At 48.7% G+C, this 57,671-nt stretch carries 52 protein-coding genes (2 of these 52 cut by a window edge); 19 read left to right on the top strand and 33 right to left on the bottom strand.

Annotation, left to right across the window (positions count from 1 at the left end; translation table 11 throughout):
- From recQ to MHB80_RS08240, 5 genes are all read right to left on the bottom strand, one after another.
- Positions 1-1,405 carry the 5' portion of a DNA helicase RecQ gene (gene recQ, locus MHB80_RS08260; protein ID WP_341281699.1) on the bottom strand. It extends 803 nt beyond the left edge of the window, so only the first 1,405 of its 2,208 coding nucleotides appear in the window; the start codon lies at positions 1,403-1,405; the stop codon falls past the left edge of the window.
- A gap of 184 nt (positions 1,406-1,589) precedes the next feature.
- Positions 1,590-2,531, bottom strand: a complete 942-nt coding sequence (mdh, locus tag MHB80_RS08255) for a malate dehydrogenase (RefSeq protein WP_338555211.1) — start codon at positions 2,529-2,531, stop codon at positions 1,590-1,592.
- Between the two features lie 29 nt (positions 2,532-2,560).
- Complete coding sequence (icd, locus tag MHB80_RS08250) at positions 2,561-3,856, bottom strand: NADP-dependent isocitrate dehydrogenase (RefSeq protein WP_341281698.1); 1,296 nt, start codon at positions 3,854-3,856, stop codon at positions 2,561-2,563.
- A 48-nt stretch (positions 3,857-3,904) separates the two neighbouring features.
- On the bottom strand, positions 3,905-5,017 hold the full coding sequence (gene citZ, locus MHB80_RS08245) for a citrate synthase (protein WP_341281697.1): 1,113 nt from the start codon (positions 5,015-5,017) through the stop codon (positions 3,905-3,907).
- A gap of 380 nt (positions 5,018-5,397) precedes the next feature.
- Entirely contained in the window at positions 5,398-5,736 is a 339-nt protein-coding gene (locus MHB80_RS08240; protein ID WP_341281696.1) for a hypothetical protein, read from the bottom strand.
- A gap of 297 nt (positions 5,737-6,033) precedes the next feature.
- On the opposite strand from MHB80_RS08240, the gene ppx reads away from it, so the two are divergent.
- Entirely contained in the window at positions 6,034-7,563 is a 1,530-nt protein-coding gene (gene ppx / locus MHB80_RS08235; protein ID WP_341281695.1) for an exopolyphosphatase, read from the top strand.
- 89 nt (positions 7,564-7,652) lie between these two features.
- Here the strand turns inward: ppx and ppk1 are convergent, their stop codons facing one another.
- The 9 genes from ppk1 to MHB80_RS08190 form a co-directional block, all read right to left on the bottom strand.
- Positions 7,653-9,716, bottom strand: coding sequence for a polyphosphate kinase 1 (ppk1, locus tag MHB80_RS08230; protein ID WP_341282904.1), 2,064 nt, complete (start codon positions 9,714-9,716; stop codon positions 7,653-7,655).
- An 83-nt stretch (positions 9,717-9,799) separates the two neighbouring features.
- Positions 9,800-10,192: an FxsA family protein gene (locus MHB80_RS08225; protein ID WP_341281694.1), complete on the bottom strand. Its 393-nt coding sequence runs from the start codon at positions 10,190-10,192 to the stop codon at positions 9,800-9,802.
- 46 nt (positions 10,193-10,238) lie between these two features.
- The gene (locus MHB80_RS08220; protein WP_341282903.1) at positions 10,239-10,715 is read right to left on the bottom strand and encodes a thioesterase family protein; all 477 of its coding nucleotides are present in this window, start codon (positions 10,713-10,715) and stop codon (positions 10,239-10,241) included.
- Positions 10,716-10,911: 196 nt separating this feature from the next.
- Positions 10,912-12,666, bottom strand: coding sequence for a pyruvate kinase (gene pyk, locus MHB80_RS08215; protein ID WP_341281693.1), 1,755 nt, complete (start codon positions 12,664-12,666; stop codon positions 10,912-10,914).
- A gap of 223 nt (positions 12,667-12,889) precedes the next feature.
- Positions 12,890-13,966: an acetyl-CoA carboxylase carboxyltransferase subunit alpha gene (locus tag MHB80_RS08210; protein ID WP_341281692.1), complete on the bottom strand. Its 1,077-nt coding sequence runs from the start codon at positions 13,964-13,966 to the stop codon at positions 12,890-12,892.
- Positions 13,956-14,828, bottom strand: coding sequence for an acetyl-CoA carboxylase, carboxyltransferase subunit beta (accD, locus tag MHB80_RS08205; RefSeq protein ID WP_341281691.1), 873 nt, complete (start codon positions 14,826-14,828; stop codon positions 13,956-13,958). Before accD ends, MHB80_RS08210 begins: the two co-directional genes overlap by 11 nt.
- 40 nt (positions 14,829-14,868) lie before the next feature.
- Complete coding sequence (locus tag MHB80_RS08200) at positions 14,869-15,057, bottom strand: hypothetical protein (protein WP_046229439.1); 189 nt, start codon at positions 15,055-15,057, stop codon at positions 14,869-14,871.
- Between the two features lie 98 nt (positions 15,058-15,155).
- On the bottom strand, positions 15,156-15,656 hold the full coding sequence (locus MHB80_RS08195; protein ID WP_341281690.1) for a phosphatidylglycerophosphatase A: 501 nt from the start codon (positions 15,654-15,656) through the stop codon (positions 15,156-15,158).
- A 310-nt stretch (positions 15,657-15,966) separates the two neighbouring features.
- Positions 15,967-19,635 (bottom strand): DNA polymerase III subunit alpha, encoded by a 3,669-nt coding sequence (locus MHB80_RS08190; protein WP_341281689.1) that lies wholly within the window; start codon positions 19,633-19,635, stop codon positions 15,967-15,969.
- 126 nt (positions 19,636-19,761) lie between these two features.
- On the opposite strand from MHB80_RS08190, the gene MHB80_RS08185 reads away from it, so the two are divergent.
- The 3 genes from MHB80_RS08185 (at position 19,762) to MHB80_RS08175 (ending at position 21,044) form a co-directional block, all read left to right on the top strand.
- Positions 19,762-20,088: a YtrH family sporulation protein gene (locus tag MHB80_RS08185; RefSeq protein WP_338556630.1), complete on the top strand. Its 327-nt coding sequence runs from the start codon at positions 19,762-19,764 to the stop codon at positions 20,086-20,088.
- A gap of 3 nt (positions 20,089-20,091) precedes the next feature.
- Positions 20,092-20,607, top strand: a complete 516-nt coding sequence (locus tag MHB80_RS08180; RefSeq protein WP_341281688.1) for a hypothetical protein — start codon at positions 20,092-20,094, stop codon at positions 20,605-20,607.
- A 140-nt stretch (positions 20,608-20,747) separates the two neighbouring features.
- Positions 20,748-21,044, top strand: a complete 297-nt coding sequence (locus tag MHB80_RS08175; protein WP_341281687.1) for a YtpI family protein — start codon at positions 20,748-20,750, stop codon at positions 21,042-21,044.
- A 62-nt stretch (positions 21,045-21,106) separates the two neighbouring features.
- Here MHB80_RS08175 and MHB80_RS08170 read toward each other — a convergent pair whose 3' ends face one another.
- Positions 21,107-22,447 (bottom strand): DRTGG domain-containing protein, encoded by a 1,341-nt coding sequence (locus MHB80_RS08170; protein WP_341281686.1) that lies wholly within the window; start codon positions 22,445-22,447, stop codon positions 21,107-21,109.
- Between the two features lie 34 nt (positions 22,448-22,481).
- The gene (locus tag MHB80_RS08165) at positions 22,482-22,970 is read right to left on the bottom strand and encodes a hypothetical protein (RefSeq protein WP_341281685.1); all 489 of its coding nucleotides are present in this window, start codon (positions 22,968-22,970) and stop codon (positions 22,482-22,484) included.
- Positions 22,971-23,150: 180 nt separating this feature from the next.
- On the opposite strand from MHB80_RS08165, the gene MHB80_RS08160 reads away from it, so the two are divergent.
- On the top strand, positions 23,151-23,498 hold the full coding sequence (locus MHB80_RS08160) for a helix-turn-helix transcriptional regulator (RefSeq protein WP_341281684.1): 348 nt from the start codon (positions 23,151-23,153) through the stop codon (positions 23,496-23,498).
- A 70-nt stretch (positions 23,499-23,568) separates the two neighbouring features.
- Here MHB80_RS08160 and MHB80_RS08155 read toward each other — a convergent pair whose 3' ends face one another.
- Positions 23,569-23,850 carry a hypothetical protein gene (locus tag MHB80_RS08155; protein WP_341281683.1) on the bottom strand — a complete coding sequence of 94 codons (282 nt, stop codon included), beginning with the start codon at positions 23,848-23,850 and terminating at the stop codon, positions 23,569-23,571.
- 68 nt (positions 23,851-23,918) lie between these two features.
- The gene (locus MHB80_RS08150; RefSeq protein ID WP_341281682.1) at positions 23,919-24,254 is read right to left on the bottom strand and encodes a YlbF family regulator; all 336 of its coding nucleotides are present in this window, start codon (positions 24,252-24,254) and stop codon (positions 23,919-23,921) included.
- Between the two features lie 150 nt (positions 24,255-24,404).
- Here MHB80_RS08150 and MHB80_RS08145 point away from each other — a divergent pair, with 150 nt between their 5' ends.
- Genes MHB80_RS08145 through MHB80_RS08120 form a run of 6 tightly spaced genes read left to right on the top strand, consistent with a single transcriptional unit; the run spans position 24,405 to position 31,151 of the window.
- Positions 24,405-25,769, top strand: coding sequence for a YheC/YheD family protein (locus MHB80_RS08145; RefSeq protein ID WP_341281681.1), 1,365 nt, complete (start codon positions 24,405-24,407; stop codon positions 25,767-25,769).
- An 11-nt stretch (positions 25,770-25,780) separates the two neighbouring features.
- Positions 25,781-26,968, top strand: a complete 1,188-nt coding sequence (locus MHB80_RS08140; RefSeq protein WP_341281680.1) for a YheC/YheD family protein — start codon at positions 25,781-25,783, stop codon at positions 26,966-26,968.
- Positions 26,965-28,341, top strand: coding sequence for a YheC/YheD family protein (locus tag MHB80_RS08135; RefSeq protein WP_341281679.1), 1,377 nt, complete (start codon positions 26,965-26,967; stop codon positions 28,339-28,341). The genes MHB80_RS08140 and MHB80_RS08135 overlap by 4 nt, the downstream gene beginning before the upstream one ends.
- Positions 28,341-29,495 (top strand): YheC/YheD family protein, encoded by a 1,155-nt coding sequence (locus MHB80_RS08130; protein WP_341281678.1) that lies wholly within the window; start codon positions 28,341-28,343, stop codon positions 29,493-29,495. Before MHB80_RS08135 ends, MHB80_RS08130 begins: the two co-directional genes overlap by 1 nt.
- On the top strand, positions 29,495-30,004 hold the full coding sequence (locus MHB80_RS08125) for a GNAT family N-acetyltransferase (RefSeq protein ID WP_341281677.1): 510 nt from the start codon (positions 29,495-29,497) through the stop codon (positions 30,002-30,004). Before MHB80_RS08130 ends, MHB80_RS08125 begins: the two co-directional genes overlap by 1 nt.
- Entirely contained in the window at positions 29,961-31,151 is a 1,191-nt protein-coding gene (locus MHB80_RS08120) for a YheC/YheD family protein (RefSeq protein ID WP_341281676.1), read from the top strand. The genes MHB80_RS08125 and MHB80_RS08120 overlap by 44 nt, the downstream gene beginning before the upstream one ends.
- A 71-nt stretch (positions 31,152-31,222) precedes the next feature.
- Here MHB80_RS08120 and MHB80_RS08115 read toward each other — a convergent pair whose 3' ends face one another.
- Positions 31,223-31,903, bottom strand: coding sequence for an HAD hydrolase-like protein (locus tag MHB80_RS08115; RefSeq protein ID WP_341281675.1), 681 nt, complete (start codon positions 31,901-31,903; stop codon positions 31,223-31,225).
- 229 nt (positions 31,904-32,132) lie between these two features.
- Between MHB80_RS08115 and MHB80_RS08110 the strand changes: the two genes are divergently transcribed.
- The gene (locus MHB80_RS08110; protein ID WP_341281674.1) at positions 32,133-33,008 is read left to right on the top strand and encodes an IS1595 family transposase; all 876 of its coding nucleotides are present in this window, start codon (positions 32,133-32,135) and stop codon (positions 33,006-33,008) included.
- 1,115 nt (positions 33,009-34,123) lie between these two features.
- Here the strand turns inward: MHB80_RS08110 and yfkAB are convergent.
- The 3 genes from yfkAB to MHB80_RS08095 all read right to left on the bottom strand — a co-directional run bounded on the left by yfkAB (position 34,124) and on the right by MHB80_RS08095 (position 38,069).
- Complete coding sequence (gene yfkAB / locus MHB80_RS08105) at positions 34,124-35,248, bottom strand: radical SAM/CxCxxxxC motif protein YfkAB (protein ID WP_341282902.1); 1,125 nt, start codon at positions 35,246-35,248, stop codon at positions 34,124-34,126.
- A 173-nt stretch (positions 35,249-35,421) separates the two neighbouring features.
- Positions 35,422-36,546 carry an HD-GYP domain-containing protein gene (locus tag MHB80_RS08100; protein ID WP_341281673.1) on the bottom strand — a complete coding sequence of 375 codons (1,125 nt, stop codon included), beginning with the start codon at positions 36,544-36,546 and terminating at the stop codon, positions 35,422-35,424.
- Positions 36,547-36,614: 68 nt separating this feature from the next.
- Positions 36,615-38,069, bottom strand: a complete 1,455-nt coding sequence (locus MHB80_RS08095; protein ID WP_341281672.1) for a bifunctional UDP-sugar hydrolase/5'-nucleotidase — start codon at positions 38,067-38,069, stop codon at positions 36,615-36,617.
- Between the two features lie 140 nt (positions 38,070-38,209).
- On the opposite strand from MHB80_RS08095, the gene MHB80_RS08090 reads away from it, so the two are divergent.
- Positions 38,210-38,962, top strand: coding sequence for a molybdenum cofactor biosynthesis protein MoaE (locus tag MHB80_RS08090; protein ID WP_341282901.1), 753 nt, complete (start codon positions 38,210-38,212; stop codon positions 38,960-38,962).
- A gap of 206 nt (positions 38,963-39,168) precedes the next feature.
- Positions 39,169-40,224, top strand: a complete 1,056-nt coding sequence (locus tag MHB80_RS08085) for an HD-GYP domain-containing protein (RefSeq protein ID WP_341281671.1) — start codon at positions 39,169-39,171, stop codon at positions 40,222-40,224.
- 92 nt (positions 40,225-40,316) lie between these two features.
- On the opposite strand, the gene sufB is transcribed toward MHB80_RS08085, so the two are convergent.
- The 6 genes from sufB to MHB80_RS08055 all read right to left on the bottom strand — a co-directional run bounded on the left by sufB (position 40,317) and on the right by MHB80_RS08055 (position 46,261).
- Positions 40,317-41,714, bottom strand: a complete 1,398-nt coding sequence (gene sufB, locus MHB80_RS08080; protein WP_341281670.1) for a Fe-S cluster assembly protein SufB — start codon at positions 41,712-41,714, stop codon at positions 40,317-40,319.
- A 29-nt stretch (positions 41,715-41,743) separates the two neighbouring features.
- Complete coding sequence (gene sufU / locus MHB80_RS08075) at positions 41,744-42,169, bottom strand: Fe-S cluster assembly sulfur transfer protein SufU (protein WP_341281669.1); 426 nt, start codon at positions 42,167-42,169, stop codon at positions 41,744-41,746.
- The gene (locus MHB80_RS08070) at positions 42,156-43,382 is read right to left on the bottom strand and encodes a cysteine desulfurase (protein WP_341281668.1); all 1,227 of its coding nucleotides are present in this window, start codon (positions 43,380-43,382) and stop codon (positions 42,156-42,158) included. The genes sufU and MHB80_RS08070 overlap by 14 nt, the downstream gene beginning before the upstream one ends.
- Positions 43,379-44,686, bottom strand: a complete 1,308-nt coding sequence (gene sufD / locus MHB80_RS08065) for a Fe-S cluster assembly protein SufD (RefSeq protein ID WP_341281667.1) — start codon at positions 44,684-44,686, stop codon at positions 43,379-43,381. Before sufD ends, MHB80_RS08070 begins: the two co-directional genes overlap by 4 nt.
- A gap of 21 nt (positions 44,687-44,707) precedes the next feature.
- Positions 44,708-45,487: a Fe-S cluster assembly ATPase SufC gene (gene sufC / locus MHB80_RS08060; protein ID WP_046228741.1), complete on the bottom strand. Its 780-nt coding sequence runs from the start codon at positions 45,485-45,487 to the stop codon at positions 44,708-44,710.
- A gap of 186 nt (positions 45,488-45,673) precedes the next feature.
- Complete coding sequence (locus MHB80_RS08055; RefSeq protein WP_341281666.1) at positions 45,674-46,261, bottom strand: DUF1802 family protein; 588 nt, start codon at positions 46,259-46,261, stop codon at positions 45,674-45,676.
- A gap of 195 nt (positions 46,262-46,456) precedes the next feature.
- Here MHB80_RS08055 and mtnK point away from each other — a divergent pair, with 195 nt between their 5' ends.
- Both mtnK and mtnA read left to right on the top strand, forming a co-directional pair.
- Positions 46,457-47,674 carry an S-methyl-5-thioribose kinase gene (gene mtnK / locus MHB80_RS08050; RefSeq protein ID WP_341282900.1) on the top strand — a complete coding sequence of 406 codons (1,218 nt, stop codon included), beginning with the start codon at positions 46,457-46,459 and terminating at the stop codon, positions 47,672-47,674.
- A 40-nt stretch (positions 47,675-47,714) separates the two neighbouring features.
- The gene (gene mtnA, locus MHB80_RS08045; protein WP_341281665.1) at positions 47,715-48,770 is read left to right on the top strand and encodes an S-methyl-5-thioribose-1-phosphate isomerase; all 1,056 of its coding nucleotides are present in this window, start codon (positions 47,715-47,717) and stop codon (positions 48,768-48,770) included.
- A 60-nt stretch (positions 48,771-48,830) separates the two neighbouring features.
- On the opposite strand, the gene MHB80_RS08040 is transcribed toward mtnA, so the two are convergent.
- Positions 48,831-49,136 (bottom strand): DUF1805 domain-containing protein, encoded by a 306-nt coding sequence (locus MHB80_RS08040; protein WP_341281664.1) that lies wholly within the window; start codon positions 49,134-49,136, stop codon positions 48,831-48,833.
- 165 nt (positions 49,137-49,301) lie between these two features.
- Between MHB80_RS08040 and MHB80_RS08035 the strand changes: the two genes are divergently transcribed.
- Positions 49,302-49,859, top strand: coding sequence for a hypothetical protein (locus MHB80_RS08035; protein ID WP_341281663.1), 558 nt, complete (start codon positions 49,302-49,304; stop codon positions 49,857-49,859).
- A 77-nt stretch (positions 49,860-49,936) separates the two neighbouring features.
- Here MHB80_RS08035 and MHB80_RS08030 read toward each other — a convergent pair whose 3' ends face one another.
- Together MHB80_RS08030 and MHB80_RS08025 are read right to left on the bottom strand one after the other, a co-directional pair.
- Entirely contained in the window at positions 49,937-51,850 is a 1,914-nt protein-coding gene (locus MHB80_RS08030) for an EAL domain-containing protein (protein WP_341281662.1), read from the bottom strand.
- 88 nt (positions 51,851-51,938) lie between these two features.
- Positions 51,939-52,325, bottom strand: coding sequence for a DUF423 domain-containing protein (locus tag MHB80_RS08025; RefSeq protein WP_341281661.1), 387 nt, complete (start codon positions 52,323-52,325; stop codon positions 51,939-51,941).
- Between the two features lie 85 nt (positions 52,326-52,410).
- Between MHB80_RS08025 and MHB80_RS08020 the strand changes: the two genes are divergently transcribed.
- Entirely contained in the window at positions 52,411-52,950 is a 540-nt protein-coding gene (locus MHB80_RS08020; protein ID WP_341281660.1) for a hypothetical protein, read from the top strand.
- A 54-nt stretch (positions 52,951-53,004) separates the two neighbouring features.
- On the opposite strand, the gene MHB80_RS08015 is transcribed toward MHB80_RS08020, so the two are convergent.
- Together MHB80_RS08015 and MHB80_RS08010 are read right to left on the bottom strand one after the other, a co-directional pair.
- Complete coding sequence (locus tag MHB80_RS08015) at positions 53,005-56,097, bottom strand: SMC family ATPase (protein WP_341281659.1); 3,093 nt, start codon at positions 56,095-56,097, stop codon at positions 53,005-53,007.
- On the bottom strand, positions 56,094-57,269 hold the full coding sequence (locus MHB80_RS08010; RefSeq protein WP_341281658.1) for an exonuclease SbcCD subunit D: 1,176 nt from the start codon (positions 57,267-57,269) through the stop codon (positions 56,094-56,096). The genes MHB80_RS08015 and MHB80_RS08010 overlap by 4 nt, the downstream gene beginning before the upstream one ends.
- Positions 57,270-57,352: 83 nt before the next feature.
- On the opposite strand from MHB80_RS08010, the gene MHB80_RS08005 reads away from it, so the two are divergent.
- Positions 57,353-57,671, top strand: partial view of an amidohydrolase gene (locus tag MHB80_RS08005; protein ID WP_341281657.1) — the beginning only. 980 nt of this gene lie beyond the right edge of the window; the window shows 319 of its 1,299 coding nt (coding positions 1-319); its start codon is at positions 57,353-57,355; the stop codon falls past the right edge of the window.

The raw sequence follows: 57,671 nt of genomic DNA, 5'->3' as shown, positions 1-57,671 counted from the left end.
AATACAGCCAATCTGTAATTTCCTTCTCCGGCCAGCTGCTGAGCAGCCCATATGTCGTGAGCTCATCCAGCCTGAACTCGAGCAGCCGTTTGTCGCGTGAGCCTTTAAGCACTTTGGCTGCCATCGTCACGCCAAACCGCCCGCGCATTCTGCCAACGCAGGAAAGGGCCTTCTGCGCTTCCGACGTACGATCAACGAGCTCGCTTTTATCGAGGCAGTTGCCGCATTTTCCGCACGGCTCCACATTCTTCTCGCCAAAATAATCGACGATAAACTGCTGCAGGCAGCGATGTGTCCGGCTGTAGTTCATCATCGTATTCAGCTTGGACAGCTGAATCGACTTCCGTTCTGTATCGCCGACACCCTGCTCGACCAAAAACCGCTGCACCTGCACATCCTGAGGCTCGAACAGCAAAATGCATTCACTTTCCTCGCCGTCGCGTCCAGCCCGGCCCGCCTCCTGATAATACGACTCAACGTCGCCTGGCATTTGCCAGTGAAGCACATAACGCACGTTAGGCTTGTCGATGCCCATGCCAAACGCATTCGTTGCGACCATGACGCGCAGCTCATCAAAACGGAAGCGCTCCTGCGTCGTAGCCCGCTCCTCGTCGGGTAGCCCGCCGTGGTATTTGCCTGCGGCAATGCCTTTGCGTACGAGCTGGTCATGTACGGACTCGGCTTCTTTGCGCGTAGCCGTATAAATAATGCCCGACTGCTCCTCGCGCTCGGAAATAAACTTTTGCAAAAACTTCTTCTTGTCCGCACCGCTAATGACCGACAGCGATAAATTCGGCCTTGCAAAGCCGCTGACAAAAATATTTGGATCACGCATGCCCAGCATAACCGATACATCCCGTGCCACCTCATCCGTTGCCGTTGCGGTAAAGCCTGCAACTAAAGGACGATTAGCCAGTTGTCCAATCCAGCCTGCGAGCTGGCGATAGCTTGGGCGGAAATCATGACCCCACTGTGAAACACAGTGCGCCTCGTCAATGGCGATCATTGGAATTTCCATCTGCTCGCTAAGCGAGCTGAACATCGGCGCATCAAGCCGCTCTGGTGCCACATACAGCAGCTTGTAATCGCCTCTGAACGCGCTCCGCAGCACTTCGCGATATTCAACAGCCCCAAGCGAGCTGTTCAGAAAAGCCGCTGGAATGCCGAGTCTGTTCAGCGCATCGACCTGATCCTTCATAAGCGATATGAGCGGAGAAACAACAAGCGTCGTTCCATTCATCAGCAAGGAAGGTATTTGGTAACAGACGGACTTGCCTCCGCCAGTCGGGAGAATGGCAAGCGTATCCCGGCCTTCCAGTATTCCTTGAATAATGGCTTCCTGTCCAGGTCGAAACGAGTCATAGCCGTACACCCGTTTCAGCTCGGCTCTAGCTTGCTCCAGCATGCTTCTTTCCCTCCCTTTTTACGATAAGCATCCTATACAATAGACCATTTACCAATAAAAGCCGATTAATAGGTGTGAAGCTTATAAATGGTTATATTTCAAACGGAAAAACCCTGCCAGCAAAGTGTCAGGGTCCTCCCGTACCAAATCTTTTATAAAAGCCAGCTTGCTTTGGCTAAATCAATTAAGCAGACACGATTTGGATGACCGTTCTCACCGATTGCGCCGATTGATCAAGCGCAGCCTTTTCGTCAGCCGTCAAATCAAGCTCCAGCACCTTCTCAATGCCATCGCCGCCAATTACAGCGGGTACACCCATGAACAGATCGTCATAGCCATATTCGCCTTCAAGGTAAGCGATAACTGGAATAATGCGTTTTTTGTCCTTCAAAATCGCTTCTGTCATTTGCACAAGCGCTGCAGCAGGCGCATAATAAGCGCTGCCGTTGCCAAGCAAATTAACGATTTCGCCGCCACCAACGCGAGCGCGCTGTACGATAGCTTCAATTCGCTCAGCAGAGATCAGCTTTTCGATTGGAATGCCGCCAGCATTGGAATAACGAACAAGTGGAACCATATCGTCGCCATGACCGCCGAGCACGAACCCGCGAACATCCTCCACGGAAACGTTAAGCTCTTGCGCAATAAAGGTGCAGTAACGAGCAGTGTCAAGTACGCCGGATTGGCCGATAACGCGGTTTTTAGGGAAACCAAGCGCTTGGTAAGCAACGTAAGTCATAGCATCAACCGGGTTGCTAAGAATAATGACATAAGCGTTAGGGCTTGTTGCCTTTACGTTCTCACAAACGGATTTCACAATACCTGCGTTTGTGTTAACAAGATCGTCACGGCTCATGCCGGGTTTACGGGCAATGCCCGCTGTAATAATAACGACATCGGAATCTTTCGTATCTGCATAGTCAGAAGTTCCGATAATGTTAACATCAAGGCCTTGTACGGGTGTCGATTCAAGCATGTCAAGCGCTTTGCCCTTAGTCGGGTTTTCCAATTGCGGAATATCGACGAGCACAACGTCGCCAAGCTCTTTTTGTGCTGCCATCAGGGCAGTTGTAGCACCTGTGAAGCCTGCTCCGACAACTGTAATTTTTCTGCGTTTGATTGCCATTGTCTCATTACCTCCAAATATTGTTGGCTCTAAAAGTTGTTAATAACCTCGTCAGCGAACTCGGAGCATTTCACTTCTTTAGCGCCATCCATCAGGCGGGCAAAGTCATAAGTAACGGTTTTGTTGTTGATCGATGCTTCCAGACCTTTGTAGATCAGGTCAGCCGCTTCCTGCCAGCCAAGGTGCTCAAGCAGCATGACGCCGGAGAGAATAACCGAACCTGGGTTAACAACATCTTTATCCGCATATTTAGGAGCTGTACCATGCGTAGCTTCGAAGATAGCATGTCCAGTCAAGTAGTTGATGTTAGCTCCTGGAGCGATACCGATACCGCCAACTTGCGCTGCAAGTGCATCGGACAGGTAGTCACCGTTCAGGTTCAGCGTTGCGATTACATCAAAGTCAGTCGGACGAGTCAGAACTTGCTGCAAAGCGATGTCCGCAATAGCGTCCTTCACGATCAGCTTGCCAGCCGCTTCAGCAGCTGCTTGTGCTGCATTTGCAGCGTCAGTGCCTTCTGCTTCTTTAATGCGGTCGTATTGACCCCAAGTGAAGGTTTGCTCCGCAAACTCAGTTTCAGCTACTTCGTAGCCCCAGTTTTTGAAAGCTCCTTCTGTGAATTTCATGATGTTGCCTTTGTGTACAAGTGTAAGCGACTTGCGGCCATGCTTAAGCGAATATTCAATTGCTGCGCGAGCAAGACGCTGGGAACCTTCTTTGGAAACCGGCTTGATGCCGATACCCGAAGTTTCAGGGAAACGGATTTTGTTAACGCCCATTTCAGTTTGCAGGAAGTTAATCACTTTTTTCACTTCTGCGGAACCTTCTTGGTACTCGATACCCGCATAAATATCCTCTGTGTTTTCACGGAAAATAACCATGTCAACCAGCTCAGGGCGTTTTACAGGGGAAGGAACGCCGTCGAAGTAACGAACAGGACGCAGGCATACATACAGGTCAAGCTCTTGACGAAGCGCTACGTTCAGGGAACGGATACCGCCGCCGATTGGCGTAGTCAAAGGACCTTTAATGGCTACGATATATTCACGAATTGCTGTCAGCGTATCAGCTGGCAACCACTCGCCGTATGCATTGAATGCTTTCTCGCCGGCAAAAACTTCGTACCAAGCGATCTTTTTGTCGCCGCCGTAAGCTTTCGCAACAGCTGCGTCAAGCACGCGTTTCGAAGCGCGCCAGATATCGCGGCCTGTGCCGTCGCCTTCGATGAAAGGAATGATTGGATTGCTAGGTACGTTAAGTACACCGTTGTCGATTGTAATTTTGTCGCCTTCAGTAGGTAATGCGAATTTTTCGAATTGAGCCATTGTTTATAATTCCTCCTTTAATTTGTGTAACGGTAATAACAGCAGCGCTTAGCGCTCGTCGATTGGAATATATTTCGCGTTGACTGGACCGATATAGTCGGCGCGAGGACGAATCAAGCGATTGTTCTCGTATTGCTCAAGAATATGAGCGCTCCAGCCGGAAACGCGGCTAATCGCAAAAATTGGCGTGAATAGGTCACGGGCAATGCCTAGTGTTGTATAGACGGAAGCTGAGTAAAAATCAACGTTCGGCTTGAGGCCTTTTTGACCCGTAACGAGCTCTTCGATCTTAATTGACATTTCATAAAGCTCCAAATTTCCAGTCAGCTTGCCAAGCTCTTGCGACATTTTTTGCAGATGCTTGGCGCGCGGATCGCCGTTTTTGTAAACGCGGTGACCAAAGCCCATAATCTTCTGCTTGTTAGCAAGCGCGTTGTTGATATAAGACTCAACATTAGCAAATGTACCGATTTCCTCCAGCATAACCATTACCGCCTCATTAGCACCGCCATGCAGTGGGCCTTTAAGCGCTCCGATTGCAGAAGTCACACCAGAATAAATGTCGGACAACGTCGCAACCGTTACTCGAGCAGCAAAGGTAGAGGCATTAAGCTCATGATCAGCATGAAGCACAAGCGCCTGATCAAGCGCTTTCACAGCAATCTCTTCAGGATCTTTGCCTGTAAGCATGTAGAGGAAATTATGAGCGATGGATACGCCCTTCTTCGGAGCAACAGGATCCTTGCCTTCACGAATGCGAGCGAACGCTGCTACAACGGCTGGCAATTGCGCCTGCAACTTAATTGCTTTCAACTGATTAGCTTCAGCAGTCATTTCATTAGCCGACCCATCATATAGTGCAAGGCTTGAAATGGCTGTACGAAGTGCCGCCATCGAATTCGTATCCTTCGGATACAGCTTGATTTGCTCGATAACGCCTTCAGGAATTGCTGTGTATGCATCTAACTGCTCCTGCAGTTTTGCTAGCTCGGAACGATTAGGCAGTTTGCCATACCATAACAAATAGGCAACCTCTTCAAATGTCGCATTTTCTGCCAAATCATCAATATCTATCCCACGGTATGTCAACACTCCGTCAATAATCGAGCTGATTGACGAAGAAGCGGCGACAATTCCTTCCAGACCTTTAGTTGCTGTCATCGTTCTCTCTCCTTTAGCTTGGAAATTTCACATCGCAAAATATCATTCGAATCCATGTCGTCCGTATAATCATAAATGATTTTGACAACAAAGTGAACAAAAGCACATATAAAAATGCTTTATCAGTAAGAAAGAAATTTGTGATGGGTCAGCTGTCATGTGAAATAACCTCACCATTGGACATCCTGACAGATCTGGTTCCTGCTTATGTAGTTAGATGTAAACACCCGTCTTCTATCTTAACAGAAAAACAGGCAGAGTACTAACTGGTCACGTGTACAAGCTATAATAAACGTTTGTAAATAGACGAAACGACCGCTCCCCAGCAAAATACCGGGAAACAGCCGCAGCTTCATTTTTTAGATCAAATTGTTTGGTGGTTAATGATTTAACTCTCCGAAAGATGAGCCTTGGTACTGTGGCTGTTGATAAGCGAAGGACTGGTTCGCATTTGAACTGGAAATTTGATTGCAAATGCTAGAAATTTGCTGCATTTGCTGCATCGCCTTTTGGTGACCTTGCAATGAGGTTTGGATAATATGAGCCGCTTGATGCTCACGCTGAGCAATTTGCTCTAACTGTGCAGCATTCGTTTGTTCTTGCTTTAGGAGCTGCTGATACATGCCTGATGCTTGCTGAGTTTGCTGCATCAGCTGCTGTAGAAGCTGCTCGCATTGTGAAAGCTGTTGGCTAATATTCGTTTGTGAAAACTGATTCATTCGTAAAACCTCCAAATGGTTTAATAAACTGCCTCCTTTAATATGACTTGTAAATCCATTTTTATACTTGATTCGACAAATTTCGGTTATTGCGATTGTTATGCCTAGAAGCTGGCTTTAATGTCCCTCTACGCTTATTAAGACATTCAGCATCCGCTATGTTAAAATAAAGTATTGCAAGGTGAAACGGCTGTCGCCATCCTTTGGTAGCGCGGCGCGTTTCATTCCGAGAAATATAGAGAAAGGATATCGTCAGGTTATACTTTCTCTATATTTCAAAAAAAACGGAGGTTCGCTATGAATGAACATCGCATTGGTATTATAGACATAGGCTCCAACTCGGTGAGGCTCGTCGTTTATGAGCGAACAGCAAACGGAGCCCACCGCGTCATTGACGGGAGCAAGCGTCCGGCACGGCTTAGTGAGCGAATTGACGAGCAGGGCAATCTATCGGCTGAGGCAATAAGCGAGCTGCTCGGTACACTTAGTCATTTCCGCTTAATTTGCGCCCATAACCGCACCGGGGAAATTCGCGCAGTGGCAACGGCGGCGATCCGCAATGCTTCGAACCGCACGGTCGTGCTGGAAGCGATAAAAGCCGAAACCGGACTTGACATAGAACTGCTTAGCGGCGAACAGGAGGCGGCCTTTGGCTTCCTTGGGATGATTAATGCAATGGACCTGGAGGATGGGCTGTTAGTCGATATTGGCGGCGGCAGCACGGAGGTATCGCTGTTTCGTGGACGCAAGCTGCAGCACTCCGTCTCCTTTCCTTTTGGCTGCGTCAGCCTGAATCGGCGTTTCGCGGCGAAAGGCATGCTCAGCGACGAGGCTCTGCGCGCGCTAGACAGCGTAGCGCTTGAGGCCTTCAAGTCCGTTCCATGGCTCGCCAAAGCGCAGGGACTGCCTATGATTGGCGTCGGCGGCACCGCCAGGGCGCTGGGCAAAATTCATCAAGCGGCGACAAGCTACCCTTTTCATCAAACGCATAATTATGCCCTACCCGGCGGAGACGCCGAAATGGTTTTTGATCAGCTGCGTGCCCTGCCGCTGGACAAGCGCAGCAAGTTCCCCGGCCTGTCCAAAGATCGGGTGGACGTTATTGTGCCCGGCCTAGCCGTGCTTCGCCAGCTTTACAAGCTGACTAAAGCTTCCGGCTATATCATTTGCGGTGCTGGACTTCGCGACGGTATTTTCCATGATACTAGATTTCCACAAGGGTCTCAGCATCAGGATGTGCTTGGCTTCAGCCTGCATAACATCAGCATGCTCCATCCCGCTGCACCGATGCAGCATGTATCGCAGGTGAACCGGCTTGCACTGCAGCTGTACGATGAGCTGAGAGAGCTGCACCAAATGCCATCCCGAGCGCGGATCTTGCTTGATGCCGCTTCAAGCCTGTTTCGAATCGGCGCTTCCATCGACTACTACGACTATGCCAAGCATACGTTTTATTTGATCGTCAACTCGCATTTGAACGGATTGTCCCATAAAGAAATTTTGATTACGGCTTCGATTGCTTCCTACAAAAGCAAAAGTCGGGCAAGGCAGCAGCTCCGCCCCTACAAAGAGATGCTTGTCGAGTCCGACTATGAGTTAATCGGCAGGCTGGGTACGCTGCTGCAGCTCGCATCAGCGCTTGACCGCAGCGAGACACAGGCGCTGAGCAGATTGAGCGTCTCCCTTGCTCCTGAGCAGCTTAAGCTGCATGCGGTACGCCCTAGCAGCTCGCTGAGCGTTGAGCGCCTGGAGGTAGGCGAGCTCGCTTCCGAGTTCTCCAAGCTATGGAAATTGACTCCTGTGCTTGAGCTGCCTGATTATATTTAAGCGTAGACGGCGGTGCGTTCCTCTCACACATAAAAAGCGCGGTGAAAAAGGAAAGTAGCATTCCTTTTTCACCGCGCTTTTTAATTTTTCTATACTTGTACTTTCCAGCCTGGAATGTGTCTAGCCTCGAATTGGCTGCGAAACGGTTTAAGTTCATTTTCAACATGAACGTAAGTGCCGCTGGAAAGGAGCTTCCTCGCTTTGACATTGTCATTCAAATTCAAGTTCAGCATGTTGATGAGCGTCTGCCGCAAATGCGCGTCGTACACCGGACACATCAGCTCCACTCGCTTCATCAGATTGCGCGTCATCCAGTCGGCACTGGATAAATACACTTCCTCTTCCCCGCCATTGTGGAAATACATGACCCTTGCATGCTCCAAATAACGGTCTACAATGCTGATCACCTGAATGTTCTCGCTTCGGCCAGCCACACCAGGACGCAAGCAGCATACGCCGCGGACAATCAAATCGATTTTCACGCCTGCCTGCGATGCCTCATAAAGTTTATCGACCATCTCCTGATTGGAGAGCGAGTTCATCTTCGCAATGACACGGCCCTTCTTACCAGCCGCCACATGGGCGATTTCCCGGTCAATGAGACGGAACAACTTCTGCTTGAGGTCCGTAGGAGCTACACCAAAAGCTTTCCAGTCATACGGATCGGAATAGCCCGTCACCTCATTAAACAGCGCCGATGCATCGCCGCCGATTGTCGGATGCGAGGTAAACAGGCCAATATCGGTGTACAGCGTCGCTGTGCTGTCATTGTAATTACCCGTGCCAACATGCACATATCGGCGCAGCGTGTCCTGTTCCCGGCGCACGACAAGTAATATTTTCGCATGGGTTTTCAGCCCAATCAGACCGTAAACAACATGACAGCCTGCTTTTTCCAACTGGCGAGCCCAAGCAATATTGCGCTCCTCATCGAATCGCGCCTTCAGTTCTACAACAACCGTCACCTGCTTGCCGGATTCGGCCGCTTCAGCCAGTGCCTGAACGAGCGCAGACTTGCCGCTGACCCGATACATCGTCATTTTAATGGCAAGCACATCCGGATCAATCGCTGCCTGCATCACAAAATCATTAACCGCATCAAACGATTCATATGGATGGTACATCAGCACATCGCGCTGACGAATCACTTCAAACATATCGTCCGTGTCGTCAAATTCCATCGGATAGAGCGGCTCCATTTTTTCATAACGCAAATGGTCGTAGCCTGGAATGGCCTGGACGAATTTCATCAAGAAGCTTAAATCGAGTGGACCATCAATTTCAATTAGGTTATCCTCGATTTCCAGCTCATCCTTGAGAATATCAAGTGTCTCCGGATGCATGCCGCGAGCAACCTCTAGCCGTACAGAGATACCCCAACGGCGCTTGCGCAGCTCCTTCTCAATCTCCTCCAGCAAGTCTTCGGCATCCTCATTAAGCGTAAAATCAGCATTGCGCGTCAAACGAAATGCATGTACCTCATAAGCTCCATAACCATTAAAAAGGGTATCAATAAATTGCTCAATCAAATCCTCAAGCAGCACATATTCGCGCTTTTTGCTATTCGGACGCTCAGGTAGGGGCACAAATCTCGCTAAAATCGATGGCACCTGTACCATTGCGAACAGTGGGTCTTCCTCCGGTGCGGCTTCCGGATGGCGCAATAAAACAGCTAAATATAATTCCTTCGTATGTACAAGTGGAAAAGGCCTGCTTTGATCGACCGCCATCGGTGTCAGGACAGGAAATACGATTTCATGAAAATACTCCGATACGGCCTTGGACTGCGTCATATTCAGCTCGCTCATTGAACGAATAGTGATGCCTTCCCGTCCCAAGCCGCGCAGCACGTCCCGATAAGATTTATATTGATCATGCACCATTTGATTTGTACGTTTAATTAATCGTTTCCATAAGCCAGCGGGAGTATAACCTGTAAAATCAATTTTAGAATAGCCCGCCTTGATTTGCTCTTGAATGCCCGCTACACGAACACTCATAAATTCATCTAAATTACTGGATACAATGGCTAGAAACTTGGCCCGCTCCAGCAGCGGATTGTTTACATCCTGAGCCTCTTGAAGCACTCGGCAGTTAAATTCGGCCCAACTCAAATCTCTGTTAACATAGTGGGACAAATGTTTTGTCATTATGTGCGCCTCCCTCGTATATGCCCCTATTATGCGCTACAACTATTCGTGTCATATTATTAATTTGTAAAGCTAATGTAAATATCTTAAAACTTGCGTATGGAAAAAGACCCGCCGCGTATCCGTTTCTCCAGCCAATGCAGCATAACTTGCTGATAAAAGGAACGCGTAAACGGCAGCAGAAAGGTAATTCCGATCAGATCGGTGAAAAATCCGGGAATCAGCAGCAGCAAGCCGCCTGCCAGCACACATAAACCTTCAAGCAGCTTGCGCCCAGGTATTTGACCCTGCTGCAGCTGATGCTGCGCCTCTGTCCACACCTTGCGTCCTTCCGCCAGCGTTAAATAAGCACCCGCCATACTGAACAGAACAATGAGCCCAAATGTCTGCCAGCCGCCAAGCCAGCCGCTTACTTGTACGATGCCCCAAAACTCTATTAAAGGCAATATGATTAATGCTGCGATTATCCACTTTTTCATTACAAATTCCTCCCATCCACTTTATGCAGGCAGCAGCCGTCATCCTTTAGCTTATTATCTGCCTTATTAAATCATACAGCGCAGGAAGCCCTTTGTCCAAACGCATAGGGCGCCACTCCTTATTCACCCATACATGCTTCGTTCCTCCCGTAACGAGCCGCTCCCCCGGAAGACTTTCCTGCAGCTCGTAAAAAGCGGGCTTAAACGACGCCTCATCCACTTTGCGAATTTCAGATTCGAAGGCTAAGCGCACGGAGGTGAAGTCCGATATGCGTGTGCAAATAAGCAGCGTGTCATCGTATCGCGCCGGCAAAGCATAATGGCAATGCAAATCGATGACAGGCAGCAGCATGCCGCTTTGTTCAATGGATTTGTAATCAAAGCCTGCCGATCGTATGAGCTCGGTGCGCCCAATTTCAAACCAGTTCAAATAGTTTGTGTGAAACACAACACCCATCTGATCCGTTTCCTGATACCGGACACGCAGCGGATGCGCGAACCACCCGGACAATGGGCTGCTCATCATGTAAACCTCCCTTTAAGTTCAACAAAAGCGACGGTGAATTCACCATCGCTTGTTGTTGCTCTGTCTATACGAGCAGAGAATATGCAGTTAAGGTGAAACGGCCGAAAGCCGTCCTCTGGCGGCGCACGGCGTTTCAGTCCGAGAAATATAGAGAAAGTATGACGAAATCATATACTTTCCTATATTTTAAAAACTATACAGACTTGGATTGGCCGGAGTAAATAACGCCTGTTTCGCCGTAAAGCGTAACTTCCATGCCATCTTCCAAAATAGTTGTAGCATTAGAAATGCCCAGAATAACTGGAATTCCAAGGTTGATGCCGCAAACAGCCGCATGGCTAGTAATGCCGCCTTGCTCCGTAACAACAGCAGCCGCTTTCTCGAATGCAGGCATATATTCTTTATCCGTCGATACGGTTACAAGAATCGAACCCTGTGTTGTTTTTGCAATCGCTTCTTCAGGCGTGCGGGCAACGACTATTTTACCAGTAGCCGTTTGGCTGCCGATACCTTGTCCATTTGCCAAAAGCTCGCCAATGTGGTGAATTTTGATCAGGTTTGTTGTTCCAGAGCGACCTACTGGCACACCAGCAGTAATAACGATAGTATCGCCAAGAGCAAGCAAGCCAGTGCTGAGCGCACCCGTTACTGCATTTTCGAACAAACCGTCTGTGGAATCAACGAGGGCGCCTTTAACCGGAATAACGCCCCATACAAGTGCCAGGCGACGCATAACCGTCTCTTCTGTTGTTACCGCAATGATCGGCGCTTTCGGACGGTATTTGGATACCATACGGGAAGTGAAGCCGCTTTGCGTCGAAGTAACGATCGCTTTCGCTTTCAGATCAAATGCGGAATTAGCTACCGCTTGGGAGATCGCTTCTGTTACGCTTGTTTGCTGTGCATTCGCTTGTTTCGTGAAAATTTCACGGTATTCAAGAGCCGATTCTGCACGCTCAGCGATACGGGCCATCGTTTGTACCGATTCAACTGGATATTTACCAGCAGCTGTTTCGCCAGAAAGCATGATTGCATCTGTACCGTCGAAAATCGCATTCGCTACGTCACTCGCCTCAGCACGAGTCGGACGCGGGTTGCGCTGCATCGAATCCAGCATTTGTGTTGCTGTAATAACGGGCTTGCCAGCGCGGTTACATTTTTGAATCATCGATTTTTGTACGAGTGGTACTTCTTCTGCCGGAATTTCAACGCCAAGGTCGCCACGGGCAACCATCAGGCCGTCGGAAACTTCCAAAATTTCATCAAGGTTGTCTACACCCTGCTGGTTCTCAATTTTAGAAATAATTTGGATATGGCCCGCATTGTGGCGCTCCAGAAGCTCGCGAATTTCCAAAACATCGCTTGCTTTACGCACGAAGGAAGCCGCGATGAAATCTACGCCTTGCTCAATACCGAAGACGATGTCATTAGCGTCCTTCTCTGTAATACCAGGAAGCGAGATGTTTACGCCTGGTACGTTAACGCCCTTCTTGCTTTTAATTTGACCGCTATTGACGATGCGGCAAATGATTTCTGTTCCTTGCACATCTTCAACCGTCAAGCCAATGAGGCCGTCATCGATCAAAATGGTCGAACCAACCGAAACGTCGTTAGGCAGATCCGTATACGTAATCGGAATACGCGTTACATCGCCAAGGATTTCTTCTGTTGTCAAAGCGATTTTCTCGCCTTGAACCAGCTCAATTGGCTCTTCTTTCAATTTGCCCAGACGAATTTCTGGACCTTTCGTATCAAGGAGAATGGCTGTTGTTTTGCCGAGTTCGATATTTGCTTGACGAATATTCTTGATGCGGTTACCGTGCTCTTCAAAATCGCCATGGGAGAAGTTCAGACGAGCGACGTTCATGCCCGCTAGAATAAGCTTCTTCGTGTTTTCAAGTGATTCGCTGGATGGTCCGATTGTACATACAATCTTTGTTTTACGCATTTTTAGTTTTCCTCCGTTATATTGCCTGCTTAAATGGTAGGCCTTGCTAGTTGATCTTCTTTTAAAAATATAAGAATTTATAAGTTGTTCACATATAAATAGGCTTATATTTCTCGGGCTGAAACGCGCTGTTCCGCCATAGGACGGCGAAAGCCGTTTCACCTTGACCACAACTTAAATTACACGATTACGAGCAGCTTGTACAGTATAAAATATTTGTAAACTATACCTGCGCCGATTCCGGCTGCACTGCTTTCTCGGTGCTTGGTTCTCCGCTTGCTGCCGCAGCCTCGGTAGGCTCGTCCGCCAGCTCAGCGGTTTGCTGCTCTTCTGCCAGCGTCTGCTGGGCAATCTGGAACTTGCCGATTTTGCGGAATTTGCTGTAGCGGTCTTCTTTCAGCTCTTCCGGAGTCATGGCGCGAAGCTCCTGCAAATGGCTCCACAGCTTGGCTTTCAAGTGCTCTGCTGTAAAAGCCAGATCACGATGCGCACCACCCTGCGGCTCCTCTACAATGTCCTCGATGACTTCAAACGCGAGTAAATCCTTGGCTGTAATCTTCATCGCTTCTGCGGCCTGATCAGCTTTCGATGCATCCTTCCAGAGAATCGAGGCTGCTCCATTCGGCGAAATCGCAGAATAGATCGCATTTTCCAGCATCAGCACCCGGTTGCCTACGCCAAGCGCAAGTGCGCCACCGCTGCCACCTTCGCCAATAACGACGCAAATGATCGGTACGCCGAAACTAGCCATCTCCCGCAAATTACGGGCAATTGCTTCCGATTGGCCCCGTTCCTCAGCAGTATTGCCAGGATAAGCGCCTTTCGTATCAATAAAAGTAATAATCGGACGGTTAAATTTATTGGCTTGCTGCATGAAGCGCAGCGCCTTGCGAAAACCTTCCGGGTGGGGACTTCCGAAGAAACGGGCGATGTTATCGCGCGTATCCTTGCCGCGCTGGTGTCCGACAATCGTTACCGGTACGCCGTTCAGCTTGGCAAGTCCGCCTACGATAGCCAAATCATCGGCAAACAGGCGGTCGCCATGCAGCTCGATGAAATCGGTAAACACCGCCTGAATGAAATCCAGCGTCGTGGGACGCTGTTGATGGCGCGCTACATGCATTTTTTGCGCGGGGGTCAGCTCCTGGTACATTTCCTGTTCCAGCTGCTTGCAGCGCTCCTCAAGCCGGGCAATTTCCTCGGAAAAATCCATGCCATTGCCAGCCGCGAGCGTTTCCAGCGTTTTTATCTTTTCTCTTAAATCACTGAGCGGTTTCTCGAACGGAAGCTCACCCGCCATTAGACAATCCCTCCCCTGCGGTATGCATATCAAGCAGTTTGGTCAGCATATGCTTCATGTCGTTACGGTGTACAACCATATCAAGCTGTCCATGCTGCAAATTGAATTCCGCCGTCTGGAAGTTGTCCGGCAGCTTCTGACGAATCGTCTGCTCGATTACAATGCGGCCTGCGAAGCCTACTAACGCGCCAGGCTCGGCCAAATTGTAGTCGCCAAGACTTGCGAAGCTCGCCGAGACGCCACCCATCGTTGGATCGGTGAATACCGAGATAAACAAGCCGCCCGCTTCATGAAGCTTCGAGAGCGCTGCGCTTGTTTTGGCCATTTGCATGAGGCTGAGAATGCTTTCCTGCATGCGTGCGCCACCCGATGTCGAGAAAATAATAAGCGGCAGGCGCTTTTCAAGCGCCGCTTCTACAGCCCGCGTTATTTTTTCCCCTACCACCGAGCCCATGCTGCCGCTGAAAAAGTCAAAGCTCATGACAGCGACAACGACAGGAAGACCGCCGATAGTTCCTTCGCCGGTAACAACTGCTTCACGCAAGTTCGGGTTCTTAGCCAGTTGCTGCTCCAGCTTGCTCGCATAACCTGGGAAACCAAGCGGATCTTCCGATACAAGATCGGTATCGTATTCCGTTAGCTGTCCTTCATCAAGCGTCATGGCAATGCGCTCCCAAGCCGAAAGGCGGAAGTGATAGCCGCAGGAGGAGCAGACCTTCAGATTCTTCTCCAGCTCTTTGCTGTATTGAATCGTTCCGCACCGCGTACACTTATTCATCAGTCCTTCTGGAATGTCGCGTTTAGGGCGCTCCGAAGGTACTGTCGCGTATTTCTTCTTCGTAAACAAGTCCTTTATTTGCACGTATGACACCTCTCAAGGCGCAATCGAATAAGGGAATCCATTACGGCTGAAACAAGGAGTTAAATACTTCTTGAACTTCCTCCAGCTCACCCGACGGCACCAATATTTCGAATTGCTGTTTAGACAGATTGACTGGACGGATCTTCACAAGAAATCCTTCTTCCGTAAGCCGTTTCTTGATATTCTCTGCGATTTTTGCTGTTGGCGCGATATAAATGACCGTCCACATTGTGGTACCTCCTGAAAACTTTGCTACGGGCAAAGTTTACATCTTAAACATAGCTAAGTCCCGTTAACAGGTCATATGATCTTATAATAGTATCATAATCATGGGGAATCGGGCAAATGGTATTGCTGCGCTTTCGGGTCCTGATGTGCAATTCTTGCTGAGGCCGCTGCCGCAAGTCCTGCTACGAGATCATCGAGGAACACATGAATATGCCGCCCCTTAAGATTAAGCTGACTTATAATGCCAGGCTTCACTTTATCCAAATAACCAAAACTCGTCAAGCCGATCATCCCGTACACATTCGTAATGCCAAGCGCCAGCGTCTCGTCCACGCCATACAGCGACTCGTCATTTTCCATAATCGCCTGAAGCGGCTCGGGCAATAACTTGCGCTCCGCAAGCTCGTCTAGTGCGATGCCCGTATATAAAACATACTGCACCTCTCGCTTGCCCAGTACAGCCCGGACGCTATCCTCGCATTCCTTCATGCATAAGCTCGCATTGTAGGGCCGCTGCAGTGTATATACAATTTCAGCAATATCATCAACCTTCACTCCACGCTTGCCCAGCCACGCTTCAATTTTGGATGTCGAAGCCATGTCCATCCCTCCCATGCTTGTACGCTGCAATGCAGCGTAAGCAGCGGCAATGCGGATTTCGCGGCCCTATTAATGCTGCAGCCTTTCGCGGAAGCTGTATCCCTAAGCCCGCAAGCAGCAGCTGGCCTCCCGCATTTCTCCGCTTGTATCCCTAAATGTATGCGGATAACAGAAGATATGTGCATCATTTTGAATTCGCTTGCGGAGAGATCACATGGCTGGATGCGGTTAAAAATAGGGCTGGTCTTCGCTCTAGACAGCGAAGACCAGCCCTATGAGGGATCGCTATCCCATGTTTTGCTGCTTGCGCCTATTTGACGACGACCGCGCCTTCGCCGAACAGCTGCTCAATCTCGCCGAACAATTCCGGCGACGGCTTGACGCGGTAGCTGTCGCTAAGGGCGATCAGCTTCTGTTCGCGCTCGTAGAACAGAACGGTGTCCAGCTGGCCGGGGTGCTCGGCCAGCAGCTGCTTGAGCCGCTCCAGCGCGGCAAGCTGCTCGCGCGCGGCTGCGAGCTTGATGTAAACCCGCTGGCGCTTTCGCCCAGCGGGTTCCTGCCGCGGTGCCCGCGGCGGCAGCTGCTGCGCTTCGCCCGCAGCAGCAGTGCCGGGCCCGCGGCCCGCCGGGGCGGCTGGCGTTGCCGCCCGCGCCCCGCTCTGGCCCTGCCCGGACGGCTTCGCCTGCCCGGGACCGGGCCAAGCGCCTCTCGCGGCGCGGGCTTGCGCTTGCCGCAAGAGGCGCTGCGCCTGCTCTGCGAGCGGCGCCCCGGCCGCAGCAGCTCCGCCTGCAAGCGGCACAACATCCTCCAGGATGAGTTTAAACTCCTCATCCTGATGCTGCACGGTCGCCTGCACAATGGCGAGGCCTCCCTTTTCCAGCTTATCCCCGCAGCGTTTCCACACTGCCGGGAACACAACGGCTTCGACGCGGAGGATGCGATCCTCCAGCTCCAGAAAACCCATCGCATTGCCCTTCTTGTTCGTGAACGGCTTCAGCGACACAATGTGCACCGCCGCTACCGCCGGCGCTCCTTCCGCCGCATCCGCAAGCTCGAACAGCCGGTCGAGCCCAAGCGGCGCAAGCTGCTCCTCCACGGCGTCGAGCGGATGCCCGGACAAGTACATGCCTAGCAGCTCGCGCTCAAACTCCAGCTGCTCAGCTGTGGAGAACGGCCTGATATCCGGCAGCTCCACATCCCAGTTCTGCACCTCATCGAAGCCAAACAGCTCGATCTGCAGCTCAGCGCGCTCCTTGCGCCATTTCACCGCCGCCTCGACCGTCTCCTCCAGAGCACCGAGCAATTGCGCCCGGTGTCCCGGCAGCGAGTCGAAGGCTCCTGCTTGAATCAGCGACTCCAGCACGCGCTTGTTCACGACGCGCAAATCGACGCGGCGGCATAGGTCGAGCAAGCTCACAAACGGCTTGTCCTCCCGTTCCTTCCGCAGCGCTTCGATCGCCTGCGTACCAACATTTTTAACCGTCGCGAGCCCAAAGCGCACCGCTCCTTCAACTGGCGTGAACGTTACGCCGCTCTCGTTGACATCGGGCGGCAGCACCTGAATGCCCATTCGGCGGCATTCATCGACGTATTCCGCCGTTTTCCGCTGGTTGCCATTCACGGACGCCAGCATCGAAGCCATAAATGGTACCGGATAATGCGCCTTCAGCCATGCCGTTTGAAAAGCCAGTACACCGTAAGCAGCAGCATGCGCCCGCGGGAACCCATAGTCTGCGAAACGCACGATCATATCGTAAACGAGATTCGCCTCGTCCTCGCTGTAGCCCTGCGTCACGCTGCCCTTCACAAAATGCTCCCGCTGCTCATCCAGCACTTCGCGCTTTTTCTTGGAAACGGCACGGCGCAGCAAATCTGCTTCACCCAGCGAGAAACCCGCCATGCTGGAGGCAATCTGCATAATTTGCTCCTGATACACGATAATGCCATACGTATCAGCAAGAATCGGCTCTAGGGATGGATGAGGATATTCCACCTGTACCTCGCCATGCTTGCCTTGAATATATTTTGGAATAAATTCCATCGGACCAGGCCGATACAAAGCCAGGACCGATACGATATCTTCAAACTCCGACGCCTTCAAGTCCCGCAACACGCGGCGCACACCGGAAGACTCCAATTGGAAAATACCCGTCGTCTCGCCGCGGCCGAGCATCGCATACGTATCCGGGTCGTTGTCGGGAATCGTGCGAAAATCAATCGTCTCTCCGTACTGCTCCTTCACCCAATTCAGCGTCCGCTCCAAAATCGAAAGGGTGCGCAGTCCTAGAAAGTCCATCTTGAGCAGCCCAATCGCTTCCAGATGCTCCATTGAATATTGGGTCAAAACAGCCCCTTCGCCGCCCGCTTGCAGCGGCACATACTCCGTCAGCGGCTCGCTGGCAATAACAACTCCAGCCGCATGCGTAGAGGCATGGCGCGGCATGCCCTCTACCTTAAGCGCCATATCCAGCATCGCTGCCGTCTTAGGCAGGCGCTCCGCCGCCTCGCGCAGTCCCTCAGTCGTCCGCAGCGCCTCGGCAAGCGTAATGCCGAGCTGGCGCGGAATGAGCTTCGCCGCACGATCCACCTCGGCGAACGGCACATTCATCGCGCGTCCGACGTCGCGGACCGCTGCTTTCGCCGCCATTGTGCCGAACGTAATAATTTGGGCAACATGCCCTTCGCCATATTTTTTGGCGACATAGGCAATGACTTCATCCCGACGCTCATCATTAAAGTCGATATCAATATCGGGCATCGATATGCGCTCCGGATTTAGAAAACGCTCAAAGAGCAGCTTGTATTTTAGCGGATCTACGTCGGTGATTCGCAGTGTATAAGCAACCAGAGAGCCGGCTGACGACCCCCGTCCCGGGCCTGTACGAATGCCCTGCTCATGGGCAAAACGAATAAAATCCCAGACGATTAGAAAATAATCGCTAAAACCCATTTTTTCAATGACAGACAGCTCATAGGCTAGCCGCTGCTCAGCCTCCCGGCGGAAGTCCGGCTCCTGCGTCCACTCTGGCAGCAAGCTGTATCTCGCAAGCAGTCCTTCGCTGCATAGCTGCTGCAAATACCCTGCTGAGCTTGCCCCCTCTGGCACGGGATGAAATACCGGAAGCGGCGCCCGTCCAAAAGCCAGCTCCAGCGTACATTTGCCTGCGATGGCTGCCGTATTTGCAATAGCCTGCGGGACATGGCGGAATAGGGCAGCCATCTCTTCCCCGCTTTTTAAATACATTTGGTCCGTCTGCATTTTCATACGGTCCTCGTCATCGACGGATTTGCCCGTTCCAATGCAAATAAGCACATCCTGCATTTCCGCGTCAGCCGCAGTAATATAATGGACATCGTTCGTAACCGCCAGCTGAATGCCGGTTTCCCGTGCCAGCTCAATCATTGCTGCATTCACTTTTTTCTGCTCCAGCAAATGATGGTCCTGTAGCTCCAAATAAAAATCATCGCCGAAAATGTCCCGATACCGCTGTGCCGCCTTGCGCGCTTCCTCCGGACGGTCATGCAGCAAATGCTGCGAAACCTCGCCTCCAAGACAGGCACTCAGGCAGACGATGCCCTCCGCATGCTTAGCCAGCATTTCTGGATCGACGCGCGGCCGATAATGAAAGCCCTCCAAATGGGCAATCGAGCTCAGCTTCATGAGATTGCGATATCCGGTTTCATTTTTGGCAAGCAAAATTAAGTGATAGATCGGGTTTTCCTTGCGCGAGCCCTTCTCAAACCGCGAGCCTGCGGTCATATACATCTCACAGCCTACAATCGGCTTAATACCATGCTGCTGGCAGGCACGGATGAACGGAATAGCTCCATACATGACGCCATGGTCCGTAAGCGCCAGCGCCTTCATCCCCAGCTCCGCAGCGCGGGCTGTCAAATCGCGTATTCGCGCCGCGCCATCAAGCAGGCTATATTCACTATGAACGTGCAAATGCACGAATGGCGACTCATTAGCGGTCATTGCGCCTCGCCCCCTCAGGTGTTCCATCTCTATTTGTCTATTTTATCATAATCGCCAAGGCACCGCCCATACAATGATAATAGGAGCCGGACGGGCTCCACTTGGCGAAGAGAGCTGGTGAGCGAAGTGAATTATTTTTTGATGAAGGCAGGGCTCGATTTCTTTATTGCCTTTGGCGTCGTATTAGGCGGCTCAATGCTTGCTGGCATTGGATCAGTGTTTCTGCTGATGCCCCCCACCTCCATGATGGTCAATACAGCGGCAAATTTAAAAATATGGGCTATAGTAGCCGCAGTAGGCGGCTCCATTGATCCAATGCGTGTCATAGAAAGCAACATTATGGAGGGGCATCTGTCCCCCGCGGCACAGCAGGTCGGCTATATTATCGCTGCTTTTCTAGGGGCTCATATGGGCACAGAGCTAGTCAAGCTCATTTGCAAAGGGACGGGCTAAGCGATGCGGCTGCCCCCGTTTGAGCGATATGTGAAAGGGCTGCAAATGTTTGGCATGCTTCTGCTTGGCATGGTTGTCGGCGCGGTCGTTTACAACTCCCTCTATCAAGCACAATTCGAGGCGCTAGTCAGTCTTAAAAGCGAGCTCGAAATTCAATTGGAGCAGTACGAGCAGGACATTAACAACCTCAAGGATTTCAAGCATCAGCATACGGTCATTAAGAGCATTTTGCCGCGAATCGAGCTGGAAGCCGGGCAAAACGCAGGTCGCCCGCAGCTGGATAAAATGACGGAGGCCGATCTGATTCGGCGAATTAAAGCCGATCTTTCCGTGTTTATCGGGCAAAGCATTTACGAAATTGATTCCAATGCCCAGTTTGCAAGGAAGCTGCTAAGCAAGAGAGTTTACAACGATGTGCTGGAGAAGGATTACGAGGTCGAGGTAAAAACGATGCTTGTTGTCGAGAACGTGCTGCATCTGTGGATTAAAGTCCGCCTGCATGATCGCGGACCGAGCTAGAAGCGTGGTGAAAAAAGCAGTGCAGCATAAAGACATGCGCTGCACTGCTTCTGTTTTGGAAGGTATTCATGCTACAATAGCAGCAGAAATACGGAATAGAGCATCATCATTCCGCTTGCAAAGGAGCTGCTTTAAAACCAATGGACTCACTGATGCAATATTTATTTGCACCCGTCATCTTCCTCACCTTGCTGCTGACGGTTATTTTCAGCTACAGATCCCGCAGGGCCACTGATGGCGCAATGCGTATGCTGTACGGGGCTAGAATGAATATAAGCATGGGCATCATGCTCATATTTATTGCCGGCGTTCAGCTGTTTTTGTCCAATGAATCCACCGTGCGCATCGTTATCGGGACGCTATTCATGGTCATTGGCCTATTCAATCTTTTCGCTGGCCTGCGCAATCTCAGCATGCTGCGCACGACGCGCCGCTAATGAAAGGCAGCGGCGAACGCTGCGCTATTATAACTTAGCTTCATTGTCCGGCTGCTTTATGTTTAAGGATCAATCATCTGGGCTGACATCATCGCTTTCGCTGCCAGCCCGCCCCGATCCCACACTTCAATTTCCAGCTTCGTTGACTTGCGGCTCATCTCCATCGCCCGTGGTATAATCGTTATTTCACTGTCCATTTCAACCGGCTTAACAAAATAAGTCGTCATGCTCTCAAGCAAATAGTCGCGTTTCCCCGTCTCGCGAATCATTCTTCTGCCCGCCTGTGTCATAAGCGTAACGAGCACGCCTTCCGATATCATGCCAAGCGAACCTGACATTTGCGGCGTTACGACCCCTTTATAAACAAACTCGCCCGCTGCATCTTCGCTAGCCATAAATCTTGACCACATTAAATCATCGAACGTTTCGCCCGATTCCGGCTGTTTGCCCGCAAACCGGAGCGCATCAATTACCTGCTGGCGGCTAATGACACCAAGCAGTTTGCGATGCCGATCAACGATAGGCAGCAAATCGATTCCTTCCGCCGCCATCGTATGAGCAGCGGATGTAACGGTAATATTCGGTGCAGCCGTAATCGGATGGCGGGTCATCAGCTTATCCACGGTCTGCTCATCTAGTGCGCCGGATGCATCCTTTGCTGTCATCATGCCTATGACTTTACCACGGTCATCCACTACGGGAAACCGCGAATAACCTGTTCTGCGCCGCAACTCCTTGAAGCTGCCTGCCGTTTCACTCGGATGCAGCACATCGGCGGGCCTGCTGAACGTAACCAAATCTTCAATCAGCATCACTTTACGCTTAATAAGGCGGTCATACATAGCGCGGTTAATCATGGATGCAACGGTAAACGTATCATATCGCGAAGAGAGAATCGGCAGCCCCTTCTCATCAGCAAGCGCTTTAACCTCCTCGCTCGTCTCGAAGCCGCCTGTAATGAGCACGCCTGCTCCCTGCTCCAGCGCCCGCTTGTGCGCACCGATCCGATTGCCGACAATAAGCAGGCTGTCCTCATCAATATAACGTAGCATAGCATCAAGCTCCATAGCTCCAATGACGAACTTATGCAGCGTTTTCTCAAGGCCTGATGCGCCACCAAAAAGCTGGCCTTCTACAATTTCCGCCACTTCGCCGAACGTAAGCTGGTCAAGTGCTTCTTTTCTTTTACGGTCGATGCGTACCGTCCCAATTCGTTCCTTTGTGCTGACGAGTCCGGTTGCTTCCGCTTCTTTAATGGCTTTATAAGCTGTTCCTTCACTGACTCCCAGCGTTTTTGCAATCACTCTGACCGAGATTTTTGTTCCGATCTTCAGCTCTTGTATATGTGCAAGAATCAGTTCATGCTTGGTGCTGGTCTCTGAACCGGAACCGACTTTAGACACACCTGTACCTCCCTCTGGCTTTCAACACTGCTGGCTAACTATTAATGTTTTTATTATACCAATCCACCATAACGGCGGCGACCTTAAGTTTGGCGTCTATTTCCTGGCCCTGCTTATTCACAAATCTATATTTATCGAAAACAGGCTGCAATACACTCTTGCTTAAAGCCGTACTCATTCCTTCAATAATAAAAGCTTGCCAATCATAAACAATCGGTACGGAGTATCGCAGCTGATAGACAGGCACATCTGTCAGCTTAATCGATTGCTGCGGAATTTCCTCGTATACAGTGGAAAATAAAATTGAGGCCTTCTCGCTAAAAGGACGCGATGCCACTTCCGATTCCAAGCTGATTCGATACTCAACCAATTGCGAATGGGGCTCAACCCGGCAGCGCAAAATACCATGCGCAAGCAGCAGCTTCTCCTTTTTATGAAAAATCGTATAGCTCAATCGCACGTGGAAGCTTACTTGACGGTAATGCTGCTGCACTTTTCGGAAAAACTCAAATTCGTCTACCATCTTCCAATCCCCTTGTAAAAAGAACCTTTTAAGTAAAAAGAAGTTTAATAAGGACCATTTTACATAATTATAGTGAAGTCGAGTATTTTCGTCAATGACTTTAGTCATTATATTTAATAGGTTCTATAGAACGTTGTTGGTTGGCATCTAAAGCACTATCTTTAGGCTGAGGTGAACAATTTGAGTAAATTTGCCCGATACATTGGAGATAACATCCGCACACTACGCAAAATAAGAGGGCTTAGCCAGGAGCAGCTGGCGCTCAGAGCGGACATTAATGCTTCGTATATGGGGCAAGTCGAGCGAGGAGAGAAAAGTCCAACCGTCGATGTACTCGGCAAAATTGCCGCAGCGCTCGACTCTCCACTGGAACAGCTTGTTCATTTGGATGCTTCGCAGCAGACAAGCCCAGAAGACAATAGTTACGCTGACAAAATCGCCCATCAACTACATGGACTAACCGTCAAAGAACAAGAAGCGGTTTACAAATTCGTAAAGCAGCTCGTCCAGTTCAAAGAATTGGATTAATGATTAAAAAAACAAATAGGGCTCAGCGACCATCGCTGGGCCTTATTTGTTTTTGTTTCGTTATTGCTAGCTAGCCACTGGCGCCCCGCCTAGCAACGACCTGCTGCAGCTTGCTCTCCAGCGCCTGGCGTTTGGCACGTTTAATGCGCCGCATCTGCTGCCTCCTCGCTTCGCCTTGCATCAGCGCATCAATTTGCGCCGCCACAATGACTAGCGAAAAGACCAGCCAGACGATGCCGAACAGGCTTGTCCCGCTCCATGGAGCGCCCAAATCCAGTCTTGGTACCCCGTAGACTAGCATCGCAACCGCAGCTAGCAAATATAATACATGACGGCTCCTGCCTTTTCTCATATTCCTCAGCTCCTCTGTAGCACTCCTCACATTATATGAGGCAAGGACGAGGGATATGACCGCAGGCGTTAATCAACGATGGATTTTAGCACATCGGACATAATGCGGTTTATGTCCTCAAAAACGATGGAGAAGCGGCGCTCAGCCTCCATCAAGCCGCTGACGAGCGGATTCAGCGAAATGACCTCGTACAGCTTGTTCAGCGTATCCATATCGGCAGCGGAAGGCTCCTCGCCCGCCATCATTTTCTGCTGCAGCTCGTTTTGGCGCTCGCGAAAGTTATCAAGCAGCCCTTTTGCATCGGGATCAGCGTCTGCAGCATGCTTTGCTTCCTTCAGCAAACGTGCTTCCTCGCTATCCTTTAACGCTTTGGCCAGTTCATACGTTTTGTCGTATACATTCATGGCTTTTCCCCTCCATTGATTTGCTTAAACAGCTGTTAGTATCTAATCACCAAGGGATAGATGTCCTCATATGATGAATTAATTCGTGCAAAACACCCAGCGGCTCTTAACCCGCTTGCCGGAATCCTCCTGCTTGGAAGGAGATTTACGATGCTCAAATCGAAAGTAGCCGTCCAGGTTATCAGCTCAGGCATGCTCGCCGAGGATACGCTCATGCTGGGCGAGGCCTATATGAAACAGTGGAAAATCCCTCAGGGCCAGCCTGTAGCGATGACTTTCGGCTCACTTAAGCAACATGTCAAAGTATTACCCGTCGCACGTTATGATGGCATTCGAATTAGCCAGAGCCTAGCACGCAAAATGGGCATTGCGAATGGCGCTGCATTAAGAATCAACTATAAATCCGGATCAGCAACACTTTCACTCGGCCCGCTTATCGGTATTCTGATCAGTAGGGATTATCCAGGGACACCCGATAAGCCGTTCGGTTCTATCACCATGTTCTGCAAAGAGCTGGTTGATGGCTGTGCCGCGCAAGGCGGGCATGTGTGTTTCTTCACTCCCGGCCAAATTACTGGCGAGCAGCAAACCGTGGAAGGCTGGATCTATGCGGGTGGCTGGCAAAGGGCGTCGCTTCCCATTCCAAATGTGATTAACAATCGACTTACTTCCCGAAAACTAGAGAACAAACCCAGCGTACAACATTTTTTCAAAGAAGTAAAATCCAGGTTTCAGACGACTGTTTTCAATGAAAAGTTTCTTGATAAAACGGAAGTATTCGAAGCACTCAAGAAGGATGAAGCTGCCCTCCGCTATTTGCCAGAGTCCTATTCACTGCGCAGCTTCGCCACCCTTAAAGGCATGTGCAGCAAACACGCCAACATCTTTTTGAAGCCTGTCAGAGGAAGCCTTGGCAAAGGGATCATCCGAGTATCAAAGACTGAAAACGGCGGTTACCAAGCCCAATTTACTACAACGACAGGCTCGCGGAAGCAGCTTTATCCTAACCAGCTCAAACTGTATTCCGCCATCTCTGCGAAAATGAAAACCGTCCGCTATCAGGTACAACAAGGCCTCCAGCTGATTGAAATCCAGAAACGGCCCGTCGACTTCCGGGCACTTGTACAGAAAAATGTCAGCGGCAAATGGAAAATCACTTCGATTGTTGCCCGGACAGCTGGCGGTCAGCATTTTGTTTCCAACCTCGCAAGAGGCGGCACATTAAGTACCGTTAGCGAGGCGATTTCCAAATCCAACCTGACGAGCGGCCGAGCGGATGCCTCGAGCAGGCTGCAGCAAGCAGCGCTCCTCATTGCCAAAGGGATTGAGACGCATATCCCCGCCCATTTCGGTGAGCTCGGCATCGATCTGGCTATTGATGCAAGCGGCAGAGTATGGCTGCTGGAGGTCAACTCCAAGCCTTCCAAAAATGACAATACGCCACTGAATGATAACAAAATTCGTCCATCCGTTCGCATGGTTATTCAATATTCCCGATTTTTATCGGGCTTCTAGCGGAGGCGCCTATGACAGCAGAAGGCATGACGATTGGGTTATATGTTGCTTCCATTGAGATGCATGCCCCCCAGGAGGAGCCGAAGCTTCCCGAACCTGCCTTTTACAAGCAGCTTGCGGAAACCGCTAGAAGGAAAAAGATTGATCTTTACGTCTTTTCTCCCTGCGAATTTAACGTAGATAACGGCCAGCTTCAGGGCTATCGTTTTCTAAATGAGCGCTGGGAGAAGGGCATCTGCAAGCTGCCCGATATTATTTACGATCGGCGCTTCTGCAAAAATACAGAAGAGCAGCTTGCCTGTCGCAGCGCTCTGCAGGCTATTGCAGCCCGCAAGCCGCACATCATTTTGAACGGCAGCCTCCCCTCCAAGTTGGACGTTTACGAGGCGCTTGCGAATGATGAGCGTATCCAGCCGCTGCTGCCGGCTACCCAGCGTTATAGCCATGGCGCTATGCTGCGCAGCCGCCTCTCAGCTCCAGGCTCTGGGCTGTTTCTCAAGCCCGCCTCAGGCATGCAGGGCAAAGGCGCATTGCTGCTCCAGCGTCATGCTGCCGACTACTGGTCCGTCTCAGGGCGCAGCAAAAGTAATCTCTCCTTTCAGAAGCGGCTATGCAGTCAGGATGCTCTGGAGCAATGGCTAGCCAAGTTTATCGGGACTGCCAGCTATATTATTCAGCCGTATTTGCAGCTCCAGCTAAAAACGGGCGAACCTTTCGATATAAGGGCTTTGGTACAGAAAGATGCGTTAGGCCTCTGGCAAGTAACGGGCCTTGCAGCCCGCTGCGGACAGACCGGCTCGATCACCTCCAACCTGCACGGTGGGGGCGGAGTCAGGTCTGCGAAGGAACTGCTTATAGCTGAATACAGCGAAGCGGTAAATGATCATCTATTGAAGCAAATTCACGAAATAAGCCTGTATGCAGCAGTACAGCTTGAACAGAGATTCGGCAGACTTGCTGAGCTTGGACTTGATTTTGGCATTGAGCAGGGCAGACGATTATGGCTTCTGGAAGCGAACTCCAGACCAGGAAGATCGGCGTTTAGGCGACTTGGCCTTGAGGGATGTGCTGCACAATCTCTTGAGCGGCCACTAGGCTATGCCCAAATGCTGGCCCACCGTCTCCATACGCCGTTAATTACTCCATCACCCGTATTAGACCGTTCTCGGTATGACAACGTTCAGGAGGTTCTTCCATGAGTTTGACAACTTGCAACGTACACTTTTCCCAACAAACCGATCGAGTCGTCTATCTGTCCAGTCCGCTTCTTAAAGAACTGAAGCTGTCAGGCAAAAAAACGATGCACCTCAAGCTAGGTAGAGAAGTCATTACCGCTGCCATCCGCCCAGTCAAGCGCCAAGGCAACCATCTGTATTTATCGGCGGGCGTCCGCCAGTCTATCAAAGTACCGAAGACTGGCAATATTTATTTGCTTCAATCTGGAAATAATGAAATTCAGCTTGGACCCTTGGTCGGCATCTTAAGCGATATTGGATCCCCTTCCTCTGATAGTGCGCCATTTGGCGCAAGAACCGGCTTCATTAAGCAAGTCATCCGGTCGGGAGAGCGCAAAGCGTATCTGTTCGGCTTTACTCCAAACGACATCAACTGGCAGCAGGAAACCGTCAATGGCTACTTTTTGAACGCCCAAGGCAATTGGTATCGCAAAACGGTGCCGCTTCCTGACGTTGTGTACAATCGGCTTCCCAGCCGAAAAGCGGAAACCTCGACCATGATCAGCTCGCTGCGCGAGCGGTTTGTTAGGAAGAAAATCCCATTTTTTAACTGGAGCTTTTTCAATAAATCAGATGTCTATAAATTGCTCGATAAAGACCCAGAAGCCTTGCAGCATTTGCCTGAATCGGTGTCGGGTCCTACACCGGATAAAATCAAGGAGATGCTTGAAGAGCATCAATTCTTATATTTCAAGCCTACAGCCGGCAGCCTTGGCATCGGCATTTATCGCTTGACCTACCATCCTAAGCGGGGCTATTTCGCAAGGTACCGCAAAGGAAATCAAAATGTGCTGCTGCGCTTTACGAACTTCCAGAGCATGATCCGCATGCTGCATGCCCGCCATGGCAGCTCTCTAAATAACTATGTCGTCCAACAGGGAATACGGCTCGCCGAAATTGACGGCTGTCCGCTTGATTTCCGTTTTCATATGCATAAAAATGGCCAGAACGAATGGGTGCCCGCAGGAATTGGCGCAAAAAAAGCCGGACGGGGCAGCGTCACTACCCACGTCAAAAACGGCGGCTCCCTCATGACACCGCAGCAGGCGCTAAGCCGGACCTTCGGCAGCGAAGCCGCCGATGTGCTGGACAAAGCGAAACAAGTAGCCATCAACCTTTCCGAAGCCATTGAACGCAACTATCCTCACCGTCTTGGCGAACTGGGGCTTGATATCGGCATCGATAAAAATAGCGAGATATGGATGTTTGAGGCCAATGCCAAGCCTGGACGTTCTATTTTCAAGCATCCTTCCTTAAAATCGGAAGGTCGCGCCTCACTAGATTATATTATTGAACATTGCCTGTACCTCAGCAAGTTCCAAGGGGGTGACAGCTGATGGAGCAGCTGATTAAAGAGCAGGAATCAACAGCGGAGATCCGGGCCGGAAGGCCCGTACTCGCTATTTTGACCATAGAGGATGATATCCAGCTATTTCGTGGCAACCGCAGTAATTTTGCTGATTTAATTCGTGTAGGCCGTGAGCAGGGTTTTATCGTTTATGTGCTTACTGCAAAAAACTTATATTTAAGCCGTACCAGTCTGAAGGGCTTTATTTTTGACGAGCAGCAGGAAATATGGCAGCAGCGTCTGCTCCCCTTTCCAGACATCATTTACAATCGCATCCCTCAACGGGAGGATGAGCTGCTGCCAGCCGTCAAAAACAAAATCAATGCTTGTATTAAAGATCCAAGGGTGACATTATTCAATCCCTTTTTTTTCAACAAGTGGCATTTATTCGAATGGCTTCGCCAATCCAAAACAACTAAGCCCTACATCCCATTGACCCGCAAGTTAATGTCCCTCTCCGGACTGGGCAAAATGATGCAAAAACATTCCTTTTTATATTTGAAGCCAGAAAGCGGCAAAGCAGGCAAAGGCATCATGACCATTACCGTTAAAGCCGAGAAACAGCTGCCCTTTCGTTTGAAAATCCAGGAGGAGCGCAAAAGTGCTACCTATAATTGCGCCACGATAACGAAGCTGTGGAGCCGTATCCAAAAGCAAAGCGCAGGCGAGGCCTACATCGCACAGCAGGGTATACAGCTTGCTTCCTTCAATGACCGCCGCTTCGATCTCCGTGCGCTTGTACAGAAGAACAGTAATGGCAGATGGGAAATGACGGGAATCGGCGCAAGGGTCGCCGGCTCCTCAAGCATTACAACTCATGTGCCTCGGGGCGGAATGATCGAAGATCCTGAAAAGCTGCTCATTAGTTCTTTTAATGTAGAACAGGCGCGTAGAATACTTTTGAAAGCCAAACGCACCGCCTTGCTGATTGCGAGGCAAATCGAGCGTGCCTCTGGGCAAACGCTTGGCGAAATGTCGATGGATCTTGGAATAGACAGCTCGGGCAGCGTTTGGTTTTTCGAGGCCAACTCCAAACCAATGAAGTTCGACGAGCCTCATATTCGCCAAAAATCGCTGGAGCGTATTTTTCAATACGGATTATATTTAACAAATAAAAAAGCAAGCAAGGTAGGAGGCGCATAATGATGGAAGTGCAGCTGCTCACTCCACAACAATGGAACAGCTATCGCAAGCGACTGGCTGACTTTGCTGTTCAGTATAGCGATAAAAGGCTGACAGCTGCCTCCATTCAGGCCTTTCGCGCCCTGGATTCTGCCCAGCTCATCACATCAGTTGAAACTGGCTATTCCGAGGCAGCCGTTTCAATCGCCAGGCAAGGCTCGCGGTTACTTGGCGTGGGCTTCGCAGCAAATGGCGATAAGCATAAGCAGGAATGCTTTTACGTCGTCCAACCAGAAGCCCGCGAACTTGGGGTCGGAACGGCTGTCGCTCGGAGTCTGATTAGCAGATTGGGCCATTTAACTTGTCATGTAGCGGTCGACAATGTCCCAAGCATGGCGCTCTGCTTCCGCCTTGGAATGGAAGCAGTATCTATGTTCACCGGACCGACCGGCAAGCCGACGCTCCGTTTTGAAAGGAGAACTCCTAATGACGCAGCCTGTACTCGGAATATTGACTTTATATCTCAATGAGAACGGTTTGCTTGAAGAACGAGATATTTACCGTAAAATGACGACTGCTGGCCGAAAGCTGGGTCTCGACATTATTATTTTCACCCCTCAAGACGTCAACTACAAACAAAATCGCATCCATGCTTTAATTTATAATGAGGCGTCCAAAAAATGGTCGCGAAAATGGACTGCATTTCCACACATGATTTTTGACCGCTGTCGCATTCAACGTACTTATCGGTTCGATCAACTGCTGCATTTCCGATCCCGTTATAGTCACCTCAACTTCCTTAACCGTCCGCTTCGCAACAAGTGGACGATACACCGAACGTTGATAAAGGACTCCCGATTTAAAAGCTATCTTCCTGCAGCACGCATTGCAGAAAGTGCCCAGGTCGTATCCGAGATGCTGCGCAAATATCCGCTTATTTACCTTAAACCGATTAACGGCACAGGCGGCAGAGGCATTTTGCGTATTGAGCGAAAAAAAAGCGGAAACCTTCTGATTCAAGGCCGCGACCAAGCAAGACGAATTATTAGTCCGCAAAAAATAAACGCTGCCTCCTTAAACGGTTATTTATCCGCATGGGATTTAAAAGGTACACGTTACATTGCCCAGCAGGGCATCCACCTCAAGCTTCCAAGCGGACGCGTGCATGATTACCGGATGCTCGTCCAAAAAAACGGAGAAGGCGTTTGGAGTGTAACAGGCTGTGCAGGCAGAGTAGGGCCTTCTGGCAGTGTAACTTCCAATCTTCACGGAGGTGGCCATGCCGTTCCCATGACTGAACTGCTGCAGCAGTGGGTAAGCGATGCCTCACTCGTTAAAGATATTGAGGCTGACGCCGAACAATTCAGCATTAATGTCGCCAAACATCTCGAGCAGGTTTATGGGCGGCTTTGTGAGCTTGCTCTCGATCTGGCTATTGACCGCAAGGGCCAAATCTGGCTGCTTGAGGTCAATCCTAAACCTGCAAGGGAGGTTTTCGCCCAAGCGGGCGAGAAAGAAGCTTATAACCAAGCGATTATTAAACCTCTAGAATATGCCCTATGGCTTTATCGGCAGAAAAAATCCGGAAAAGCCAAAAATACCATTACGAATACCAACAACAGCAATTTGACCCATATGGACGGCTTAAGCAAATCCACGACCGATTCCGCCAAATGATTCACATAAAAAAGAACCTGGCTTTGACGTCCATATAGACGCCATTTCCAGGTTCTTATTATTTCATTTCATTACCCCTCATCTAACAGCTCAACGATGTCCGGCAACTTGGCGATCAGCACATCTGCTCCCACAAGTTCGGCATCCCGTCCATAGCTTGCATAAGCACAGCCAATTACTTTAAGTCCATTTGCTTTTCCCGCTTCCACATCAGAAGAACGGTCTCCAACCATCCATGCCGTTTCAAATTGATGATCATTCAACAATTGAGCAACCAAATCCACTTTGGTCGCCGTCTGGTATTCCCCTGCACTATACAACCCGTCGAACAAATCGTATATGCCCTTGTAGCGAGCTACCCCGCGCACATATTCTTCCAGTCCGTTACTGGCTACGAACAATTTGATACCATGCCCCTTAAGCTTTTTCAACATTTCCTCCGCTTGAGGATACAATCTACCCTCTCCTGCTTCCAGCTGTTCCAGCTCATAGCGCAGCATGAGCTCATCAGCACGCCTATGGGCCTCCTCTGAGCCATCAGGCATTACTTTTCGCCATATATCTTCCAGCAACATGCCGAGGCAGCTGAGCAGCCGCTCAATTGGCGGTGTTGGCTGATTGTAAAGTCCTTCTTCACGCAGAGTTTGAAACAATCGCTCGTGAACAGATATTAGTAGTGTATCCGTCTCAAACAACGTGCCATCCATATCAAAAATAACCGCTTCCGGCTTCGTCCATTTCGCTCCAGCCATATGTAAGTGCCTCCTCGAATTGTGTGTCCTTATCATACTAATTATGCAAAGCCCCCGCAACTCCCCGCTCATTCTATCATTGGTTCAATAGCTTGCTGTTTTTGTTGCTTACAGACATTATCCCCTTAGCTCAGAAAACTTTTTCTATCAACCGACCTAACTAATTGACTTCACGTCATAACTTCGATAAAATAAGAACATAAGTTCCCATTAATGAGAGGTGATCGCGATGCAAGCCATTTCTGATTCTATTGCAAAGTTTGATAGTTGCTTTTCCACTGATGAAGCATGCTATTCCTTTTTGTATAAAATTAAATGGCCAGAAGGTTTTCGCTGCCCTCGTTGCAATCACCATTCAGCCTATAGAATTGCTTCGCGCTGCTCTATTTTATATCAGTGCTATTCCTGCAGACATCAGACGACATTAACGGCTGGCACTCTCATGGACAAGAGCCGAACACCGATACGAAAATGGTTGCTTGTGTTGTTTCTAATTTCCCTGCACCAAATTCAGATTAACGCGGCTCAAGTAGCATTAACTCTGCAAATAACTTATAAAACCGCCTGGAGCATGCTCCATAAAATTCGTCAATTGATAAGCCACGCCGATGAACATGAAAAGTTATCTGGTGTTATTAAAGCTGCAGTAGAGTTATATGCTAAAGAGCAACATTCACCAAAGTATGACTCATCTAAAGAATCTTCAATTGTTATAGCCTGCTCTTCCAGCTTTTGCTCCGCATCGCACTTTAAGTTCAAGGTTATCCCATCTGCTCATTTAAATGAAAGGCGCTTATTACGCTCTGGTGTAATGGACTTTACTCGCAACTACGTTACCCATTCATGTACTAATGATATAATCATTCATCCTTTGTACCGTATGGCAGATTCGAGATTTCTTAGAAGGCAATATAAACATTCCATCATTAAATTAAAAGCCTGTTTTAAGGGAGTTGGCGTTCTTCATTTGCAGTCTTATCTCGATTACATTTGCTTTTTCCTGAATAATCCCAACCTAGACCAGCATTCCCTCTTACATAAACTTACATCTTTATGTTTTAACAGACCAATATCAAAGAACACCCTACTGCCGCTAGCAATTTGACATCTCCAACTTTTATATTATTATACGGTATCCATAAATCAATACAATTTATCCCTACATAACTAATTATCCCTCCTTATTGGGCTGGTCCTGGTCCTATTTCTGTTTTTTAGACTCCATGGAACTAAAATAACGCCAATATTAGATTGAGTTTTTCTTTTCACAAAATTCAATATTTCATAAATGTTGAGAGGTTCGTTATTCTCACTATCCAAATAATATATTAGATTTGGGTACGAGTTTTCTATTTAATTTTTATAACCACTGATGATCATATTCGTTAACATTTTCCTATATAAATTCAAGCTCTGTATTGAAAACAAGTTTAATTAATTCATCCATCCTCCACCGAAAATACAAATCTGTTCCTCTCCTTTATAGTTCCTCCAATCCACAAGTACAGCACTCCCAAAGTAAGAACTTTTGAGCTTTTGAGCTTTTGAGCTTTTGAGCTTTTGAGCTTTTGAGCTTTTTCTATTTTCATAGATTTTTCTTATAATCTAATGATTCATATAATCATTGCTTGGATGGGCTAATGTTTTACATTCTACGTTCTACGTTCTACGCTCTACGTTCTACGTTCTACGTTCTACGCTCTACGTTCTACGTTCTACGTTCTACGTTCTACGCTCTACGCTCTACGCTCTACGTTCTACGTTCTACGTTCTACGTTCTACGTTCTACGTTCTACGTTCTACGTTCTACGTTCTACGTTCTACGTTCTACGTTCTACGTTCTACGTTCTACGTTCTACGTTCTACGTTCTACGTTCTACGTTCTACGTTCTACGCTCTAAGTTCCATGGTCTTTGGTCTTTGGTCTTTGGTCTTTGGTCTTTGGTCTTTGGTCTTTGGTCTTTGGTCTTTGGTCTTTGGTCTAGAAGATTATAGGTATTGCGGTCGTTTTTCTGAGCTAAGGGGATAATGGACTAAAGGAAAATTTACAGTGAGGGCATCATCCAGAATGTCAGATCTGTAATAAACGTACATTCACTGTATTTGGGAATGATACACTGGAATCTATATTTCCTTTATTAGCATGCAAGCATGCAAAAATGACTGGCACGCGCGAAGGGGCGTCAGTCATTTTTATTGGCTTTTTTATAAATAGCTGCTTTAGTCGAAACGGGCGGTGCGTTGGTGGAAATCTACTTCTTTATAGTACATGTCCTTCACCAGTAAGTTGGGGCCGCAGCAAGAGGCAGCAGGGCAATAGCAGTTTACGTCTTGAGCTAGCGAATGATTCAGCCATTTTGTGAACAAGTCATCCAGCTTAGAGCTTGCTATGTTTCCAAATGATGGGACATCCGAAAAATCGGTAACGAATACTTCCCCCGTAAATAAATTGACATTAAGGCGGTTGCGCCCATCTGGGTCATTGCGCACTGTGACATTTGGCTCCGCAGCCAGGCGGCTAAGCAGTGCACGCTCCTCTGCATGATTGCTGCATTGATAAAAAGGCAGCGTTCCAAACAACATCCACACTGACGGGTCCCGGTTATCCAATAATCGTTCAATGGCTTGACGCATTTGCACGGGGGTGATGACTGGCAAATCTTTAGCAAATGAACTTGGATACATAGGATGCACTTCATGTCGCTCGCAACCCATTTCTACAATCAGTCGGTGAATTTCATCGATTTTATCATGTGTACGGAAGTTAATCATAGACTCGGCAGATACTAATACACCTGCTTTGCTTAGAGAACGCGCATTTTCAATCATTCGCTCATACAGCTTAACCGAGGCTTCGTATGAAACTTGATGCCCCGCTTTAGCAAAGCCTACTTGGTGAAAATCATCCGCATTCGTGTAGTTAAAGGAAATGTGCATGACATCCAAATAAGGAATAATCGCCTCGTAGCGACTGAAAGGCAAAGTTACATTGGAGTTGATTTGGGAACGAACGCCGCGATCTCTGGCATATTGAAGCAGCGGCAGCATATATTCCTTAACCGTTTTAGCCGAATAGGAGGGCTCTCCGCCAGTAATACTGATCGTCTGTAGATGTTCAACCTCATCCAAACGTTTGAGCATATCCTTTAAAGGCAATTTGGCCGGCTCCGACATAACTAGCGTATCGCCAACCGCGCAATGCTCGCAACGCATATTGCATAAGTTTGAAATCGTCATTTCCACGCTCGTCAATTGATGCTTGCCGAACTTCTGGATTGAACGAATAGGATCCCATGGGTCATTAACTGGGGTTAGCTGCGGCAAAACCTTGGGGCTGCCATTCATAGCCAACGGATTTGTTGCTATAGCATTTAATGTATTCATTTTATCAACACCTGATTTCTGCATCTTTCGATTGTATAATTTCTAGTACCATTGTAATGTTCGAGCCCGAAAGAAGCAATAAAATGGACATGAAAAAAGAATAAAGAGCCCACAATAGCAGGCTCCTCATGCAATTACCCATTTTTAGCAGATAGTGCAGGCAAATCATTTTGCTCATCATTTACGCTTATAATCATAATGCTAAGCTGCTTGGACATGTCGATTTCGTAAGGCACAGTGAGTTCTTCCCCAACCTCGTTGTTTAATATACGAATAATGGGCCGATGCGGATAGGCATGATTAAAGTCCACTACTACACCAGATTCACCTGTATTGATTTTCACCATAATACCAATAGGATAAATGGCTACCTTATCCCGAAATAACTGTACCATATGCTGTTCGTATAAAGTTCCTGTTCCTGCATACAGAAGCTCAATAGCATGATGCGGAAGCATCGGTGCGCGGTATATTCGATTAGTTGTCATAGCGTCATACGAATCCACTAATCCAATCCACTTTGCATACTCATGAATTTCATTGCCTTTAATTCCTCTTGGATATCCGCTGCCATCCAGCCGTTCATGATGTTGATAAGCACAATGAGCCACAATAAGCGGCAGATTAGGCTCATCCTTTAAAAGCTCAAAGCCGAAACGAGCGTGATTCTTCATCATAATGAATTCTTCTGGGGTTAAAGATCCAGGTTTTTGGAGGACATCGATTGGAATTTGTGTTTTTCCAATATCATGAAGCAAGGCCCCCATCCCGAGCGTCATTAGTTCTTCATGTGAATAATTGTAAGCTATGCCAAGAATGGTCGTGTAGACGCACACATTTAAAGAATGCTGATATAAATAATGATCTACTGTTCCCATATTCATCAGCATAATCATCGCATCCTTATGAGCAGACAAATCATCAATAATCAAATTCATCATTTGTTTGAAGGTTTGGCCAATATACGGATACGTAACCCCTTTTTTACGCTTTGGTCGATCCATCATATCACGAAAATTCGTACGTATTTCCTTCAAGGCAACTAACAGCGTTTCCTCGCGAATAATCTCTGGCATCGTAATATCATCGGTTTTCGGATCAAGAATATATATATACTGTATTCCACATTGTTTGAGCCGGGTAATAAGCCGACTGGTCAGCTCAACATTTTCCCCTAACAGCACTAAACCATCATGTGAGAAAATCTTTTTGGCCAATCGCATGCCGGGCTGAGTCTTTGTTATAGGCATCAAACGCATTTTCTCGATCCTTCCTTGACTGAGTGGTTTCTTCTTAATTAATACATCGGATAAAATTAATAAAAATGTTATATCGATGATGCTAGATTATTCCACCTTGGCAGCTTGCAGTCAGCAATGTTAGCCTTTTCTTTCAATGCTTCAGCCAATACATCCCGAATAAACTCTGGCAGAAAGTAAACAATATTGATTCCTTGTCCTAATGACAAATAGCCGATATGGAAAGTGAACATATCTATGGAAGCTACATTATACCATTTTTCTTCCATTAGAGGTTGCCCATTGACCACTATCTTCACGATTCGGTCCAGTGGCGGCCGCTCAGAATCAAAAATAACCTGAAGACCATCTATAGCAAGTGTTCCTAATACTTCGCCGCGAAATCCATAACCTTTAATTCGCTTATCCGTATAATCCGGCAAGAGAGATTGCTCAAGAGCCTCTTTGATATGCCTGCCTGTAAGCTGCATTTTGCAAGGGTTTATTGGAGACGGGCATAACGCATGCAATTGTCCAGCAGTTACTTCTCCCTGCTGCAAGCCGCCTAGCAGTTGCCCGGTATTGACAAGCGCGATTTCTGCTTCTGTATGTCTCTTTAGACCCGCTGCAAGCAAATTGGCAAGCGGCGACTCTGCCGCAATAGCCGTTGAAAGAGGCTCATCTATATACGCGACTGTACGATTGAGTCGCGCGAGCCCTTCTTCTTTATATTTTGCGATAATAGTTGCAGCGTCAGGGTGTTCTTCAAAAGCAGCAGTCGGGACACAAGCCGCCTTAAATTGCGGTTTTGCATCAGCAGTCCCCTGCGAAATTTCGATACGCCCGATATGCTCGCCAAATTTTCCGGCCGCGCAAATTGAAGTGTGTTTGACTTGCAGTGCTTCCTCAAGCAAATGATGGGTATGGGCACCCAATACCAAGTCAACACCAGTCAATTCTTGCGCCATCCGTTCATCATTCGCCAGCCCTAGATGTGACAATACGATTATCAAATCCACATCTTTACGCATTTGCTCCGCTTGTTGTTGAATAGCTTCGAAAGGGTCCGTTGCATTCCAACCGAGCAAAACATAAAAATCTGTAAAATTTGCCGTAACACCAATTAAACCAATTTTTAAATGGCCTTTATTTACAATAATATGAGGCAGCAGCCACGAAGGCTGCTTGTTCGTTGCCGCATCCAACAAATTTGCCCCTAAAACAGCAAATTTGGCATGTTCGCCATATAACTCGGCCAATCTTTCCTTAGAATAAGTTAGTCCTTCATTATTACCAATAGTTACCGCATCATAACCTGCTTCATTAAGCAGTGCGACATTCACCAAACCGTCACTGCCCTCTGTTTCACTTCTCATTCTGTCCATATGGTCGCCGATATCGAGGACTAACAAGTTGTCCTTACCATGAACGCGACGTTGATCAGCTATATAGGAAGCAATTCGTGCGGCATTTTCCAAGCGACTATGAATATCATTGGTGTGTAAAATAACAATATTTTGCTCTAATCGTAGTTTGGAACCCATGCCTGCCTCCCCTAATTTTAAAAGTTATAAGCGGTCGCCTAACTGTCTTAGACTGTCTCTTTAGCATAACATTTTTCTATAGATTATGGTATGCTGTTATAGTACGCCTATATCATTACGTGAGGTTAAATAACATGATTATGGAATGGAAAATTGATTTATTTGCAGGTTTGTCAGAGCGATTCGGTGTGCGTTCTCTTATTATAGAGACTGCTGAGCAAAATATGACGGTGGCAGAACTGAAGAAGCATTTGATCGCTTCCTATCCCGAACAATCGGATATTTTAAGCATTTCTTTTCTTGCCTGCAACTATGCTTACGCTCATGAAGACAGCATTGTAAGCGCCTCTGATGAGCTTGCGCTTCTTCCCCCGGTTTCGGGAGGACAAGCAGAAAAATCTAATGAAGATGAACAAAAATCCCCCTTAGAACAATTGTACATGCTTACTAATGAGAAAATTACGACGGAGGAGGTTTTATCAAAAGTTATTGTTCCCGAGCACGGTGCTTCCCTTGCCTTTGTCGGAACGACGCGAGAATGGACGAAAGGACAGCGTACCGTTCGCTTGGAATATGAAGCTTATGAACCGATGGCTGTTAAAATGATGAAGCAAATCGGTGATGAGCTTGCACAGAAGTGGCCAGGGACTTTATGTGCTATTACACATCGGCTTGGCGCTGTCGATATCGCAGAGATTAGTGTAGTCATTGCGATCTCCTCACCACATCGAGCCAGTTGTTATGATGCCAGCCGGTACGCTATTGAACGATTAAAGCAAATTGTTCCGATCTGGAAAAAAGAAATTTGGGAGGATGGTTCAGAGTGGAAAGGCCATCAGCTTGGCCCTTGGAATCCTGATATGCCGCTAGCAAATTTTCCAGATGAAGCCTAATATCAGACGATTGTAAAAATTTTCTATTCAAAAGCGTTAAAAATAGGTCTATAGACTATTTAAAACTTTATCAAGATAAATAATGAGCGTTTTTTGTCGAAATTTGTAGGTCTTTAGACTCAAATTAAAGTCCCTCATATTGCCATACCCTCAAATCATTGCTACTATACTACTTAAGTGATCAACTATTCAATAGAGGTGCAGCGATGAAGGTTCACGTAACTGATTTAAAAACGGGAGACCGTTTATTAAAAGATACCTTTAATGGATACGGTCTGCATGTGCTTTCTAAAGGCACCTTGCTGGAAAATAAAGAAATATCAAAGCTGCTTCAACATCAAATTGATTATGTTGAAGTCGAATCTGTCTCTATTGTTAATTTGCCGGAGCGCACATTGGAGCAAACCGTTAACCCCAAGTGGCTTCCTTCTGTACAACCGGATTATGATAATGCAATTCAAGGCTTTCATAATCTTTTTGCTAAGGCAAGCGAGGATCAGACCATTAATGAGCAAGAAGTCGAAGATGCCTTCCAGCCGCTAATTAAGCATCTTAATATGGAGCGAGACGTCGTATCTATGCTTCTGCTGCTTAACACGAAAGACGACTACACGTACCAACACTCCGTACAAGTGGGCATGCTGGCCTATTATTTGGCTACTTGGCTCGGCTACTCCGTAAAAAAATCGGTGCAAATTGGTAAAGCCGGATTCCTTCATGATATCGGAAAAAGTCAAATCCCTGAAACCATTCTTAACAAACCCGGTAAGCTTACAAAGGAAGAGTTCGATGAAATCAAAAACCATACGACATATGGCTATGACATTATAAAAAAATCCTTTGATGAACGCTACATTGCCTTAAGTGCACTTGAGCATCATGAGCGTAATGACGGCAGCGGTTATCCGAAAGGTCTTAATGGCGACCAAATTGAGCCTGTTTCCAAGCTAATCTCGGTTGTCGATATTTATAGCGCTATGATTTCCGAACGGGTTTATCAGAAAAAACGCGATTTGTTTTATGTATTGAAGGAACTTTACAAGCTGAGCTTCAGAGAGCTAGATCCACATATTACACATACATTCATAAAGCATATGATCCCCAACTTCATTGGAAAAAAAGCTTATTTGGAAACCGGCGAGACCGGAATTATCGTCATGACTCACCCAACCGAGTTTTTCAGACCACTGCTGCAAATCAATCATGAATTTATTGATTTGACCGTTGAACGTCATCTCAAAATCAAAGAAATTTTCGTATAACAAAATGCCTGTTCCCTCAGCTGATTGAAACCAACCAGTGAGGAAACAGGCATTTTTGTCGTTTATTCGTTTAAGTTGTTAAGCAAGTTTGCTTAACCGATAGAACCTTCCATCTCAAACTTGATGAGACGGTTCATTTCTACCGCATATTCCATCGGCAGCTCTTTCGTGAACGGTTCGATAAAGCCCATAACGATCATTTGTGTCGCTTCCGCTTCCGACAAGCCACGGCTCATTAGATAGAACAATTGATCCTCAGAAACTTTGGATACTGTTGCTTCATGCTCCAAAGTAATGTTATCGTTCATGATCTCATTGTAAGGAATCGTATCCGAAGTGGATTCATTATCCAAAATCAATGTATCACATTTAATATTAGATTTCGCACCATCTGAATTACGACCGAATGAAGCAAGACCACGGTAAGTTACTTTACCGCCATGCTTACTGATCGACTTGGAAACAATTGTCGAGGTCGTATCTGGAGCAAGGTGAATCATTTTCGCGCCTGCATCCTGGTGCTGGTTTTTACCGGCAACTGCGATTGATAATACCATACCTTTCGCACCGCGGCCACGAAGCACAACAGCCGGATATTTCATCGTCAATTTGGAGCCAATGTTGCCATCTACCCATTCCATTGTCGCGTTTTCATCAGCGACTGCACGTTTAGTCACGAGGTTAAAAATGTTTGGTGCCCAGTTTTGAATCGTTGTATAACGAACGCGGGCATTTTTCTTAACCAAGATTTCAACGACGGCGCTATGCAATGAGTTAGTGCTGTAGACTGGAGCTGTACAGCCTTCAACGTAGTGAACGAAGCTATCTTCATCAGCAACGATCAGTGTACGCTCAAATTGTCCCATGTTTTCGGAGTTAATCCGGAAATAGGCTTGCAGCGGAACTTCGCATTTCACGCCTTTTGGTACATAAATAAAGCTGCCTCCGGACCAAACCGCACTGTTCAAAGCAGCGAATTTATTATCATTCGGTGGGATGATTGTGCTGAAATATTCACGCAAAATTTCAGGATGTTCACGAAGCGCTGTATCCATATCAGTGAACAATACGCCTTGCTTTTCCAGATCCTCTTGCATGCTGTGATAAACAACCTCTGATTCATACTGTGCGGATACACCCGCAAGAAACTTTTGCTCCGCTTCAGGGATACCAAGCTTGTCAAACGTTTCTTTAATTTCAGTAGGAACCTCTTCCCACGTCTTGCCTTGCTTCTCAGAAGGCTTTACATAATATTGAATATCATTGAAATCCAGATCATCCATGTTGCCGCCCCAATCAGGCATTGGCATTTTGTTGAACTGCTCCAGTGATTTCAGACGAAAATCGAGCATCCATTCCGGCTCGCCCTTCATTTCCGAAATAGTGCGAACGATTTCAGGCGTCAAGCCTTTTCCTGATTGGAAAATCGACTTATGCTCATCGCGGAAACCATACTTATACTCTTCCATTTCCGGCATTGTTTTAGCCATCGTATTCACTCTCCTCTTTCATAATGATGTTAATCTTGCTGTTGTTCGATTCCTTTACGCAACGCGTTCCACGAAAGGGTGGCACATTTAATTCGTGCAGGGAACTTATTGACACCAGACAACGCCTCGATGTCCTCATAACCTTCAAATTCGACTGGTTCACCTTTCATTAGGGAAGAAAATTTATCCGCTAGCTCCAGCGCCTGATCGAATGTTTTTCCTTTAACGACTTCCGTCATCATGGAGGCAGAGCTCAGGCTGATGGAACAGCCTTCTCCGCTAAACTTCGCGTCTGTGACTAAACCGTTCTCCACCTGAAGCTGAAGTGCAATGCTGTCGCCGCAGGTCGGGTTGTTCAGTTTAATCGTAACGGCATCGGCTTCCAATGTTCCATGGTTGCGTGGATTTTTATAGTGATCCATGATGACTCTACGGTATAAATCATCCAATTGCATGACCGAAGAACTCCTTTGTTTTGAGCAGTCCAGCAATGAGCTGATCAACTTCCTGCTCGGTATTATATAAATAAAAGCTTGCTCTGGCTGTCGAAGAAACGTTCAGAAAACGCATAAGCGGCTGGCAGCAATGATGCCCAGCTCGAACGGCAATGCCTTCCGTATCAAGAACTGTCGCCACATCATGTGGATGCACGTCGCCCAAATTAAATGTAACGAGACCAGCACGATCTGCCTTAGGGCCATATATCGTAACCCCTTCAAGCTCCGATAATCGGTCATAAGCATATGCCGCCAGAAGACGCTGATGCTTGTCAATCTCATCCATGCCAACCTCTTGCAGAAAATCGATTGCTGCGCCCAGCCCTACGGCGTTCGCAATAATTGGTGTCCCGCCTTCGAAACGGTACGGAATGTCCTTCCATGTTGACTCATACAAGTCAACATAGTCGATCATTTCTCCGCCAAATTCGATCGGCTCCATCTTGGAGAGCAGCGCCTTCTTGCCATATAAGGCGCCAATCCCTGTCGGACCGCACATTTTATGGCCCGAAAAAGCATAAAAATCACAATCTAAATCACGTACGTCCACACGCATATGCGGCGTGCTTTGTGCGCCATCCACTACCATTACGGCGCCATTGCGATGCGCAATAGCCGCAACCTCCTTAACGGGGTTGACGATGCCAAGCACATTCGATACATAAGTCATCGCAACGACCTTCGTATTCGATGTAATTGATAGCTCGGCATCGGCCAGCGTGAATGAACCATCTGGCTGAAGCGGAATATATTTCAGCGTCGCGCCGGTTGCTTTCGCAACCTGCTGCCACGGGATGAGATTGCTGTGATGCTCCATTTGTGTAATAACGATTTCGTCGCCAGGTTTACATACGTTTCTGGCATAGCTTGAAGCAACTAAATTCAGCGCGGTTGTCGTACCCCGCGTAAAAATAATTTCTTCCGGCAGTGCCGCGTTCAGAAAAGAAGCCACTTTCTCCCTTGCGCCCTCATAAGCGTCAGTCGCCCGCGAACCAAGCGTATGAACGCCTCTATGCACATTGGAGTGGTCCATCTCATAATAGCGATTAATCGCATCAATGACGGAGCGCGGCTTCTGGGAAGATGCCGCGCTGTCCAGATAAACGAGCGGATGCCCATTTATCTCTTGATGCAAAATCGGGAACTGCTCCCGAATTGCTGCTATATTCATCCTTCGAGCTTCCGCACAAGCAATTTCTCAAGCTGTTCGCGTACCGCATCGATCGGAATTTCAGATACTACAGGTGCAAGGAAGCCATAGATAACAAGGCGTTCCGCATTCTGCTTGCTAATACCGCGGGACATCAGATAATAAACTTGCTCAGGATTGACCTGCCCAACGCTCGCTGCATGGCCTGCTGTAACATCATCTTCATCAATTAGCAAAATCGGATTCGCATCACCGCGTGCTTTCGGGCTAAGCATCAACACTTTTTCGGTTTGAACGCCATTAGCTTTCGTAGCGCCCTTCTCGATTTTAGTGATGCCGTTAATAATCGCCGAAGCCGAATCCTTCATCACTGCACGTGTAACCATGTTGCTGTCCGAACGAAGGCCAAAATGTACAGCCTGCGTCGTCAAGCTCATTTGCTGAGCGTTTTTGCCGATGCTGATTACTTTAGCATCAGACCGTGAACCGTTGCCTTTCAGCACGGACTTCGTATCTGAAAGCGTAGAGCCATCGCTCAAATCGCCGAGTACCCATTCCATCACGCCATCATTTTCAATAATAGCGCGGCGAACGGTCAGATCCACTCCGCTGCCACCAAGATGATGGATGGAACCGAAACGAACGTGAGCGCCTGCTTTTACATAAACTTCGACTACGGAGTGGTAGACGAAAGGCTCAGTAACAGCACCTGGCTCAGTAACGACATAATCGACATAAGTAACGCGGCTGTTGCTCTCTGCTACGATTACGATATGCGGTGCAAAGGAAGCCTCTGCTTTTGTATTAAATAGAATAGCCTGCAGTGGAATTTCCACCTCTACATTGCGAGGAACGTATACGAATACCCCGCCATTCCACAATGCTGCATGCAAAGCTGTTAATTTGTCCTCATTCTTGGCAACCGCTTGGAACAAGTAAGGCTTCACAAGATCGCCATGCTCCTTGCAAGCTGTCTCCAAATCGGTAAAAATAACGCCCTTAGCTGCCAGTTCAGCAGATAGCTGCGTCCATACCGGACTCGAGTTTTGCTGAATAACAAGGTTTTCAGTGCCTTCAGAAACCAATTCACGTACAACTTCTGGCAAATCGGTTAGTGCATTTGCTGGAGCTGCCTGATCGTAGCTGCCTACAGCTGTCAGGTTCCAGCGTTCAATTTTGACTTTCTCCGGCTTTGGCCATTCTAATGTACCAGCAAGCTCAGCTGCTTCGCCGCGCAAATCAACCAGCCAATTAGGCTCGTTTTTGCTACGGGACAAAGCTTCTGCAGATTGGCGGTCCGTCGGAGTCGATAGTTGTGTACTCATCCGTTATACCCCTTTCTCCGCTTAGGCCTGGCCAACCGTTTCGTCCACGATGCCCAGTTCTTCTTTAACCCAGTCATAACCTTCATTTTCCAAACGCTCAGCAAGCTCAGGACCACCGGACTTCACAATGCGGCCTTGCATCATAACGTGTACAAAATCAGGTGTAATATAGTTCAGCAAACGCTGATAGTGAGTAATAATTAGAAAACCGCGATCTTCGGAGCGCATTTCGTTAACGCCTTTGGATACGATTTTCAAGGCATCGATGTCAAGACCCGAGTCAATCTCGTCAAGAACGACGATTTTCGGATCAAGCAGCGTCATTTGCAAAATCTCATTACGTTTTTTCTCACCGCCCGAGAAGCCTTCGTTCAGGTAACGATGTGCAAACTCAGGGTTCATTTCCAAAGCTTTCATTTTGCCTTCCATTTGGCGAATGAATTTAATGAGGGAAATCTCGCTGCCTTCCTCACGACGAGCGTTAATCGCACTGCGCAAGAAATCGGAATTCGTTACGCCAGGAATTTCGCTTGGATATTGCATAGCAAGGAACAGCCCTGCGCGTGCTCTCTCATCTACGCCCATTTCAAGCAGGTCTTCTCCATCCAAAAATGCGCTGCCTTCAGTTACTTCATATTTCGGGTGGCCCATCAAAGCGGAAGCCAGCGTACTTTTACCAGTACCGTTTGGTCCCATAATCGCGTGGATTTCTCCGCCTTTGATTTCAAGGTTAATGCCTTTCAAAATCTCTTTTCCTTCGATAGCCGCTTTCAGGCCATCAATGACAAAATGCGTTGCCATAATATGCTGATCCCTCCATGGTTGGTCTATTTACCTAATCACCTATAATCAAAAAAGCTTCTATTATAATGTGATTCAATATAATTCTCAATGTCTTCTCAATAATCATTTTATTATAAGTTTTGTTATAAAGCAACGCTAAGAGCGCTCAATGTACAAGAAATCGCCATAAATCAGGCTTTATCTCTATTGCCGGCACAGTGCAGCTTGAATTTGAGCAACTTGCGACGCAAATTCCTCATCGGATAATACCGGAACCATTGCAGCATCGGCTAGATCCTTTTCAAGCTTTACCCAAGATTTGCAGCCCGTATAGGCAGGGAACATTTCTAATTCAGCAGGCTCGGCAAGCCGGTATACGCGAAGCAGCAGCAAATGCAACGGCTTCGTCCGCTTCCATTTTAGCCTTTCTTCTGAAAATTTATCCGTCCAAATATGAAATTCCCGCAACCGGTCAAGCGTTTCCTGATCGTTGATCTCGATATCATGAACGGCTTCCGCATAGGCGCCAAGCTTAATGCTATCCATATCAGGCGACCAGCCTTCCATTATACTTTCGATCCTGCCTTGATATGGCGCCTTAAGCAGATGCTCCTTCTGATGCTCATAAGCAGGCATTAAGTAGAAGCCTTTGCTAACCAATTGAAAATCACGTGTTTCCTCTTCAATTCCGCCTTTGCGCAAAACCATAATAAGCTCGCCATCACGCAATGCGTTAACGGTTACAGCCCACTCCTTCAGAGCGACCGGCTCCCGCGTCATGCTGTTACTCATGCCAATGCCTCCACTCCAGCAGATCCGCCAAGCCCTTCGTTGCCATTCGCGCTTAGCGGACAAAATCCTTGCCTACTTTACGTAACATTATATCATTTGTTATCATTTGTAGGTATTCCAAGTCGAAATAATATTCGATATACTAAGCATATAGAAATGCTTATATTTTGAAAAATACAGTCGGAGGTGGACAAACTGTCTGCTTATCATCCTTTAACCGAGCAAGAAGCTATTGAATTTTCCCGCTCCATACCTGACTTTTTCCCTGCAGGGGCTGAGCTTGCGTCCCGTGAGATCGGCGATGGCAATTTGAATTTGGTATTCCACATTACCGATCCAGCAAGCGGTAAAGGGCTGATTGTCAAACAAGCGCTCCCTTACGCTAAGGTTGTCGGAGAATCATGGCCGCTTACGCTTGACCGAGCGCGCATTGAGAGCGAAGCGCTGATTTTGCAAAATGAGCTGGCTCCGGGACTTGTGCCAACCGTTTATCAATATGACGCAGAGCTTGCCCTTACGGTAATGGAGGATCTCAGCGACCACGTGATTATGCGTCAGGGCCTCGTAGACGGCAACCAATATCCGAAATTCGCCGAGGACATTTCCACCTTTATGGCGAATACACTCTTTTACACTTCCGATTTGGGCATGAACCAGCAGGATAAGAAAGAACGCGTCAAAGCATTTATTAACCCTGATTTGTGCAAAATAACCGAAGATTTAATTTTTGATGATCCTTATACCGATTCGCCAAACAATAACTTTGAAGCAGCGATCGCTGATGCCGCTGAAGCACTTCGCACGGATGATGCCCTTCATCTTGAAGTCGCTATTTTGCGCAACAAGTTTTTGACGAATGCCCAGGCCCTGCTCCACGGCGATCTACATACCGGCAGCGTATTTGTTACAGCACAGTCCACGAAAGTGATCGATCCTGAATTTGCTTATTACGGTCCTATTGGCTTTGACGTAGGTGCGGTCATTGCCAACCTGCTGCTCAATTATGCGGGACAAGCCCACTGGATCAAAGACGAGGCAAAGCTTGCCGATTTCCGCAGCTACCTGCTTGGCAGCGTACGCGAGATTTGGAACAAATTTGAGAACAAATTTGGCGCTTTGTGGGATGAGCATAACGTGGATCGTCTAGTATCAAGCGCACCAGGCTACAAGCAATATTACATGAACAAGCTGCTTCAGGACTCGATCGGCTTCGCTGGCTGCAAAATGGTACGACGCATTGTAGGCCTTGCCCATGTTGCGGACATCGACCGCATTGAGGATGCTGCGGAGCGCGAGAAAGCACAGCGCTTGGCACTGGGAATCGGCACCTCGCTCATTCACCTGAACCGCCAGGCGATTTCAATAGAGCAAGCAATTGATATTGTTTTGTCCGCAACGGCAAAACACGCTTAAAAATAAATCCTTATGTTTAGAGAAGAAAGGAATTTGCATAATGACTAGTCAGAATGCCCCATTGCAATCCTTGATCTGGGCGGAAGATCGCCTGGATTTGCTGGATCAACGGCTTTTGCCTGAAGAAATCGTATATTTGCCGCTTGTTACTTCGGAGGACGTATGGGAAGCAATTCGCCATTTGAAAGTGAGAGGCGCCCCGGCAATCGGCATTTCGGCTGCATACGGCGTCGTGCTTGGCAGCCGAAATGAAACGACCCCTAAGCGCTGGCTTGAAGAAGTGCTGAACCAGGCTGAATATTTGGCCACCTCACGGCCGACCGCTGTCAACTTATTCTGGGCTCTTGATCGTATGAAAGCCCGTGCGGAGCAGCTTGCCGCAGCCGATTTATCACTCGATGAAGTGAAGCAGGCTTTGCTTAATGAAGCGCTGGCCATTCACAGAGAAGATGAAGAAACCAACCGTTTAATCGGCGAGCATGCGCTCACGCTGTTTGAAGATGGCATGGGCGTGCTCACGCACTGCAACGCTGGCGGACTTGCAACTGCTAAATACGGTACAGCGCTGGCGCCGTTTTATCTTGCGCTTGAGCGCGGCATGTCGCTGCGTGTATTCGCCGATGAGACACGTCCTGTGCTGCAAGGCGCTAGACTGACCGCTTTTGAGCTGCAGCAGGCTGGTGTCGATGTCACTTTGATTTGTGATAATATGGCAGGCATGGTCATGTCCAAAGGCTGGATTCAGGCTGTCATTGTTGGAACGGACCGCGTAGCCGCTAATGGAGATGTCGCCAACAAAATCGGCACCTATAGCGTTGCCGTCCTTGCCAAGGCTCATGGCATTCCCGTATATGTTGCTTGCCCATTGTCCACGATTGACCTCAATACGCCGACTGGCGCAGAAATTCCGATTGAGGAGCGCAGCGCCGAGGAAATTACCGAAGGGTTTGGCAAACGCACAGCACCACAAGGTGTGAAAGTGTACAACCCGGCCTTCGATATTACACCGAATGAATATGTAACAGCTATTATTACAGAAAAAGGCATTGTCCAAGCTCCTTATGATGTCAATCTTAAAAAGCTTTTTAACCAATAAATATAAATCAAGAGCCTATATCCCCTCTTTCAAAAAGATAAGGATAAAGGCTCTTTTGTATTATGCCATTAAGGTAAGAGCATCTGTTCCTTTCATTCCGGCATGAATTCCCATACCTTCCGCTGTTGTCGTAACCGATTCCAAAGGTGCAACAAGCAGTTCCTCTAATGTGCGTACGCCAACGGCTCTTCCGGCGATAATCCCGCGATTATGCAATCGTTCATTCAGCAGGCCAACATCAAGCGCACCGCACATGATATATCCTTTATCCGTCGTCCAAGCAAGCAATGTCGTCTTAGGAAGCTTTACCTCAATGCCTATCACGGTCAGCCCATTTTGCAGTGTGGCAGGAACCATTCGCATCATTATACGCTCACCTCCTTTGCCATCAATTAGCTGCCAAAGCAGTATATGCAAAAAAGTTTTTATCGAATTGGACGATTAGCAAAATTTAGCACTATATATCCCATCTGATTAATGGTATAGTTGTTATGCAAAAATTAACATTAGGTCGGAGGAACTATAGAGCAGATGGAAAATACACAAAAACACTCATACGTACTCCAAGTAGAATTGCTAGTAGAGAACGTTAGCAACGCTGCTGCCTTGGAGCAGGTCATTCATGCCTTAAATGCTGGCGGATTTGTTGATTATCGGATTTTATCAGGTATTCAGCTGGGACAAGTTATCGATCAACGCAAAGCTGATGCTGCTGTTCAGGTTCCTATGGAAATCGATAATAAAGCGCCTGCACAGAATGAAAAACAAGCACAAAGCAATAAATCTGCAGCTAGCAAGCCTCCACAGTCTGTTAAAGAAAAAGACGTACCACCTGTTAAAGCCGCTAAGCCTAAGGTTGTTGAGCCTTCACTCTCCGATCCTTATGACGGATTTGCAGACATTCGCGGATTTATGAAAAGCAATAAACTCATTCGTCTTATTGTAAACAAGGGGCTTGGCATTACGCTCAGCATTCCATGCCGTATTTTAAATGTGGATGATGCAACGAGCATGATTACGGTCTACCACGTGGATGAGAAGCAAGTCTACACCTTCAAGCTTAATGAAATAGAAGACTATACGTCCTGATTATGAAGCAGCACAAATTGAAAAGGTCCGTTTGAATGAGCCGGGTGCGTTCCCAGCCATTCAAACAGACCTTTTTTCTACATGTAATAGCCGCCCAGCATTTGCTCAATATTGTCGCTTGGAACTGGCGCACTCCAGAAATACCCCTGCATTTCGTCGCAGTTGTGCTTGCGCAAAAATTCAATTTGCTCCTGCGTCTCTACGCCCTCTGCAATAACCTGAATATTAAGATTATGGGCCATAGCAATAATAGCTGCTACAATTTCCGCATCGCTTGGGTCCTGCTGGATGTCACGGACGAAGGAACGGTCGATTTTGAGCCGGTCGATCGGGAAATTTTTCAAATAATGAAAAGAGCTGTAGCCTGTGCCAAAATCGTCAATGCTTATGCCAACCCCAAGCGCCGTCAAATCCAGCAGGCAGCGCGACACATGGTTCACATCCATTGTCATCGACTCCGTAATTTCCAAATCCAAATATTGCGATTCAAGACCAGTACGGGCAAGAACGTCTGCCACCTTGCTAGCCAAATCATGCTGGACAAACTGCCTGATGGAGAGGTTAACCGAAACCGGCATAGGCGGCAAGCCTGATTCCTGCCAGTATTTATTTTGGCGGCAAGCCTCCTCCAGCACCCAATCGCCAATTTGCACAATCATACCACTCTCCTCAGCCAAAGGAATAAAATCGCCCGGAGGGATCATTCCCCGGATCGGATGCTTCCAGCGCACCAGCGCCTCGACGCCGATCATACCGCCAGAATTCATATCATATTGCGGCTGATAGTATAAAATGAACTCCTTGCGCTGAATAGCACGATACATTTCATGCTGCATCGACAAATGCTCAAACGAATAATTGCTCCAGCTTTCGGAATAAAGCAGCGCATCGTTTCTGCCATTCTGCTTCACCTTCATTAACGCCATATCCGCTTTATTAAGCAGCGCATAATCATCATCCTCGACCAGACGGCTCGTGACCGCACCTATGCTTGCTGTAATTTGGATCGGAAAGCCTTTAAGCTCGAAAGGCTCCTCAATCGCCTGCAGCACCGTGCGGGCACGGCTCAGCAACTGCTCCTCCGACTCCAGATCCTTAAACAACAGAGCGAACTCATCACCTTCCATCCTGGCGGCAAAATCCTGCTCGTACATGACACTTGTAAAGCGCTCTGCCACCTGCATGAGCAGCATATCACCAAATTCGCGGCCGAAGGAGGCGTTTACGAGCTTAAAGCGGTCCAAGTCCATATAACACAGCCCCACAATCTGGTTATGATCGTGGGCAAAAGCAAGGCTTTCATTCAACCTCATTTGAAAAAGCGTTCGATTCGGCAATCCCGTTCTATCGTCGTAGTAGGCCATATAACGAATCCGTTCCACATTTCGCTTGCGATCGCTTAAGTCATGGCTCACCACCAGCGTTCCGATGACCTTCTCATCCTGCACCATGGGGGAACATACGAGATGCAGCTCAAGCGGATAGCCTGAGCGGTGTATAATATGAACGTTTCCCTGCTCCGGACAACCGGTAAGCGAATGCTCCAGCATCGTATGTAAGGCATCGCGGCTGCCTGCATCTACGAAAGAGGCCAGCCAATTCCCCATTAACTCCGCGCGTTCATAGCCAAAAGTACGCTCTGCGCCTTCATTCAATTCAATTATAACGCCCTGTGGATCAATGATAGCCAGCGGGACCGCTTCCGAGCGAAGCAGCGCCTCAACCATTGGTTTATGATAGCTGAGCGTATTCGATGTCTTGGTCTGCATGACCATTAGGACGAAGTTTCCTATAAGGAATGCCACAGTCAAACAAGAAGCTAGCCAAATAAAAAGCGAAGGTATTGCTGTTACTATCATCGCTGCCACCCATACTCCTACGATAATGAGCAGCAAGCTGCCTTGCAGCCACGGATTCCACAACTTGGACAACCATTGTGTAAGCGCGTCACGTGGCGGTCTATCAGGCCGACCAAACGTTCGTTTCGTCACGCACTAACTTCCTTCCTACGTTCGAATCCAATAAGGTTAGACTTATTATAATCGAAACCGCCGTTTCGGCATAGAAATATTATGCAAATCAAACGGCTTTTTTTCGAGACTTGAGGGTCGCGACGATGACGCAAACCCAGCCAGCAAGAAAAGCCACACCGCCAATTGGTGTAATTGCTCCCAGCACGCGAATATCGCTTAATGCAAGGATATAGAGACTGCCGCTGAAAATAACGATGCCCGCAAGCAGCAGCCTGGCTCCGGCAAGCAGCAATTTGCTCTCGCCCAAGCGATCCGCAAGCAGAGCGACCAGCATAAGGCCAAGCGAATGATACATATGATAGCGTACGCCCGTTTCAAAAATAGCTAGCAAATCAGCTGGCAATATTTCCTTTAAAGTATGAGCGCCAAAGGCCCCTAATCCTACGGCAATAGCGGCACCAATAGCGCCGATTGTGAAATATTTTTGGAACATCTGTTTTCATTCCTTTCAGAATTGAGTATAATTTACTGTAATTGTGTTTTAACACGACTTACATATACTGGAGGAGAACACTTTAATGGAAGAAAATAAAAACAATTCCACACCGATTTCATTTACAAAATCGGATACGGATCAGACTCAGACACCGGATTATAATCCTTACGGATCTGCACCATCAACAGGCTTTTCCGATCCTGCACCTTATCAGCCGAGCCAGCCGCTAAAGCATTCAGGCCTTGGCATTGCTTCCTTTATTATGGCCATTGCATCTATTCTTATAGGCGTTATTAGCATCATCATGTTTTTCACAGCCATTGGCAGTCTCATTTCTACAAGAAATGAGTACTTAATTGAAGACCCTGCCTACATTGAGGAATTGATTATGGGAGGCGCTGGATCCTTTATGGGATCGATTGTTGCTGTTATCGTCAGCGTCGGCATTACGTTCGTCGGCTTGATTCTTGGTATTATTGGTGCATGCTCCAAGCAGCGCCGCAAAGTTTTTGCGGTTATCGGTATTATTCTGAACGGACTTGGCGTAATGGGCACTGTTGTCTTTTTTATTTTTTCCATTGCTGTATTCTCTGCTGGAGCAAGCGCATTATCCGGCTACTAACATTCAGAAAGATAGGCAGGAAGCAGCGTTCGCGTTGTTTCCTGCCTTTTTCTGTTAACGAACGGTTACGGCCGTGCGGCTGTAGCCTTCCTTCGTCTTATGAACTTCAAGGCAGGCGGGAAAAGCCTGTTTGAGCTCCTGCACATGTGAAATGACGCCAATCATGCGGCCGGCGCGCTGCAAGTCAACCAAAGCCTCGATCGCCTTGTTCAGCGCCTCCTCATCCAGGGAGCCAAACCCTTCGTCAATAAACATCATTTCAATGGAAATTCCGCCTTGATGCGCCTGGATAACATCGGTCATTCCTAAAGCAAGGCAGAGAGACGCATTAAATTTTTCCCCGCCGGACATCGTTTTCACATCGCGATTTTGTCCTGTATACGCATCATACACGTCCAGGCCAAGACCGCTTTGCTTCCCTCTGACTTCCAAACGATCGCTGCGCTGCAGCATAAATTGCCCGCCTGAAAGCCGCTGCAGACGCACATTTGCCGCCTGCAAAATTTGCTCCAAAAACTCAATCAATATATAACGTTCAAAGGAAATTTTAAGCGCATTGTCTCCTTTAAGCATTTGATAGATGTCGAGCACCTGCTCCAGCTCTGCCTCGAGCTGCTTCACTCGCTCGCTCGTCGCTGTGAGCTGGCGAATGAGCCGAACAGCCTCCTCGCCATGACGCGCAGCGGTTTGCAGTGCAGCGACAATCGTCTCCAACTGCTGCTTAAGCTCGGCGCCTGCTGCATGCAGCTCCTGCATATCCGCAGGCTGCCTTCCAGCCAGCTCCAGCTGCATATCCGTTACACGGCTTGTCAGCGCCTGAACCGCAGATTTATAAGCGTCCAGTTGCTCCTTGAGTGCTTGCCGCTCTTGCGGCGTTTTCACGGCGGCGCGATAAGCCTCCAATGAATCAAATGCCGCAGCCTTCAGCTCGCTCAGCAGCCGCTTCTCAGCTTCTTCCCTGTTTCGCTGCGCTTCTTCAAATTGTTGGAGAGCCTGCAGGGCATGGACAGAAGCTTCCGCCAACTTAAGCTGGGCCTGCTGCAGCTGCTTGACAGCAGCCTGCCAGGCTTCTGCATGCTGACGAGCTTTCATCTGCTGGGCAGTCAGCGCCTGCTGCAATTGTTCGGGCTCGCGAAGCGATTCGGGTATGCGTTCCAGCTCTCTGGCGAGCAGCGACTCCTTCGCGCCCAGTTCAATTTGCAGTTGCTGATAAACCGCTTGCCGCTGCTCTTTATCCCTGACGAGCCGCTCCAGCTCTGCTTCCCGATTTTCTGCCTGCTCTTTAAGCAAGCGCATCTCCTCGTTCTGCTGCTGCAGTCGGTCCGTCTCATCCTTCAACTGCTTCCACTGCGCGCGGAGGTCAGCCTGCTGCTCGGCGAGATGCTCGGCAGAGGCGCCGTATTCCGCAAGCTCGGCGGCGCTGCTTTCCCAGCCGGAACGGGCTGCCGCTACTTGCAGCCTTGACGCATTCACCTCGCGCTCGCAGACAGCAAGCAGCTCCTTTGCCTGTGCGAGCTGCTCTCGTGAGGGCACATCAGCAGCAGTTTGTATTTTGCCGGGATGCTCGACGCTGCCGCATACTGGGCAAGGCTTCCCGTCATGCAAATGAGCGGCGAGCAAGCCTGCCTGCCCTTCAATCCATTGCTGCTCCAGCTTATCGTGCCGGGCACGAACGGTGGAGAGCGCCTCTTCCTGGCTCGCTTCCAGCCGCTTGAACTCAGCCAGCTCCTGCTCCAGCTTGATTAGCTTGGAGACGTATTTGCCTTGCTGCTCCACGCGCCTGAGCTGTTCTTGCTTCGCTTGCAACTGCTGGCCGTCGCTCTCCATGAGCTTCAACCGCGCAGCACCTTGCTGCTTCGCTTCCTTCTCGGCCGCAATAGCTGCCTCTTCCCGCTCCAGTTGCGCCTGGGCCTGCTTCGCCCTTGCCCGCAGCTCCGTTACGGCCTGCCGCTGCTCGCCCATCTGCTGCACCGCTGGCGCCAGCTCCTCCAGCCGGTTCAGCTCACGCTCCGCCTCCCGCCGCTCTGGCTCACGCTGCTCCTCGCTCGCATGCCGCTGCGACGCCGCGTCCAGCGCTTGCTTCGCAGCCTCCGCTTCCCGCTGCTTCGCCTCGCTGGCCTGCTGCTTCGCCTCCGCGTCCTTGCTGGCGCGGCTCGCTTGCTCCTCATAAGGCGTGAGCAGCGCGGCCCGCTCAGCCAATTGCAGCTCGCGCCCCTTCGCTTCCTGCGCGGCGCGGCCCAGCTCCAGCTGCTCCAGCTTGGTTCGCTCCACCGCAAGCTCTTCGAACCGCGCGTTTAGCGCCAGCGCGGCGCGCAGCCTCTCTTCCTGCGCAAGCAGCTGCTCGTCCATCTGCTGCCGCTGCATAGCGCCTTGCTGCACCAGCTCGCTATAATAAGCTGCCTCCTGCTCCAAACTGGCAAGCAATTGCGCCGCATTATAAACCTCTTGGCTCAGCGTCGCTGCCAGCAAGCTTCCCTCGCGCTGAGGAAGCGCATCGCCCGACTGCTTCATGTACATGTCATTGCGCAGCCGTGCTTCCTTGAGCGTTTCATTCAGCTCGCGGTTTTGCTGCTGAAACCTCAGCTCCAGCTTCTCATACAGCTCCGTGCGAAAAATCCGCCGCAAAATCTCTTCTTTATTATCAGTATCCGAGGTGAGCAGCTTGCGAAACTCTCCCTGCGGCAGCATCACGATTTGATTAAACTGCTCCTTCGTAAGGCCTATAATCAATTCCAGCTTTGCATCGACGTCGCGAACTTGAAAACGGTCGACAAGCGGCACAGCTTGTCCATCTACAAGCTCATATAGCTCTGCCTTGCCGCCAGTCTCGCTTTTGTTCGAGCCTTTACGATGCGGAAGCTGGCGAAATACTTGGTATTCCCGCTGCGCAACTGCAAAATGAAATTCAACCGACGTATGCGTATCATCCCCGGCAAAATGGCTCCGCAGCATGCGTGCCTCCGAGCGATCCTCTCCGCTGGCTGCACCATAAAGCGCAAAGCAAATCGCATCAAAAATCGAGGTTTTACCTGCTCCAGTGCTGCCGGAAATAACGAACAGCCGATGCTCGTCCAACTGGGCAAAATCAATCGTTTCCGCATCCCGGTACGGGCCGAAAGCGTTCATCGTTAACTTGAGCGGTCTCATGCGCTGCCTCCTTCCTCGTGCAGCAGCTTCCCGAAGACATCGGCGAAACGCTGCTTTTTACTCTCACTGAGCGGACTGCCCTTGACCTCCTGATAAAAGGAAGCAAATAAAGCTACCGGATCAGCCTCTCGGCGGCGAACCGCCTCTATTGCACCATCAGCGGAAGCCGCTGCCTCTGTGAGCAGTCCCGCCTCCGGCCTGCGCTCGACATGCAGCGCATTCGGATAAATGGCACGTACCTTCTCCATCGGAAACAGCACCGGATTTTCATTCAGCAGCGTAACAAATACATAATCCTCGCTTTTCGCATGCTGCTCAATGTCTTCAATCGTTCCGGAAACACGGCGCAAATCGCGCAGCGGCTGGAATGGGCGCTTTTCTACCGTTACTGCGCCTTTGTCATCCATTTCCACTACATAATAGCCTTTGGCGTGATGCTCCTCGGAAACCGAATATTTAAGCGGAGAGCCCGCATATCTAATTTTATCGTCGCTGACATAATGCGCCTGATGCAGGTGACCAAGCGCCGTATAATGAAATGGCGCAAAATAACTGGCACGCACATGCTCCGCCCCGCCAATCGCCAGCGGACGCTCCGAATCGCTCGTATTCGGCTCCGCCTCTCCGGTTGCCGTAACAAAAGCATGGCCGATAAAAACATGGCGCGCAGCAGGATCTAGCTGATGCCGCAGCCGCTCCGTCAAAGCTTTCATCGCATCATCATGCGTGCGAATGCTCTCATCGCCGAGCGCATAACGCACGTGCGCAGGATCCGCATAAGGCACGAGGTGAAAATGCACCTCGCCATGCTCGTCGCGGAGCACAACAGGCTTCTGCTCCCGCTTCATTCTTCCGGCAATATGCAGACCCCGGCTTGCCATCATCGCCGTGCCAAAATCAATTCGATCCGGACTGTCGTGATTGCCAGCCACAGCCAGCACCGGCGTTTCAAGCTTAATAACGATATGCTGCAGCACCTCATCGAGCAGTTCTACTGCCTCAATAGGTGGAATGGCCCGATCATACAAATCACCGGCAATAATGACTGCATCTGGGCGTTCGTGTTCAATATCGGCAAGCAATTGCTCCAGCACATAACGCTGGTCTTCTGTCATATAAACACCTTGAACCAGCTTGCCTAGATGCCAGTCTGCGGTATGGAACCATTTCATAATGGCGAAACACCCTTTCTTGCCCTTGACCTTAACGCAGCGTCAACGTTTATCCTCCTAAGTATACCAAGGAGGGGACTAAGATGAGAACTCTAATTCAAAACGTTCAAATTTTAACGATGAAAAATGGCGAAAGACTTTTTCACGGCGAGCTGCTGATCGAAAATGACCGCATTGCGGCCATAGGCACGAATTTGCCTGAGTCCGCTGCTAAAGCAAACAAAATCATCGATGGAAAAGGCATGTTAGCGATGCCTGGCCTCATTAATGCCCACCAGCATACGCCAATGAGCTTATTGAAAGGATTTTCCGATGATTACAAGCTGATGGAGTGGCTGGAGCATAAAATGCTGCCTGCCGAGGCGCGGATGACGCCTGAGGATATTTATTGGGGAGCCAAGC

The sequence above is a fragment of the Paenibacillus sp. FSL H8-0537 genome (assembly GCF_038051995.1).
GTDB lineage: Bacteria > Bacillota > Bacilli > Paenibacillales > Paenibacillaceae > Pristimantibacillus.
The sequence above is the reverse complement of the archived record's forward strand: the minus strand, read 5'-3'. Positions and strand labels throughout refer to the sequence as shown.

Coding starts and splice junctions, on each gene's coding strand:
- MHB80_RS08145 (WP_341281681.1), top strand. CDS start 24,405: ATGCTCAAATCGAAAGTAGCCGTCCAGGTTATCAGCTCAGGCATGCTC.
- MHB80_RS08085 (WP_341281671.1), top strand. CDS start 39,169: ATGAAGGTTCACGTAACTGATTTAAAAACGGGAGACCGTTTATTAAAA.
- icd (WP_341281698.1), bottom strand. CDS start 3,856: ATGGCTCAATTCGAAAAATTCGCATTACCTACTGAAGGCGACAAAATT.
- MHB80_RS08100 (WP_341281673.1), bottom strand. CDS start 36,546: ATGCGTTTGATGCCTATAACAAAGACTCAGCCCGGCATGCGATTGGCC.
- MHB80_RS08015 (WP_341281659.1), bottom strand. CDS start 56,097: ATGAGACCGCTCAAGTTAACGATGAACGCTTTCGGCCCGTACCGGGAT.
- MHB80_RS08035 (WP_341281663.1), top strand. CDS start 49,302: ATGGAAAATACACAAAAACACTCATACGTACTCCAAGTAGAATTGCTA.
- MHB80_RS08180 (WP_341281688.1), top strand. CDS start 20,092: ATGCGGCTGCCCCCGTTTGAGCGATATGTGAAAGGGCTGCAAATGTTT.
- MHB80_RS08220 (WP_341282903.1), bottom strand. CDS start 10,715: ATGAGCAGCCCATTGTCCGGGTGGTTCGCGCATCCGCTGCGTGTCCGG.
- MHB80_RS08110 (WP_341281674.1), top strand. CDS start 32,133: ATGCAAGCCATTTCTGATTCTATTGCAAAGTTTGATAGTTGCTTTTCC.
- MHB80_RS08140 (WP_341281680.1), top strand. CDS start 25,781: ATGACAGCAGAAGGCATGACGATTGGGTTATATGTTGCTTCCATTGAG.
- sufD (WP_341281667.1), bottom strand. CDS start 44,686: ATGAGTACACAACTATCGACTCCGACGGACCGCCAATCTGCAGAAGCT.
- MHB80_RS08125 (WP_341281677.1), top strand. CDS start 29,495: ATGATGGAAGTGCAGCTGCTCACTCCACAACAATGGAACAGCTATCGC.
- MHB80_RS08120 (WP_341281676.1), top strand. CDS start 29,961: ATGACGCAGCCTGTACTCGGAATATTGACTTTATATCTCAATGAGAAC.
- mdh (WP_338555211.1), bottom strand. CDS start 2,531: ATGGCAATCAAACGCAGAAAAATTACAGTTGTCGGAGCAGGCTTCACA.
- MHB80_RS08150 (WP_341281682.1), bottom strand. CDS start 24,254: ATGAATGTATACGACAAAACGTATGAACTGGCCAAAGCGTTAAAGGAT.
- MHB80_RS08155 (WP_341281683.1), bottom strand. CDS start 23,850: ATGAGAAAAGGCAGGAGCCGTCATGTATTATATTTGCTAGCTGCGGTT.
- MHB80_RS08115 (WP_341281675.1), bottom strand. CDS start 31,903: ATGGCTGGAGCGAAATGGACGAAGCCGGAAGCGGTTATTTTTGATATG.
- sufB (WP_341281670.1), bottom strand. CDS start 41,714: ATGGCTAAAACAATGCCGGAAATGGAAGAGTATAAGTATGGTTTCCGC.
- MHB80_RS08130 (WP_341281678.1), top strand. CDS start 28,341: ATGGAGCAGCTGATTAAAGAGCAGGAATCAACAGCGGAGATCCGGGCC.
- citZ (WP_341281697.1), bottom strand. CDS start 5,017: ATGACAGCAACTAAAGGTCTGGAAGGAATTGTCGCCGCTTCTTCGTCA.
- MHB80_RS08025 (WP_341281661.1), bottom strand. CDS start 52,325: ATGTTCCAAAAATATTTCACAATCGGCGCTATTGGTGCCGCTATTGCC.
- MHB80_RS08190 (WP_341281689.1), bottom strand. CDS start 19,635: ATGACCGCTAATGAGTCGCCATTCGTGCATTTGCACGTTCATAGTGAA.
- MHB80_RS08135 (WP_341281679.1), top strand. CDS start 26,965: ATGAGTTTGACAACTTGCAACGTACACTTTTCCCAACAAACCGATCGA.
- MHB80_RS08210 (WP_341281692.1), bottom strand. CDS start 13,966: ATGGCGGGTGAGCTTCCGTTCGAGAAACCGCTCAGTGATTTAAGAGAA.
- mtnA (WP_341281665.1), top strand. CDS start 47,715: ATGACTAGTCAGAATGCCCCATTGCAATCCTTGATCTGGGCGGAAGAT.
- pyk (WP_341281693.1), bottom strand. CDS start 12,666: ATGCGTAAAACAAAGATTGTATGTACAATCGGACCATCCAGCGAATCA.
- MHB80_RS08195 (WP_341281690.1), bottom strand. CDS start 15,656: ATGGCTTCGACATCCAAAATTGAAGCGTGGCTGGGCAAGCGTGGAGTG.
- sufU (WP_341281669.1), bottom strand. CDS start 42,169: ATGCAATTGGATGATTTATACCGTAGAGTCATCATGGATCACTATAAA.
- MHB80_RS08165 (WP_341281685.1), bottom strand. CDS start 22,970: ATGGTAGACGAATTTGAGTTTTTCCGAAAAGTGCAGCAGCATTACCGT.
- MHB80_RS08240 (WP_341281696.1), bottom strand. CDS start 5,736: ATGAATCAGTTTTCACAAACGAATATTAGCCAACAGCTTTCACAATGC.
- MHB80_RS08055 (WP_341281666.1), bottom strand. CDS start 46,261: ATGAGTAACAGCATGACGCGGGAGCCGGTCGCTCTGAAGGAGTGGGCT.
- MHB80_RS08200 (WP_046229439.1), bottom strand. CDS start 15,057: ATGTGGACGGTCATTTATATCGCGCCAACAGCAAAAATCGCAGAGAAT.
- MHB80_RS08010 (WP_341281658.1), bottom strand. CDS start 57,269: ATGAAATGGTTCCATACCGCAGACTGGCATCTAGGCAAGCTGGTTCAA.
- MHB80_RS08175 (WP_341281687.1), top strand. CDS start 20,748: ATGGACTCACTGATGCAATATTTATTTGCACCCGTCATCTTCCTCACC.
- yfkAB (WP_341282902.1), bottom strand. CDS start 35,248: ATGAATGGCAGCCCCAAGGTTTTGCCGCAGCTAACCCCAGTTAATGAC.
- sufC (WP_046228741.1), bottom strand. CDS start 45,487: ATGGCAACGCATTTTGTCATTGATGGCCTGAAAGCGGCTATCGAAGGA.
- MHB80_RS08040 (WP_341281664.1), bottom strand. CDS start 49,136: ATGATGCGAATGGTTCCTGCCACACTGCAAAATGGGCTGACCGTGATA.
- ppx (WP_341281695.1), top strand. CDS start 6,034: ATGAATGAACATCGCATTGGTATTATAGACATAGGCTCCAACTCGGTG.
- MHB80_RS08225 (WP_341281694.1), bottom strand. CDS start 10,192: ATGAAAAAGTGGATAATCGCAGCATTAATCATATTGCCTTTAATAGAG.
- MHB80_RS08090 (WP_341282901.1), top strand. CDS start 38,210: ATGGAATGGAAAATTGATTTATTTGCAGGTTTGTCAGAGCGATTCGGT.
- MHB80_RS08095 (WP_341281672.1), bottom strand. CDS start 38,069: ATGGGTTCCAAACTACGATTAGAGCAAAATATTGTTATTTTACACACC.
- MHB80_RS08020 (WP_341281660.1), top strand. CDS start 52,411: ATGGAAGAAAATAAAAACAATTCCACACCGATTTCATTTACAAAATCG.
- MHB80_RS08070 (WP_341281668.1), bottom strand. CDS start 43,382: ATGAATATAGCAGCAATTCGGGAGCAGTTCCCGATTTTGCATCAAGAG.